Source organism: Aeromonas ichthyocola, assembly GCF_046087985.1.
Taxonomy (GTDB): Bacteria; Pseudomonadota; Gammaproteobacteria; order Enterobacterales; family Aeromonadaceae; genus Aeromonas; species Aeromonas rivipollensis.
Genome location: NZ_JBJSWH010000002.1, coordinates 573,528 through 630,156, shown reverse-complemented (window position 1 = coordinate 630,156; position 56,629 = coordinate 573,528). Strand labels below are relative to the sequence as shown.

Annotated in this window: 48 protein-coding genes and 10 pseudogenes (1 of these 58 running past the window's edge); 32 read left to right on the top strand and 26 right to left on the bottom strand. The window is 59.7% G+C overall.

What is annotated here, in order from left to right; genetic code table 11:
- On the bottom strand, positions 1-149 hold the start of the coding sequence (locus tag ACF2JD_RS07580) for a SulP family inorganic anion transporter (RefSeq protein ID WP_440987108.1). The gene continues 1,342 nt to the left of window position 1, outside the view; 149 of the gene's 1,491 nt are visible here — the first part of the coding sequence; it begins with the start codon at positions 147-149; its stop codon lies beyond the left edge, outside the window.
- A gap of 587 nt (positions 150-736) precedes the next feature.
- On the opposite strand from ACF2JD_RS07580, the gene ACF2JD_RS07575 reads away from it, so the two are divergent.
- The 8 genes and pseudogenes from ACF2JD_RS07575 (at position 737) to ACF2JD_RS07540 (ending at position 8,637) form a co-directional block, all read left to right on the top strand.
- Positions 737-1,504, top strand: coding sequence for an autoinducer binding domain-containing protein (locus tag ACF2JD_RS07575; protein WP_440987107.1), 768 nt, complete (start codon positions 737-739; stop codon positions 1,502-1,504).
- Between the two features lie 231 nt (positions 1,505-1,735).
- The gene (hcp1, locus tag ACF2JD_RS07570; protein ID WP_033130216.1) at positions 1,736-2,254 is read left to right on the top strand and encodes a type VI secretion system effector Hcp1; all 519 of its coding nucleotides are present in this window, start codon (positions 1,736-1,738) and stop codon (positions 2,252-2,254) included.
- A 58-nt stretch (positions 2,255-2,312) separates the two neighbouring features.
- A complete protein-coding gene (locus ACF2JD_RS07565; protein ID WP_139746077.1) occupies positions 2,313-2,531 on the top strand; it encodes a hypothetical protein in 219 nt (72 codons plus the stop codon).
- Positions 2,532-2,773: 242 nt separating this feature from the next.
- Positions 2,774-4,812 (top strand): annotated as a pseudogene (locus ACF2JD_RS07560) (type VI secretion system Vgr family protein).
- A 1-nt stretch (position 4,813) separates the two neighbouring features.
- Positions 4,814-5,551, top strand: coding sequence for a DUF4123 domain-containing protein (locus ACF2JD_RS07555; RefSeq protein ID WP_394294662.1), 738 nt, complete (start codon positions 4,814-4,816; stop codon positions 5,549-5,551).
- A 256-nt stretch (positions 5,552-5,807) separates the two neighbouring features.
- The gene (locus ACF2JD_RS07550; protein ID WP_440987106.1) at positions 5,808-6,335 is read left to right on the top strand and encodes a hypothetical protein; all 528 of its coding nucleotides are present in this window, start codon (positions 5,808-5,810) and stop codon (positions 6,333-6,335) included.
- 71 nt (positions 6,336-6,406) lie between these two features.
- Positions 6,407-6,922 carry a hypothetical protein gene (locus tag ACF2JD_RS07545; protein ID WP_408818491.1) on the top strand — a complete coding sequence of 172 codons (516 nt, stop codon included), beginning with the start codon at positions 6,407-6,409 and terminating at the stop codon, positions 6,920-6,922.
- Between the two features lie 2 nt (positions 6,923-6,924).
- Positions 6,925-8,637: a hypothetical protein gene (locus tag ACF2JD_RS07540; protein ID WP_440987105.1), complete on the top strand. Its 1,713-nt coding sequence runs from the start codon at positions 6,925-6,927 to the stop codon at positions 8,635-8,637.
- Between the two features lie 128 nt (positions 8,638-8,765).
- On the opposite strand, the gene ACF2JD_RS07535 is transcribed toward ACF2JD_RS07540, so the two are convergent.
- Both ACF2JD_RS07535 and ACF2JD_RS07530 read right to left on the bottom strand, forming a co-directional pair.
- Positions 8,766-9,341: a DJ-1 family glyoxalase III gene (locus ACF2JD_RS07535; RefSeq protein WP_440987104.1), complete on the bottom strand. Its 576-nt coding sequence runs from the start codon at positions 9,339-9,341 to the stop codon at positions 8,766-8,768.
- Between the two features lie 35 nt (positions 9,342-9,376).
- Entirely contained in the window at positions 9,377-10,324 is a 948-nt protein-coding gene (locus tag ACF2JD_RS07530; protein ID WP_440987103.1) for a 2-dehydropantoate 2-reductase, read from the bottom strand.
- A 214-nt stretch (positions 10,325-10,538) separates the two neighbouring features.
- On the opposite strand from ACF2JD_RS07530, the gene ACF2JD_RS07525 reads away from it, so the two are divergent.
- Positions 10,539-11,021 carry a YajQ family cyclic di-GMP-binding protein gene (locus tag ACF2JD_RS07525; protein ID WP_106886048.1) on the top strand — a complete coding sequence of 161 codons (483 nt, stop codon included), beginning with the start codon at positions 10,539-10,541 and terminating at the stop codon, positions 11,019-11,021.
- A 101-nt stretch (positions 11,022-11,122) separates the two neighbouring features.
- Here ACF2JD_RS07525 and ACF2JD_RS07520 read toward each other — a convergent pair whose 3' ends face one another.
- The 6 genes and pseudogenes from ACF2JD_RS07520 to ACF2JD_RS07495 form a co-directional block, all read right to left on the bottom strand.
- Positions 11,123-11,929, bottom strand: a complete 807-nt coding sequence (locus tag ACF2JD_RS07520) for a nucleoside-specific channel-forming Tsx family protein (RefSeq protein ID WP_025327958.1) — start codon at positions 11,927-11,929, stop codon at positions 11,123-11,125.
- Between the two features lie 156 nt (positions 11,930-12,085).
- A pseudogene (locus tag ACF2JD_RS07515) lies at positions 12,086-13,465 on the bottom strand (AmpG family muropeptide MFS transporter).
- Positions 13,462-13,770 (bottom strand): hypothetical protein, encoded by a 309-nt coding sequence (locus tag ACF2JD_RS07510; protein WP_440987102.1) that lies wholly within the window; start codon positions 13,768-13,770, stop codon positions 13,462-13,464. Before ACF2JD_RS07510 ends, ACF2JD_RS07515 begins: the two are co-directional and overlap by 4 nt.
- A 115-nt stretch (positions 13,771-13,885) precedes the next feature.
- The gene (locus tag ACF2JD_RS07505; protein ID WP_106886050.1) at positions 13,886-14,437 is read right to left on the bottom strand and encodes a peptidylprolyl isomerase; all 552 of its coding nucleotides are present in this window, start codon (positions 14,435-14,437) and stop codon (positions 13,886-13,888) included.
- 15 nt (positions 14,438-14,452) lie between these two features.
- Positions 14,453-15,023, bottom strand: a pseudogene (locus ACF2JD_RS07500) (YajG family lipoprotein).
- A 24-nt stretch (positions 15,024-15,047) separates the two neighbouring features.
- Positions 15,048-16,181 (bottom strand): methyltransferase, encoded by a 1,134-nt coding sequence (locus tag ACF2JD_RS07495; protein ID WP_440987101.1) that lies wholly within the window; start codon positions 16,179-16,181, stop codon positions 15,048-15,050.
- Between the two features lie 195 nt (positions 16,182-16,376).
- On the opposite strand from ACF2JD_RS07495, the pseudogene ACF2JD_RS07490 reads away from it, so the two are divergent.
- The 9 genes and pseudogenes from ACF2JD_RS07490 to nqrM all read left to right on the top strand — a co-directional run.
- Positions 16,377-16,676, top strand: a pseudogene (locus ACF2JD_RS07490) (BolA family protein); the annotation flags it as partial.
- Positions 16,677-17,121: 445 nt separating this feature from the next.
- Positions 17,122-18,465, top strand: coding sequence for a Na(+)-translocating NADH-quinone reductase subunit A (locus ACF2JD_RS07485; protein WP_111909909.1), 1,344 nt, complete (start codon positions 17,122-17,124; stop codon positions 18,463-18,465).
- 3 nt (positions 18,466-18,468) lie between these two features.
- A complete protein-coding gene (locus ACF2JD_RS07480; RefSeq protein WP_042649549.1) occupies positions 18,469-19,698 on the top strand; it encodes an NADH:ubiquinone reductase (Na(+)-transporting) subunit B in 1,230 nt (409 codons plus the stop codon).
- Positions 19,688-20,476, top strand: a complete 789-nt coding sequence (locus tag ACF2JD_RS07475; RefSeq protein ID WP_106886054.1) for a Na(+)-translocating NADH-quinone reductase subunit C — start codon at positions 19,688-19,690, stop codon at positions 20,474-20,476. Before ACF2JD_RS07480 ends, ACF2JD_RS07475 begins: the two co-directional genes overlap by 11 nt.
- On the top strand, positions 20,469-21,101 hold the full coding sequence (locus tag ACF2JD_RS07470) for an NADH:ubiquinone reductase (Na(+)-transporting) subunit D (protein WP_042654098.1): 633 nt from the start codon (positions 20,469-20,471) through the stop codon (positions 21,099-21,101). The genes ACF2JD_RS07475 and ACF2JD_RS07470 overlap by 8 nt, the downstream gene beginning before the upstream one ends.
- A gap of 3 nt (positions 21,102-21,104) precedes the next feature.
- Complete coding sequence (nqrE, locus tag ACF2JD_RS07465) at positions 21,105-21,701, top strand: NADH:ubiquinone reductase (Na(+)-transporting) subunit E (protein WP_005330713.1); 597 nt, start codon at positions 21,105-21,107, stop codon at positions 21,699-21,701.
- A 17-nt stretch (positions 21,702-21,718) separates the two neighbouring features.
- Positions 21,719-22,942 carry an NADH:ubiquinone reductase (Na(+)-transporting) subunit F gene (gene nqrF / locus ACF2JD_RS07460; RefSeq protein WP_103244418.1) on the top strand — a complete coding sequence of 408 codons (1,224 nt, stop codon included), beginning with the start codon at positions 21,719-21,721 and terminating at the stop codon, positions 22,940-22,942.
- A 3-nt stretch (positions 22,943-22,945) separates the two neighbouring features.
- Positions 22,946-23,989 (top strand): FAD:protein FMN transferase, encoded by a 1,044-nt coding sequence (locus tag ACF2JD_RS07455; RefSeq protein WP_408846602.1) that lies wholly within the window; start codon positions 22,946-22,948, stop codon positions 23,987-23,989.
- Between the two features lie 102 nt (positions 23,990-24,091).
- Positions 24,092-24,316, top strand: coding sequence for a (Na+)-NQR maturation NqrM (gene nqrM, locus ACF2JD_RS07450; protein WP_005330718.1), 225 nt, complete (start codon positions 24,092-24,094; stop codon positions 24,314-24,316).
- Positions 24,317-24,389: 73 nt separating this feature from the next.
- Here the strand turns inward: nqrM and ACF2JD_RS07445 are convergent, their stop codons facing one another.
- Positions 24,390-24,602, bottom strand: a complete 213-nt coding sequence (locus tag ACF2JD_RS07445; RefSeq protein WP_005330720.1) for a hypothetical protein — start codon at positions 24,600-24,602, stop codon at positions 24,390-24,392.
- A 202-nt stretch (positions 24,603-24,804) separates the two neighbouring features.
- Between ACF2JD_RS07445 and dinB the strand changes: the two genes are divergently transcribed.
- The 7 genes and pseudogenes from dinB (at position 24,805) to rlmM (ending at position 31,399) form a co-directional block, all read left to right on the top strand.
- Positions 24,805-25,563 carry a DNA polymerase IV gene (gene dinB, locus ACF2JD_RS07440; RefSeq protein ID WP_440987100.1) on the top strand — a complete coding sequence of 253 codons (759 nt, stop codon included), beginning with the start codon at positions 24,805-24,807 and terminating at the stop codon, positions 25,561-25,563.
- Between the two features lie 24 nt (positions 25,564-25,587).
- On the top strand, positions 25,588-25,860 hold the full coding sequence (locus tag ACF2JD_RS07435; RefSeq protein WP_440987099.1) for a hypothetical protein: 273 nt from the start codon (positions 25,588-25,590) through the stop codon (positions 25,858-25,860).
- 60 nt (positions 25,861-25,920) lie between these two features.
- A pseudogene (locus ACF2JD_RS07430) lies at positions 25,921-28,055 on the top strand (methyl-accepting chemotaxis protein).
- 283 nt (positions 28,056-28,338) lie between these two features.
- On the top strand, positions 28,339-29,259 hold the full coding sequence (locus tag ACF2JD_RS07425) for a transcriptional regulator GcvA (RefSeq protein WP_025327944.1): 921 nt from the start codon (positions 28,339-28,341) through the stop codon (positions 29,257-29,259).
- Between the two features lie 4 nt (positions 29,260-29,263).
- Positions 29,264-29,899 (top strand): alpha/beta family hydrolase, encoded by a 636-nt coding sequence (locus ACF2JD_RS07420; protein ID WP_408846605.1) that lies wholly within the window; start codon positions 29,264-29,266, stop codon positions 29,897-29,899.
- A 26-nt stretch (positions 29,900-29,925) separates the two neighbouring features.
- Positions 29,926-30,312 carry a DUF423 domain-containing protein gene (locus tag ACF2JD_RS07415; RefSeq protein ID WP_408846606.1) on the top strand — a complete coding sequence of 129 codons (387 nt, stop codon included), beginning with the start codon at positions 29,926-29,928 and terminating at the stop codon, positions 30,310-30,312.
- A complete protein-coding gene (rlmM, locus tag ACF2JD_RS07410) occupies positions 30,305-31,399 on the top strand; it encodes a 23S rRNA (cytidine(2498)-2'-O)-methyltransferase RlmM (protein WP_025327941.1) in 1,095 nt (364 codons plus the stop codon). Before ACF2JD_RS07415 ends, rlmM begins: the two co-directional genes overlap by 8 nt.
- An 82-nt stretch (positions 31,400-31,481) precedes the next feature.
- On the opposite strand, the gene ACF2JD_RS07405 is transcribed toward rlmM, so the two are convergent.
- The 7 genes from ACF2JD_RS07405 to queF form a co-directional block, all read right to left on the bottom strand.
- Positions 31,482-31,925, bottom strand: coding sequence for a hypothetical protein (locus ACF2JD_RS07405; protein WP_005330733.1), 444 nt, complete (start codon positions 31,923-31,925; stop codon positions 31,482-31,484).
- 119 nt (positions 31,926-32,044) lie between these two features.
- On the bottom strand, positions 32,045-33,052 hold the full coding sequence (locus ACF2JD_RS07400; RefSeq protein WP_025327939.1) for an isocitrate dehydrogenase: 1,008 nt from the start codon (positions 33,050-33,052) through the stop codon (positions 32,045-32,047).
- A gap of 142 nt (positions 33,053-33,194) precedes the next feature.
- Entirely contained in the window at positions 33,195-34,004 is an 810-nt protein-coding gene (gene xni, locus ACF2JD_RS07395; RefSeq protein WP_440987098.1) for a flap endonuclease Xni, read from the bottom strand.
- Positions 34,005-34,136: 132 nt separating this feature from the next.
- Positions 34,137-35,492, bottom strand: a complete 1,356-nt coding sequence (ppnN, locus tag ACF2JD_RS07390; protein WP_106886059.1) for a nucleotide 5'-monophosphate nucleosidase PpnN — start codon at positions 35,490-35,492, stop codon at positions 34,137-34,139.
- Between the two features lie 158 nt (positions 35,493-35,650).
- Complete coding sequence (locus ACF2JD_RS07385) at positions 35,651-37,246, bottom strand: diguanylate cyclase (protein WP_440987097.1); 1,596 nt, start codon at positions 37,244-37,246, stop codon at positions 35,651-35,653.
- Between the two features lie 85 nt (positions 37,247-37,331).
- Positions 37,332-39,602 (bottom strand): hypothetical protein, encoded by a 2,271-nt coding sequence (locus ACF2JD_RS07380; protein WP_106886061.1) that lies wholly within the window; start codon positions 39,600-39,602, stop codon positions 37,332-37,334.
- Positions 39,603-39,716: 114 nt separating this feature from the next.
- On the bottom strand, positions 39,717-40,565 hold the full coding sequence (gene queF, locus ACF2JD_RS07375) for an NADPH-dependent 7-cyano-7-deazaguanine reductase QueF (RefSeq protein ID WP_440987096.1): 849 nt from the start codon (positions 40,563-40,565) through the stop codon (positions 39,717-39,719).
- Positions 40,566-40,821: 256 nt separating this feature from the next.
- On the opposite strand from queF, the gene ACF2JD_RS07370 reads away from it, so the two are divergent.
- Positions 40,822-41,406 carry a SecY-interacting protein Syd gene (locus ACF2JD_RS07370; protein ID WP_440987095.1) on the top strand — a complete coding sequence of 195 codons (585 nt, stop codon included), beginning with the start codon at positions 40,822-40,824 and terminating at the stop codon, positions 41,404-41,406.
- On the opposite strand, the pseudogene ACF2JD_RS07365 reads toward ACF2JD_RS07370, so the two are convergent.
- The 5 genes and pseudogenes from ACF2JD_RS07365 to ACF2JD_RS07345 all read right to left on the bottom strand — a co-directional run bounded on the left by ACF2JD_RS07365 (position 41,403) and on the right by ACF2JD_RS07345 (position 44,358).
- Positions 41,403-42,189: pseudogene (locus tag ACF2JD_RS07365) on the bottom strand (Zn-ribbon-containing protein). The gene ACF2JD_RS07370 and the pseudogene ACF2JD_RS07365 sit on opposite strands and share 4 nt — an antisense overlap.
- A 9-nt stretch (positions 42,190-42,198) precedes the next feature.
- Positions 42,199-42,504, bottom strand: a complete 306-nt coding sequence (locus ACF2JD_RS07360) for a DNA-binding protein (protein WP_440987094.1) — start codon at positions 42,502-42,504, stop codon at positions 42,199-42,201.
- A 109-nt stretch (positions 42,505-42,613) separates the two neighbouring features.
- Positions 42,614-42,848, bottom strand: a pseudogene (locus ACF2JD_RS07355) (DUF2789 family protein).
- A gap of 72 nt (positions 42,849-42,920) precedes the next feature.
- Positions 42,921-43,217: pseudogene (locus ACF2JD_RS07350) on the bottom strand (DUF3301 domain-containing protein).
- A gap of 108 nt (positions 43,218-43,325) precedes the next feature.
- Positions 43,326-44,358: pseudogene (locus tag ACF2JD_RS07345) on the bottom strand (DUF3549 family protein).
- Between the two features lie 212 nt (positions 44,359-44,570).
- Between ACF2JD_RS07345 and ACF2JD_RS07340 the strand changes: the two are divergent.
- From ACF2JD_RS07340 to ptsG, 6 genes and pseudogenes are all read left to right on the top strand, one after another.
- On the top strand, positions 44,571-44,906 hold the full coding sequence (locus ACF2JD_RS07340; protein ID WP_025327927.1) for a YqcC family protein: 336 nt from the start codon (positions 44,571-44,573) through the stop codon (positions 44,904-44,906).
- Positions 44,907-44,964: 58 nt separating this feature from the next.
- Positions 44,965-45,712, top strand: a pseudogene (gene truC, locus ACF2JD_RS07335) (tRNA pseudouridine(65) synthase TruC).
- Positions 45,713-45,897: 185 nt separating this feature from the next.
- Entirely contained in the window at positions 45,898-46,338 is a 441-nt protein-coding gene (locus tag ACF2JD_RS07330) for a flavodoxin (RefSeq protein WP_440987093.1), read from the top strand.
- Positions 46,339-46,856: 518 nt separating this feature from the next.
- Entirely contained in the window at positions 46,857-48,188 is a 1,332-nt protein-coding gene (locus ACF2JD_RS07325) for a maltoporin (protein ID WP_394294606.1), read from the top strand.
- A 90-nt stretch (positions 48,189-48,278) separates the two neighbouring features.
- Positions 48,279-49,253 (top strand): MalM family protein, encoded by a 975-nt coding sequence (locus tag ACF2JD_RS07320; protein ID WP_440987092.1) that lies wholly within the window; start codon positions 48,279-48,281, stop codon positions 49,251-49,253.
- 429 nt (positions 49,254-49,682) lie between these two features.
- Positions 49,683-51,113: a PTS glucose transporter subunit IIBC gene (gene ptsG, locus ACF2JD_RS07315; RefSeq protein WP_005330791.1), complete on the top strand. Its 1,431-nt coding sequence runs from the start codon at positions 49,683-49,685 to the stop codon at positions 51,111-51,113.
- Between the two features lie 250 nt (positions 51,114-51,363).
- Here ptsG and ACF2JD_RS07310 read toward each other — a convergent pair whose 3' ends face one another.
- The 4 genes from ACF2JD_RS07310 to map form a co-directional block, all read right to left on the bottom strand.
- Positions 51,364-51,747 carry a DUF3461 family protein gene (locus tag ACF2JD_RS07310; protein ID WP_005330793.1) on the bottom strand — a complete coding sequence of 128 codons (384 nt, stop codon included), beginning with the start codon at positions 51,745-51,747 and terminating at the stop codon, positions 51,364-51,366.
- A gap of 122 nt (positions 51,748-51,869) precedes the next feature.
- A complete protein-coding gene (gene dapD / locus ACF2JD_RS07305; RefSeq protein WP_429098669.1) occupies positions 51,870-52,697 on the bottom strand; it encodes a 2,3,4,5-tetrahydropyridine-2,6-dicarboxylate N-succinyltransferase in 828 nt (275 codons plus the stop codon).
- Between the two features lie 176 nt (positions 52,698-52,873).
- Entirely contained in the window at positions 52,874-55,531 is a 2,658-nt protein-coding gene (gene glnD, locus ACF2JD_RS07300) for a bifunctional uridylyltransferase/uridylyl-removing protein GlnD (RefSeq protein ID WP_440987091.1), read from the bottom strand.
- Between the two features lie 85 nt (positions 55,532-55,616).
- Entirely contained in the window at positions 55,617-56,405 is a 789-nt protein-coding gene (gene map / locus ACF2JD_RS07295; RefSeq protein WP_025327918.1) for a type I methionyl aminopeptidase, read from the bottom strand.
- Between the last annotated feature and the right edge of the window lie 224 nt (positions 56,406-56,629).

Genomic DNA, 56,629 nt, shown 5'->3' with positions numbered 1-56,629 from the left:
AAGGAGGCATAGAGGCCGACCTTGGGGTCGACGCCTGCGATGATGGAGAAGGCGATGGCTTCCGGGATCAACGCCAGGGCGACCACGATACCGGCCAGCAGGTCGCCGCGTATGTTGGAGAACCACTCTTGTCTTGCACGTTCCAGCATGGGGGGATTTTCTCGCTTGTTGAGGATCCATGGCCGCAGGCCACCACAGACCCGGGGTCAGGTGGCGTTCGGGCAGGATCACATTGTTGTATTGGTATATGACAGATGAACAAAAAGGCTCCGGTTGTGACAACCAGAGTCAGGCGGCAGGCGCCGCGAAGGGGAGGTTAGGGCGGCGTGACGGTCACGCCAGAGCGCAAAATAGGCATAGGGGCGGCATGTTAGCAGTCAAGGCGGCGGCAGGAAAGCCCGAGGTTTTTGCGAAAAGGTTGCCTGGGAGGCTCAGGCACTGCGGTGATCACGATCTCTGTTTTAAGCGAAAAAAACTTGTTTTTAGTGCAATCATTATATTAATCATATGTAATTAATATAGTTTCACATATTAGATGCTACCTGTTTACCATTGGCAGCATTTTTCTCTATTGGTTATCCCTGTTCTGTTGGGGCCTGCCATCTCGCCGCCTCTTCCGGGTCGCCCACACTTCAGGCCTAGGTTGCGTGTCATTTCCACTTGTTGGCATGTGATTCAGCCCCTATTGGGATTCATGCCAAACAATATGGTCACCGTTTATAAGCAACTCGATCACATGAATACAACCTACGCATTAGACCTTATCGCCCGGTTCGAGCAGGCCAGCGATGAACGCACCATAGTGGCGTTGCTGCGCCAGTTGACGGTACAGGCAGGCTTTGACTATTTCCGGCTGGCTCTGTTGCTTCCCAGCACCATACAGCGCCCGGATGTCATCATCTTCAATGGCTGCCCCCAAGACTGGGTGGATGCGTATACCCAGGCAAATTTCTTTGCCATAGATCCCGTCGTGCAGCGTGGCATGGTGCAGAGTACGCCCATTCTGTGGGCTGAGCTCATGGCGCAGGGGGCATGTGATGAGCAGAGCCTGGCAGTCATGACGCTGGCGCAGGAGGCAGGGCTGCGTGACGGCATCACCTTCCCCTGGCATGGCGCCAACGGGCATGTGGGTCTGCTCTCCCTGATCACCCGTGAACCGCGCAGCGAGCAGGAGTGGCTGGCGGCCGTGTCTTCATTGACCTGGTTGTCCATGCATATCTTCGAGGCCGTGGTACGGATCTGTCTGGTGGGGTCGTCACCTCACGATGCCCTGAGCCTGCGTGAACTGGAAGTATGCCGCTGGGCTGCGGAGGGCAAGCAGGTGAGCGATATCGCCCAGATCCTGGGGATCACCCCTCGTACGGTGACATTTCATCTGAACAATGTGGTGATCAAGCTGGGGGCGAGCAGCAAGTGCCAGGCCATCTCCTGGGCGCTCAAGCAGGGGGTCGTCCGCTTGAATGTGGAGCTGGCGTCCGTTGCCAATGTGGATGAGCAGCAGTGATCTCTTCCGCATGGCGCAATACATTGCTCAAAAAACGGAACATTAAACTGGTCAGGCAATCATTGGTGGACGAAAACGTTGAATAACACAAGTTGTTGCGCTGGATATGCTGCGGCATTATCGTGGTGAGATGGTAACCTATTGAAATTGCTCAATTTAAAAGAATGGCATGGTCACTGCTAATGGTTTCGGTCGAGTGTCATTACCGTTCAACCCATCAGGAGCAAACTCATGCCAACTCCATGTTATATCAGCATCGAAGGTAAAACCCAGGGCAACATCACCGCCGGTGCCTTCACCTCCGACTCCGTCGGCAACATCTTCGTGCAGGGTCACGAAGACGAGATGCTGGTACAAGAGTTCCAGCACATCGTCACAGTCCCGACCGATCCGCAATCCGGTCAGCCTGCGGGCCAGCGTGTCCACAAGCCGTTCAAGTTCACCGTGGCCCTGAACAAGGCCGTACCGCTGATGTACAACTCCCTGGCCTCCGGCGAGATGCTGCCGAAAGTGACCCTGAAGTGGTACCGCACCTCGGTGGAGGGCAAGCAGGAGCACTTCTTCTCTACCGTGCTGACCGATGCCACCATAGTCGACATCGATTGCCAGATGCCCCACTGCCAGGATCCGGCGAAGTCTGACTTCACCCAGCTGATCCAGGTCTCCCTGGCCTATCGCAAGATCGACTGGGAACACACAGTAGCCGGTACCTCGGGTGCCGACGACTGGCGTGCCCCCATCGAGGCTTGATGCCATGAGGGAGCACTCGACCGGGTGCTCCCTTTTATGAATCAGACAAGGAGGCAGCATGCCAAGAGAGTCGTTCTATCCCGATACCAATGAACCGCACATCCACCTGCACAGAGGGGGGGCCACCTTCACCGACATTGGCCACAGCCATAGAACCCTGGTGCGGGGCTCTTTGGTGTATCGCGGCACTCTGCAAGAGGTGCTCGCCGAGCTGCAAAGACGCGGTGATGCCCGCAGCCTCCAGATGGCGCAATACATCCAGGCCAATCTGGCGTGACCTCGAAGGCCGGGATGCCGGCCTGCTTGTGACTCCCACTCAATAACGCCCTGTCTGTTTTTCTTCTGCTCGTTTGCAGCTGTGAGCGAGCACAAGAAAGATCTCGACTGAAGTTCCAACCGCGCGCCTTTGTGCGTGCGGTAGCCATGGCGGCGAAAAAGTGGCAGCCAGGGCGGATCTCTCACTCCCCTTGACGTCACCCGGCAGGATTGCAGGGCCGGGTTCACAGCAGAGGCGCACCGATGGCAGACAGCACAGGATTACAATTTACCGTCAAGGTGGGGGGGCCCTGCCCGAGAGCACCTTTGTGGTGGCAGAGTTTGCCCTGGAAGAGGGGCTGAACCAGCCATTTCGCCTGCGCCTTGAGCTGGCAAGCCCCGAGCCCAATGTGGATTTCGGCGCCGTGCTGGACCAGCCGTGCGAGCTCGTGGTGTGGTACAACGGAGAGCTGCAGCGCCGGGTGTGCGGTGTGGTGAGCGACATGGCGCAGGGGGACAGCGGCTTTCGCCGTACCCGCTACACCCTTGAAGTTAAACCGGCGCTATGGCGGTTGTCGCTTCGCCAGAACTCCCGCATCTTCCAGGCGCAGAAGCCAGACGAAATCCTCAGCATCCTGCTGCAAGAGCACGGCATCACAGATTACGCCTTTGCGCTCAAGAACGAGCACGCCAAGCGGGAATACTGCGTCCAGTACCGGGAGTCCGACCTCGACTTCGTCAATCGCCTCGCCGCCGAAGAGGGGGTGTTCTACTTCCACGAGTTCGAGCAGGGCAAGCACCGCATCGTCTTTGCCGACGATGCGGCGGCCCTGACCGCCGGCCCCGAGCTCTTCTTCAACTTGGGCAACCGCTCCCTGGAGCAAGGGCCCTATGTGCGGCAGTTCCACTACCGCGAAGCGGTGCGCCCCTCGGATGTGGAGCTCAAGGACTACAGCTTCAAGACCCCGGCTTACGGCCTCTCCCACAAGAAGATGGGGGCAGAGCTTGCGCACCAGCGCGATACCTACCAGCACTTCGACTACCCGGGCCGCTACAAGCTGGACCCGAGCGGCAAGGCCTTTGCCCAACACCGGCTGGATGCCCTGCGTAACGACGCCGTCGCCGGCAGTGGCAAGTCCAACTGCGCGGCCCTGCTGCCGGGCCAGACCTTCGCCCTCACCGAACACCCGAACGGGGCGCTCAACACCGATTGGCAAGTGGCGCGCATCAGCCACACCGGCTTGCAGCCACAGGCGCTGGAAGAGGAGGGAGGCAGCGGCCCCACCGTCTATCACAACGAATTTGGCGTAGTGAAGGCGAGCACCACCTGGCGAGCGCTGATGCCGGCCAGGCCCATGGTGGATGGTCCGCAAATCGCCATAGTGGTGGGGCCGGAGGGGGAGGAGATTTACTGCGATGAGCACGGCCGGGTGAAGCTGCAGTTCCCCTGGGACAGATACGGCAGCTCCAACGATATGAGCTCCTGCTGGGTACGGGTGAGCCAGGGCTGGGCGGGCGGTCAGTACGGCATCATGGCCATCCCGCGCATCGGCCACGAGGTCATTGTGAGTTTCCTGGAAGGGGACCCGGACCAGCCCATCATCACGGGCCGCACCTTCCACGCCACCAATCGGCCGCCCTATGAACTGCCAGCCAACAAGACCCGCACAGTGCTGCGCACCGAGACCCACCAGGGTGAAGGGTTCAACGAGCTGCGCTTCGAAGACCAGGCGGGTCAGGAAGAGATCTATATCCACGGTCAGAAAGACCTGAACCTGCTCATCGAAAACGACGCCGCCTGGCATATCAAGCACGACGAGCACAAGGACATCGACAATGAGCGGGTGACCCGCATCAAGGCCAATGACCACCTGACGGTGGAGGGGGAGAAGCGTGACCAGATCAAGGCGGACTACTCCCTGACCTTGGATGCCAGCATGCATCAGAAGCTGGGCCAGTCCCTGCTGGTGGACGCGGGCAGTGAAGTGCACCACAAGGCGGGCATGAAGATAGTGATGGAAGCGGGGGCAGAGCTGACCCTCAAGGTGGGGGGGAGTTTTGTCAAAATCGACCCGAGCGGTGTCACCCTCTCGGGCGGTTCCATCAAGATGAACTCAGGTGGCAGCCCGGGGTCGGGTTCTGGCTGGGGTGGCCAGATGCCGATCCAACCCGGCGCGGTTGAAGTGGTGGCGCCGCCCAAGCCGCCGCTGTTTAAGGCCATGCCGCCTCTTGAAAAGCCGGTCTGCATCCCTTGCATGCTGAGAGCCATGGCTCAGGGCGATGCTGTGGTGAAGGGAGAGTAGGATGCTACCTGAATCAATCTGGCGTGAAGGAAAGACAGTTGCTCTTATCGAAGCGGCTCACCTCAGTGCCGAGCAGCGAGAGAGGCTGAGCGAAGGGCGTTTTCTGCCGCTCTATCTACAAGATGATCTGTTTGAGTTGATCAACCTTGGCCCCTGGCTCTGGTTGTGCTCGCAGCAGGATGACGCCTTTCTTGCGGAACTCGCCGTGCAAGGGCATGTGGTCGGGCTCATTGACAGCGACCAGTCGCTGGATGCCCTGCAAGAGCAGTTGGCACTGGGAGCAAGAGTGATAGAGCCGAGTGGCAAGTTCAGCCTGTTGCTGCGCTTCTATACCCCGGATACCTTGCCCTTGCTGCTTGAGCAGCAGGATGCCCCCTGGTTTGGCGGCCTCTTTGGCGGCATTGAGCGTTGGTGGTTGCGGGAGTGTGACGACAACTGGCGTGAGCTGGTGCTGTCCGTCCCTCCTGCAGAACCAGTACTGGTACAGTTGACTCCGGCACTCTATCAGGCGCTGGAGGGCTCACCGCAAGCTCATCGCCTGCTCGCCTTGTGGCAAGAGGGGGATAATGTCGCTCAATTTCCCCCCTGTGAGCGGATGTCCATGGTCCGCAAGGCGCTGGGCAAAGCCGAGCAGGCTGGGGCAACTGAAGCTCAGTTAATACTCTGGGGATTGGCCTATCTGGAGGGTGGGAATCATGCACTTATTGAAGAGCAACGTTTATCTAAAGGAAGTATTTAGTTGATGATTTATTACTATGTATTCCCATTTATGAATGTCATCCTGGCACTATTTTTTTTGCTCTGTGTTAGACGTCATCGCGGGTTGATTATTCTCATTTTATGTCAAGTTTTGATGATTTTTTTGACTGTCAGTGCGGGGGCAGAGGGGTCTACACTATTGTCCCATTTCATAAGTGTAATATGGCGTGTTTATGAGGCTGTGATCTTGGTAGTGGTGGCATTCGGTCTTCTATTATTGAACATAAGGACACGAGATGCTCGATAGAGTTTTATTAGACCTGGATCCATACTTTTTGTCATGGATATCTTGGTCGTATGTAATGATACTTGTGGTCAGTTTGTGGGGAATAGCAAAGGGGCGTTCGGCTTGTTATTTAGTTGCCCTGGCGGCTGTGTTTATGTTCATCGAAAGCACATCGGTCGTCATCACTGCTAACGTACTAATCCAGCGAGAGTTTGCAAGTGAGGCTGAGACCTTGGGGGTTTGCGCTGAATTTAAAGATGTAGACGCTAAAAAAGTAGAGAATAGTCTTGGTGATCTCTTCTCTGAAGAAATAAAACCATTTAATTTTGAATACCAAGATTGCGTTGAACAGTGGGTGAATGAAAATGATCCTAGAATGCAATGGCTTCACTTATTATCTTTTATATTTAGAGTTGTCAGTGAGTTGCTTCGTGCGTCTGCATTCCTGTCTGTTCTAGCAATGTTGAAAGACAGCCGTATTATCAATACAAGAGGCGTAATTCGTTGGTATAAAGAAAAAGCTTCACATAATGGATGATGCTTTTATGTTATCCCTGATATCGTAATGAGTATTTTGAATTTAGTACGTATAGACACAAAGAGACCAGCATGACAGTAGAAAGAAGCCTGACACGATTTATCTCCACCATGGCCACTGCTGCGTGGGACTTGATGCCCCGCTGGGGACGCTGGCTGAGTGCCATTGTGCTGGTGCTCTGGCTGGGATGGACGTTTCTGCTGCAGGAGCGACATGGTGGGGCAGCTATCGTGGTCATGTCGGTGATGGATCGCCCCATCAGTTACGTCTACGTCAATGGTAAGATGGGCAGCAACACATTTGCGTTTGATGGGTTCGGTGCTGGCGGTGGCGGTAGTGCGGGCCCCTATAAGATCGACGGCGATACGGTGAAGATCGACTGGGAACTCGATATGACCGAAGAGCAAGAAAAAGCAGGCTACCAATTTGAAAAGCACTCGCGCACCCTGCCCATGCCCAAGCGGGAGAAGGGACAGGATGATTTCTGTGTGTTGATGCTGCCTGACAATACCCCGATGATTCGTTGGGCCCATAGCTGCCCGGTTGAGATGGATAGCATTGTTGATACCTATCGGACGAGGAAATAGTGATGGTGGATAGGGATGACCTGGAGTGCCGTGTTGATCGAGAAGAGAGCCTCCATCAGGCGGGGATCGGCACCTGCTCGCTGGCGTTGCAGATTGGTTTCTTCTTCGATGGCACCAACCGGAATATCTACACAGATGAAGAGATCCAGCGGCTGACCAACGTGGGACGTCTGTTTCGAGCCCATCCGGATGAAATCAAGGCTCCACTCACCTCGTCCTATTCATACGCCAAGGTTTACATTCCCGGCTTGGGTACAGAGCTCAACGATACAACCGCTGAGCAACTGGACAGCATACTGGATGCAAGGCAGCAGGCGTTAACTGGCGATTATATTGACGAATTGGCTGGTCAGGCCAAAGAAACGGCTGTCGATGCTATCAAGAGCAAGGGGGATTGGAGCAAGGTTTTGACCAATAAGCTGGGCGATATGCTGACCCTGAAGAGCAGTTACGAGGCATCCGTCTCGGCGGCCAAAAATGCGGCCAAGCGAGCACTGGTCGAGGCCATTGCCCCCATAAGGGATCACCCGTGGGTCGCCGCCTTGCTGATGACCGGGGTGGACGCCAGAGTCGACTTTGCCAAGAACCGCTTCAAAAAGAACGTGTCTGCTTCCAAAGAACTGAACCAGCTTCCAATCAAGTTGATCCAGGTGTCGGTCTTCGGGGCCGATCTGGGAGCAGCTCTGGCCCGCCGTTTTATCGAGGAGTTGCTGGAGTCTGTCTGTTCCAAGGTGGGCAACGAGTACCGCTACGAGGAGAGCAAGGTCGAGGTGATCTTCGCGGGCCTCTTCGACAGCTCACGGCGTAGCCTGCTCGATATGGGGGATACCGTCGCCGAGGTGTCTGACTGGGCAAGTCTGTTGACCAAGAATCCGGCTGGTGTGCCGTTGGGCGTGGTGGCGGGAGCCAAGGTGATCGACTTTAACAAGCCTCTTCACCAAGCAGTCAAACGAGCCCTGCATCTAGTTGCCGCCCACGAACGTCGTGACTATCGCCCACTGCTCCCCCTTGGACCACTCAAGCCAGGTTGGCGGGAGGAGCTCTGCCCTGGCATCAGCGAGGATGTCACTGGGGGGCTGTTGCCCAATGAGCAGCGGCCCAGTGCCGAGCTTTGCCGGGTGCCGCTTAGAAAGATGTTTGATACCGCTCGTCGGGCTCAGGTGCCGTTCCCTAACTTTCGTACTTTGGAAAAAACATCCCGCAAGGTTGCCAGTTACTTCGTCATGCTGGACAACTTGGCCGGACGCTCAGTGCAGGATTTCAGCGACTATTACCAGCATTGGGCCGGTCGAATCGACCCGACTCCGGCAGGTTTCGAGCGGCATATGACTTGTTACTGCACATGGTTGGGAGAAAAGCTGTTCGACTACCGGGCACGTCTGGAAGTGGCGCGTGGTAGTGAACGCGATGAACTCAAGGAGCGTTGGGGCTGGCTTGAGCAGGTTGGCAGGGACGCAGACGCCATAGTGGCGCATCAACCGGCTTGGAGCAAGACGGTACAGGCCGCGAAATACGTAAAGCACTTTAACGAGTCCCAACGGGTGCCACGTGAAGTGGATGCTTTCTTCAATTATTTCATGCATGACTTCAGCTCGAAGGAGCTCAAGCACGCCACGCTCGACGCTCAGGCCAACACCATGCTCCGCAGCAACAACTTCTTCGTTCCACGTGGCATTGAGACGGTTCCAGCAGATGAGGGGTCTGCCGCCGCATAACGCAATATCAAAAAGGTTGGCAGCGTTGCTTATCTGCGGGATGACAAGGGCTGGCAGCCGTCCATAACAGAGTCCCCCTTGCCAGTGGCAAGGGGGCTCTGTCGTTCCAAGGGGAATGCCTGGTGCGGTTATGGCAAGACCGAGGGGGGCAGCACCATGGGCTTGGCTACCGCGCGGGCGGCCTCGTCACCTCGCAGCACCCGCACTATCTCGAGGGCAAACTCGATGGCGGTGCCGGGACCCTGGCTGGTGATGAGACGATGGGCATCATCCCGCACCACCCGGGCTGTGCTCAGTTGCGCGGTGGGCAGGCGGGCCTGAAAGCCCGGATGACAGGTGGCGCTGGCATCCCCCAGCAAGCCGTGATGGTGCAGTACCACGGCGGGGGCGGCGCAGATGGCCGCGCGCCAGCGGCCGAGGGCCGCCTGTTCTCTCAGCAGGTCGATGGCGAGGGGGGTGTCGCGGATAGCTTCGCTGCCGGGCAGGCCGCCCGGCACGACCATGGCATCGAAGTCACGGCTGGTCAGCTCGTCGAGATGGCAGTCCGCCACCAGCTGTACCCCGCGGGAGGCGCGGATCTGGCGCGCTCCCGCCGGGCAGCAGGAGGCCAGCACCACCTCTATGCCGCCGCGTACCAGGGTGTCGACGATGGCGACCGTCTCGATCTCTTCCGACCCCGGGGCTACCAATACCAGTACTGTCATCCTGCACTCCTTAGTCGCCCGCAGTGCCGCTCTGCTCAGCGCTTCTCTTTGACGGCCTGATAGAGGCCCTGATTGACCGGCACCGCTATGCCGTGGGCGGCGGCCTTGCCGAGCAGGAAGCCGGTGATGGCCTCGATCTCGGTCTCACGCCCCTGCTCCATGTCCTGATACATGGAAGAGTAATTGTCGGCGGTGAGTTCCACCACAGTCATCACCCGGCGCAGCAGCTCGTCGCTGCCGGTCGGCTGGCCTTCGGCCTGCATCACGTCAGCCACTTCCACGCAGATCTGTTGCAGCACATCGGCGAAGCGCGGGCCGGCCAGCTCGCCATTCTTGAGCTTGTAAAGCGCAGTGAGCGGATTGATGGCGCAGTTGATGGCGAGCTTCTGCCACTGGCGGGTCAGGATCTGCTCATCCCAGCCGGCTTGACCGAGAGCGGTGGCGAGCTGGTCTGCCAGGGCGGAATGGGCCTTGGCGGCCTCATTGATCGGGCCGAGCCAGGTTTCGCCCTTGCCAGTATGGCGGAACACGAAGTGGCCATTTTGCATGGCGCCGTGGTTGGTGACACCGGCAATGACGGGGTTATGCGGAAACAGCTGCACCACCTGTTCGGCTATGCCCATGCCATTGTGCAGCAGCACTATGGGAACCCCTGCCGCCAGCTTGCCCACCAGGGGCGTCAGGGCCGACACCACCTGACCCGCCTTGGTCATCACCAGCAGTCGCTGGATGGTGCCGGGCTTGTCGATGAAACCCCGCTCGATGGCGAGCAACTGGGTGTGGCCCTCGAGGGAAGTGAAATCGATGCCGGGGTGCAGGGTGGCGCGGTGCCGCTCGCTCAGCAGGACACGGGTCGGCTGGCCACTTTGGGTCAGCAAGGAGGCGAAGACGCCGCCCAGGGCACCGCAGCCCAGCAAGGACCAGTGAGGGGAGGAGGGGTGTCGGCTGTTTTTCAGGTTGTTGTCGCGTAATCCGCTTGGCATGGAGAGGCTCAATCAGGGTAGTGGCTGCGTTCCGAACAACTCGCTACCGGGGATAAGTGAAGATGTCGCTCGGCGGACACTAACGGGTCTCGCCATTCCTGTGCGCAGGGGATTCTAGCAGAGCAATCCCATTGAAATCAGCAAATTTGCCGGTTTTCTGGTAGATTTGCCCCTTTGTCAGCACAACCTGAAGTACAGCATGAGGAGCCCGGCTATGCCGTCATTCGATATTGTCTCTGAAGTCAAAATGAACGAGGTGTTGAACGCCGTCGATAACGCCAATCGTGAACTGGCGACCCGTTTCGATTTTCGTGGTGTGGAAGCCAGCTTCGAATTGAACAAGGAAGAGGTCAAGCTGGAAGCCGACGCCGATTTCCAGCTCAAGCAGATGGTCGAGATCCTGCGCGCAGCCCTGCTCAAGCGCAACATCGAGAACAGCTCAATGGACGTGGGTGACAGCGTTCACTCCGGCAAGCGTTTCCACCTGAACGTCAAGTTCAAGCAGGGGATCGAGAAAGAGATCGCCAAGAAGCTGGTGAAGCTCATCAAGGATTCCAAGATCAAGGTGCAGGTCGCCATCCAGGGTGACGAAGTGCGCGTCACCGGCAAGAAGCGTGACGATCTGCAGGAGACCATGGCACTGGTGCGTGGCGCCGAGCTGGGTCAGCCGATGCAGTTCCAGAACTTCCGCGATTGATGATGAAGGGGGAGGGCCTTGGCCACTCCCCTCATCGAGGAAGCGCCATAAAAAAACCGGAGCAGCTGCTCCGGTTTTTTGTGTCCGTTTGACGAGTTCGATTAGAACTTGTAGGTCACGGAGAAGTAGTGGCCGAAACCAGTGGTCTTCAGACCGTAGGAACCGTTCTGGATGCCATAGATGTCGTTGAAGTACTTCAGGCCGTAACCGACGGCGTAGCGGTCGGAGTGCCAGTACAGGCCGTTGAACATGGCGGTACCGTCGGTGGAAGTGTCCTTGGCATCAAACAGGTGATCCAGGTAACCCTGATAGGCTACGAAGCTGCCGTTGGAGAAGGTGTAGAAAGGCTTGAACCAGTTCATGGAGAACTGATAGCCGTTCCAGCCCTGCTCGCCGCCGCCTTCGTTGACGTGACGGGCATACAGGTTCATGCCAACCTTGCCGAACCAGGGCACTTGTACGTCTGCACCCAGACCGGTCATGGCTTCAAACAGACCATCCGGACCACCCACGTTGATCAGGTTGGCGATGTAGACTTCCTGCACCGGGCCGAAGGAGAGATCTTTGCCGGTCATGGCATCGATGGAGATACGCGGTGCGAACTTGATGAACAGGTTGTCTTGGTTGTGCTTGTCGTCGTGACGGTTCTGGAAGATGTCGAAGACGTCGACGTAACCGTACAGATCGAAGATACCAGAGCGGCCACCAAACTCCATTTCGAAGTAGGTATCGTTGTAACCACCTTCAGATTCGCTGTAGGGCAGCTGATCGATGGTGTGCATCACGTTGAACTGGAACCACTTGTAGTCGTTCTTGTGGATGTCGCCGCTGTAATCGGCAGCAAGGGCCGGAGTGGCGGATGCAGCCAGCAGACCGGCAGCGATCAGAGTCTTGGTAAATTTGGCCATTTTATTGGTCTCTTGTGCGTTAGTTGAGGTTTTCCGTAGCCTGCCCACAAGGAGCGGAAGGGATTCTAGCCAAATAAATTCATCGGATAAACAAGAGCCAGGGAACTTTGTCCGGTTTTGTGAATCTAATCACCCCCAAAATGGCGCAAACGCTTGCTATTTGTCCGCTTGTGGTAACAAAGCATCGCCTCGTTTGGCAACCATGATGATCAGTATCATGACAGGGATGCCGAGCAGACTGGTGCCGACGAAGAAGCTGCTGTAGCCGATCTGCTCGACCACCTGACCGGAAAAACCTGCCAGCAGCTTGGGCATCAGCAACATGATGGAGCTGAACAGGGCGTACTGGGTTGCCGAGAAGGCGACGTTGGTCAGGCTAGACAGATAGGTCACGAAGGCCGCCGTCGCAATGCCGGCGCTGAGGTTGTCCAGGGAGATGATCAGGGTCAGCAGCTCCAGATCGTGACCCACTTCGTTGAGCAGGGCGAACAGCAGATTGGTGCTGGCGGTGAGCACGGCGCCGAGAAACAGGATGCGCAGGGTGCCGAAGCGCATCACCAATACGCCCCCCAGGGCCGCCCCCACCAGCGTCATGATGACGCCATACACCTTGGTGATGGTGGCCACCTCCGTCTTGCTGAACTGCAGATCCACATAGAAGCTGTTGGACATCACCCCCATCACCACATCCGAGATGCGATAACAGGCGATGAGCCCCAGGATCAGCAGGGCCGAGCCGCCGTAGCGGCGGAAGAAATCGGCAAAGGGGCACCAGATGGCTTCATAGGTCCAGGCGCCCAGCCCGGCCAGCAGCGCAGGCCAGCCTTTTTCCAGGAGCTGCGCCTTGCGCTCGGCCTGTTGTTTGCCCTGCTCGGCCAGATCGATATCCGGCTCGTGGCAAAACAGGGTGGTGATAACCCCGAGTGACATCAGGCCCGCCATCACCAGATAGGTAATCTGCCAGCCACGATAGTCATAACCGCTGTTGCTGCCAAACCAGGCTGCCAGCGCCAGCGCACCCGCGCCTGCCATGATCATCGCCAGCCGGTAGCCGGTCATATAGGAGGCAGCCATCGCAGCCTGCAGCCGCTCGGGGGCGGATTCGAATGCGATAGGCATCGATGACGATATCCTGCGTGGCCGAGGCAAAGGCCACCAGCAGGGCAAACATCGCCAGCTGAGCCAGCTCGGTCTTGGGATCGCAGAACGCCATGCCGACCAGCGCGGCGGCAATCAGCAGCTGGGAGAAGAACATCCAGCTGCGGCGACGACCCAGCAGCGTGGAGAGCAACGGCAGCGGCATGCGATCCACCAGCGGCGACCACAGCCATTTAAAGCCATAGGCGAGCGCCACCCAGCTCATATAGCCGATATCGGTCAGGCTGACATCGGCCTCGCGCAACCAGAATGAGAGGGTACCGAACACCAGCAGCAGCGGCAGACCCGATGAAAACCCATGGCAAAGAGAATAAACACCCGAAATTCGAGATAGACGGCGAGGGACTCTCTCCAGCTTGGTTTGCGGACCATGTTCAACTACCTGACGACATTTTGTCAGAAAAGTGCGTCATTTTGGCAGGTTGATGGCAGATAGCCAAGGCGAGCAAAGAGAGCTGATGCTCGTCCCACAGGTGCAGGCTGTGGAGCAGGTGCCAGAACACCCCCTCCTGCTCGGTAGCGGGTACTTTGTCAATGGGGATGGCGGGCAGCGCCTGCCAGCGGGAGAGGAGTTGCCAGCTCAGATCCTCGAGCTGCCGATAGGGCATTTCTCGTGCCAGAAAGTGACGAACCGCCTGAGCCAGCTCAATGGCGTGTTGGGCAATGTAATCGTGACAAGTCACCGGAACCTCCTCTCTCTGCCTGGCCATGTCCCGTGCACATCGGACAAGGCCAGAGTATAGAAAGGGGCGCCGGTGACCTGGGCTACGCAGTGGTGGAATGTGAATCCGTCCCGCGTTATTTGTCCGCCAGCAGCACCACTTTTTTCAGGATGATGGGGCTGGTCGGCACGTCATTGGCGCGCAGTATGGAGCTGTAGCCGGTCTGGACCTGAGCCAGCTTGTCCAGCACCTCCATGCCCTGCACCACCTGGCCGAACACGGTGTAACCGGCGCCAGCATTGGCGTTGAGGTTGTCGTTGTCCACCAGGTTGAAGTAGAACTGGCGGGTGGCGCTGTCTACTGCCTGGGTGCGGGCCATGGCGATGCTGCCACGCTTGTTGGGCAGGCCGCCTCGGGACTCGTTGACCACGGGGTCGAAGGTCGGCAGCGGCTGGAATTGCTGATTGTAGCCCCCGCCCTGCACCACGAAGTTCTGGATCACCCGGTGGAACAGGCTGCCGTCATAACTGCCATCCGCCACGTAGCGCAGGAAGTTCTTCACCGTCTGCGGCGCCTGCTTGGGGGCCAGCTCCACCACTATGTTGCCGTGGTTGGTTTCCATCTGGACTTTTTGTCCGGCGAACGCCAGGGGGGCGATCAGGGTGGCCAGTAACCAGAGTTTCTTCATTTATATGCTCCTTGCTCAGCTAGGCTGGCCTTTGAGATAACCGCGCAGTGCCTCGTCGGCCATGATCTGTTGCAGCACGCTGCCCAGTTGCTGGTTCAGGGTGGACTCCAAATCGGCCATGGTCGGCTCACCCGGCTCTTCCTTGCTGGATGACATGTTGAACTGCTTGGTCAGCTTGTTGCCCTGGAAGTCGGCGATCACCTGCAGGCTGACCTTGGACTTGGTGACATAGGTGAAGGTCTTCTCTTCGACCGTGACCGCGGCGGTGGAGATGGCCAGGGTCAGGTTGGTGGTGCCACTGTTGCCCACTTCCAGACCCTGGCTGCGCAGCCCTTCGGCCAGCCGCTCGGCCATCAGCAGTTGAGGGGCGCTCGCTGTTGACCAGCACGGGAGCCTTCTCTTTCTTCTTGATGGAGAAGACATAGGCGGCCTCGCGCTTGTCCACCCCTTCCATGGTGATCCTGTTGCCGGAGTAGTACTGCTGATTGGAGGGAATGACCTGCGGGTTGAGCAACGCCGTCTCCGGCCAGTGGGTGGCACAACCACCCAGTATCAGGGCGGCCAGCAGCAAGAGTGACTTTTTCATCATGGGTTTCCTTTAGCTTTATCTTTAGCGTTTGATGGCTTTCAAAATAACGAATTTGCTGTTCGACGCAACGACTTGTGCGTTGGCAAACAAGCGCTTGAGTTTGTTGTGATAGTCCAGATGACGGTTGCCTACTATCCAGAGTTCACCCCCCTGAGGCAACACCCGGTGTGCGTCGGTGAACATCTGCCAGGCGATGTGATCGGTGATCGCCTGCAACTGATGGAAGGGGGGATTGCAGAGGATCCGATCCGCTGCCCCGACCGCCACGCCGTCGAGGCAGTTGTTGACCATGAAGTGGGCCCGCGGCAGAGCGTCCGGCAGGTTGTGCTCGACGTTGAGCCGCGCCGAGGCGACCGCCATATAGGATTCGTCGATGAAGGTCACCTCCACCTCGCTGTCTTTTGCCAGCAGCGAGAGACCTAGCACCCCGTTGCCGCAGCCAAGGTCTATCACCTTGCGGGCACTGTGGATCGGCAAATTGTCCAGCATGAAGCGGGCGCCTATATCCAGGCTGGTGCGCGAGAAGACGTTGGCATGGTTGTGGATGAGCATGTCTGTGCCCTCCAGCGGCCAGACGGTTGGGAACGGACTGGTCAGGGCAGGGCGATCGGCCTGCGGCTCGCAGTGAATAAGGCGCGCCTTCTTCCAGGCCAGCGAGGTGCGAGTCTCCCCCAGATACTTCTCGAACAGCTTGAGGGTGGAGCTGTGAATGTCTTTCGCCTTGCCGGCGGCCAGGATGCGGGTGGCCGGGGTGACCACCGCACGCAATGCCAGCAGTTGCTGCTCCAGCAGCGCCTGATACTTGGAGACCTTGATCACCACCAGCGCAGGAGCTGAAGGCAGCGGGGCCAGGGCATCCTGCAGGGTGATCCCGCTCGCCTCAAGCCCGTTCTCCGCCAGATTGGCCAGGGTGGCTTGCTCGCTGATGTAGGAGTCGCTCACGCAGACCGGGCCATGGCTGTGCAGATAGGCGGCCAGCGCGCCGAAGCCGTCATTCATGATGATGACGGGGCCCGCCTGCTCGAGGGGCTCCTCGGCCAGGGTGTTGATCAGGTACTCGTCCGCCGCATCCCAGGCCTGCAGGGGATCCTGGCTCTGCCGTGGGTAGCGATACAGGGTCAGACGGCAATGGGCAGTGTCGAGCAGGGTTTGCATAGGAAGAGTCCAACCTCGGCTTGATTCATGTATACAGGCGCCAGGGGCGACGCAAAGTGGCGCTATTCTAGCGAGGAGCAGAATTTCACCAGCCCGCAGCGAGGAGGCGCCCGGCCTTCCTCTATTTAAAGCGGGCCTATTCCATCCCGCAACTGCCGATAGAATGGCCCGATATTCACTCTGGAAGCAGACCCGATGACCATCCAACAACTGATTGAAGCCAAGCTGACCGCCGCCCTCTCCCCCACCATGCTGGAGGTGATCAACGAGAGCCACATGCACCGGGTGGAACCGGGATCTGAGAGCCACTTCAAGGTGGTGATCGTCAGCGAGCAATTTGCAGGGCAGCGACTGCTGGCCCGCCATCGTCAGGTCAATGCCATGCTGGCCGATGAGCTGGCCGGGCCCGTTCATGCGCTGGCGCTGCATACCTACACCGAGGCGGAGTGGCAGGAAAAGGGCAATGCCCCGCGCACCCCGAGCTGCGTTGGCAAGCCGTCCTCTCCTGAGCAACCGGCAGTACCCAGGATTGTCGACCGGGGCGTAACAAAAATTAAACACCCCATTGGCCCGTAAAAGGCTACATCCAAAGGGGATTTTCGGGATCAATGATCACTTTTTGCTGATCAACCTTTGGGACAACAAATACCCCCATCGAGGTATTAAATAAAAAAACCTTTAAAACCACGACTTACAAGGCATCAGGGGCTTATTCATTGCAGGTTAATTTTGTGATGGCACGGGGATTTTGCCCATTTGGCATGGCAGAAAATGCACCTTAAGTGGTAAACTCAAGCGCTTTTGAGTGACCTTGCATGTTGAATAATTGTTAAGCCTGAATATTTGGCGTGACCACAGCAGCGACTCATTCAACCACTCGTCGTGATGTATTTCTCGGCGCTAACCAACCTGTCTTCCCTTAACGGTAGTGCAAGTGAGTATGATTACAATTAAAAGAGGACTGGACATCCCCGTGCTGGGTGCTCCGGAGCAAGTAATCTACGATGGCCCGGCCATCACCCGTGTTGCTACACTCGGCGAAGAGTTCGTGGGGATGCGTCCTACTATGTTCGTCAAAGTAGGTGATCGCGTCATTAAAGGTCAGGAGCTCTTCGAAGATAAGAAGAATCCCGGCGTTAAATTCACGGCCCCTGCCACCGGTGTGGTTTCTGAGATCAACCGTGGTGCCAAGCGTGTTCTGCAATCCGTTGTCATCGACATCGATGGTTCTGACGAACAGGTGACCTTTGAACACTTTGCGTCTGCCGAGCTGGCACAGCTCGAGCGCAGCAAGGTGCAGGAAATCCTGGTCGCATCAGGCCAATGGACCGCATTGCGTACCCGTCCATTCAGCAAGGTGCCGGCAGTGGGCTCTGCCCCGCGTGCCATCTTCGTCACCGCCATGGACACCAACCCGCTGGCCGCCAACGCCGAGATCATCATCAAGGAACAGGCCCAGGCCTTCCTCGACGGTCTGGCCGTGCTGAGCCGCCTGACCGATGGCACAGTCCACGTCTGCAAGGGCGAAGCCAGCCTGCCGCACGCCTCCCTGGCCCAGGTCAAGGAAGCCGTGTTTGTCGGCCCGCACCCTGCCGGCCTGCCCGGTACCCATATCCACTTCCTGGACCCGGTCGGTGCCAAGAAAGTGCAGTGGCACATCAACTATCAGGATGTGATCGCCTACGGCAAGCTGTTCACCACTGGTCAGATATTCACCGACAAGGTGATCGCCCTGGCCGGCCCGAACGTGATCAAGCCGCGCCTGCTGCGCACCCGTCTGGGCGCCTGCATCAGCCAGCTGACCAACAACGAGCTGCGTGCGGACGAGAATCGCATCATCTCCGGTTCCCTGCTCAGCGGTGCCAAGGCCGAAGGGGTTCATGACTACCTGGGTCGCTACCACAACCAGGTGAGCGTACTGGGTGAAGGTCGTGAGAAAGAGTTCCTGGGCTGGGTCAAACCCAGTGCCGACAAGTTCTCCATCACCCGTACCACCCTCTCTCATCTGATGAAGGGCAAACTCATCAACTTCACTACCACCACCAACGGTAGTGATCGCTCCATGGTGCCTATCGGCAACTATGAGCGCGTGATGCCGCTCGACATCCTGCCGACCCTGCTGCTGCGGGATCTGGTCTCCGGCGACACCGACAGCGCACAAGCGCTCGGCTGCCTGGAGCTGGATGAGGAAGATCTGGCGCTCTGTACCTTCGTCTGCCCAGGCAAGACAGAGTACGGCCCAGTCTTGCGTGAGTGCCTGACCAAGATAGAACTGGAAGGTTAAGCGATGAGTTTCAAGCAACTTCTTGAAAATATGGAACATCACTTCGAGCCGGGTGGCAAGTACGCCAAGTACTATGCCCTGTTCGAGGCGGCGTATACCCTGTTTTATACCCCCGGGTCCGTGACCCGCAATGCCGCCCACGTCCGTGATGCGATCGATCTGAAGCGCATGATGATCATGGTGTGGCTGGCCGTGTTCCCGGCCATGTTCTGGGGCATGTACAACGTCGGCAACCAGTCCATCGCCGCCATCGCCCATCTGGGCAGCGCGGCCGGTGCCGATACCTGGCAATACACCATAGCGACCCTGCTGGGTGCCTCGCTGGATCCGGCCGTGGCCGGCATCGGCAGCAAGATGCTGATCGGTGCGGCCCACTTCCTGCCCATCTACCTGACCGTGTTCCTGGTCGGTGGCTTCTGGGAAGTGCTGTTCGCCATGGTGCGCAAGCACGAGATCAACGAAGGCTTCTTCGTGACCTCCATCCTGTTCGCCCTGATAGTGCCGCCCGAGCTGCCCCTGTGGCAAGCCGCGCTCGGCATCACCTTCGGCGTGGTGCTGGCCAAGGAAGTGTTCGGCGGTACCGGCAAGAACTTCCTGAACCCGGCCCTGGCGGGTCGTGCGTTCCTGTTCTTCGCCTACCCGGGCCAGATCTCCGGCGATGCCGTCTGGGTAGCCGTTGACGGCTATTCAGGCGCGACTGCGCTGAGCCAGTGGGCTCAGGGCGGCCAGATGGCGCTGATCAACGGTGCCACCGGCGAAGCCATCAGCTGGATGGATGCCTTCCTCGGCAACCTGCCGGGTTCCATCGGTGAAGTCTCCACCCTGATGATCCTCATCGGTGCGGCCATGATCGTCTACATGCGGATCGCCTCCTGGCGCATCATCGCCGGCGTCATGATCGGCATGGTGGCGACCTCCCTGCTGTTCAACGTCATAGGTTCAGATACCAACCCCATGTTCAGCATGCCATGGCACTGGCATCTGGTGCTGGGCGGCTTCGCCTTTGGCATGGCCTTCATGGCGACCGATCCTGTCTCCGCCGCCTTTACCAACAAGGGCAAGTGGTGGTACGGCGCCCTCATCGGCGTCATGGTCGTGCTGATCCGTGTGGTGAACCCCGCGTTCCCGGAAGGCATGATGCTGGCCATTCTGTTTGCCAACCTGTTTGCCCCCTTGTTTGACCATTTCGTGGCGCAGGCGAACATCAAGCGGAGGATCGCACGTGGCGTTTAATAAAGACTCTACCATCGGCACTCTCGCCGTAGTGACCGGTCTGTGTCTGGTCTGCTCCATCGTGGTCTCCGTGGCCGCCGTGGGTCTGCGTCCGGCTCAGCTGGAAAACAAGGCGCTGGACAAGCAAAGCAACATACTGTCCGTTGCCGGTGTCGATGTCAGCTCTGTGGCCAAGCGTGACCTGGCCCAGCTGTATGGCGACAAGATTGAAGCGCGTCTGGTGGATCTGGCCACCGGTGAGTTCGTTGACGGCGATGCCGACAACTTCGACACCAAGCTGGCGGCCAAAGATCCGGCCAAGAGTGTTCGTCTGGCACCTGCCGACGACAAGGCCGGTCTGCGTCAGATCTCCAAGCTGATCCCGGTGTTCTTCGCGAAGGATGCAGAAGGCAAGGTCGACAACATCATTCTGCCGATCTACGGCCAGGGTCTGTGGTCCACCATGTATGCCTTCGTGGCGGTTGCGGCCGATGGCCAGACCATCAAGGGCATCACCTACTATGACCACGGTGAAACCCCGGGTCTGGGCGGCGAGATCGAGAACCCGGCCTGGCGCGAGCTGTTCGTCGGCAAGAAGCTGTTCGATCAGGACGGTCAGCCTGCGCTGCGGGTGATCAAGGGCCATGCTCCGGCTGGTTCCGAGCATGAAATCGACGGCCTGTCTGGCGCAACCCTGACCGGTAATGGCGTACAGCACACCTTCGACTTCTGGATGGGCCCCAAGGGCTTCGGTCCCTTCCTGGCCAAGGTACGTGCAGGAGAAATCAACAATGGCTGACAAGAGCGAAATGAAAAAATTGCTGTTGACGCCTGTGCTCGGCAACAACCCCATCGCACTGCAGGTGCTGGGTGTCTGTTCCGCGCTGGCCGTTACCAGCCAGATGAAGACGGCGTTCGTGATGACGCTGGCCGTTACCGCGGTCACCGCCTTCTCCAACCTGTTCATCTCCCTGATCCGCAACCAGATCCCGAACAGCGTGCGGATCATCGCCCAGATGGCGGTGATTGCATCTCTGGTTATCGTGGTTGACCAGGTGCTCAAGGCCTATGCCTATGACATCTCCAAGCAGCTGTCGGTGTTCGTCGGCCTCATCATCACCAACTGTATCGTGATGGGTCGTGCCGAAGCCTATGCCATGAAGAGCGCCCCGCTGCCCTCCTTCCTGGACGGCATCGGCAACGGTCTGGGGTATGGTGCCGTGCTGCTGGCCGTGGCCACAGTGCGCGAGATCCTGGGGTCAGGCACCTGGTTCGGCATCGAGCTGCTGCCGCTGGTGAACAATGGTGGCTGGTATGTGCCTAACGGCCTGCTGCTGCTGCCGCCGAGTGCATTCTTCATCATTGGTCTGATCATCTGGGGCGTACGCACCAAGGATCCCAAGCAGGTGGAGGCAAAGGATTAAGGTATGGAACACTATCTGAGTCTGTTGATTCGTTCGATCTTCATCGAAAACCTGGCGCTATCCTTCTTCCTGGGGATGTGTACCTTCCTGGCGGTGTCCAAGAAGGTCAAGACAGCCATGGGCTTAGGGATTGCCGTTATCGTGGTTCAGACCGTTGCCGTTCCGGCCAACAACCTGATCTACAACTACGTGCTCAAAGACGGTGCCCTGGTCTCCGGCCTGGATCTCAGCTTCCTGAGCTTCATCACCTTCATCGGGGTGATTGCGGCCCTGGTGCAGATCCTGGAGATGGCGCTGGACAAGTACTTCCCGGCGCTCTACAACGCCCTCGGCATCTTCCTGCCGCTCATCACGGTGAACTGCGCCATCTTCGGTGGCGTCTCCTTCATGGTGCAGCGTGACTACAACTTCGTGGAGTCTGTGGTCTATGGCGTGGGGTCGGGTGCAGGCTGGATGCTGGCCATAGTCGCGATGGCAGGGATCCGCGAGAAGATGAAGTACTCCGATGTTCCGGAAGGCCTGCGTGGCCTCGGCATCACCTTCATCACCGCGGGTCTGATGGCGCTGGGCTTCATGTCCTTCTCTGGTATTTCCCTGTAATCGGAAAGGAAATATAGATGGAAATTATTCTGGGTGTGGTCATGTTCACCGTGATCCTGCTGGCCTTGGTGGCAGTCATTCTGTTCGCCAAGTCCAAGCTGGTGACCGCAGGTGATGTGACAATCAGCATCAACGGCGACCCGGCCAAGGCTGTGACCAGCCCGGCGGGTGGCAAGCTGCTCGGCGTGTTGGCCGGCAGCGGTATCTTCGTCTCCTCCGCCTGTGGCGGCGGTGGCTCCTGTGGTCAGTGCAAGGTGCGGGTGAAAGCCGGCGGCGGCGACATACTGCCGACCGAGCTGGATCACATCAGCAAGGGCGAAGCCCGTCATGGCGAGCGTCTGGCCTGTCAGGTCACCGTTCGTTCCGACATGGACATCGAGCTGCCGGAAGAGATCTTCGGCGTGAAGAAGTGGGACTGTACCGTCATCTCCAATGACAACAAGGCCACCTTCATCAAGGAACTCAAGCTGCAGATCCCCGATGGGGAGAGCGTGCCGTTCCGCGCCGGTGGTTATATCCAGATCGAAGCCCCTGCCCATCACGTGCAGTACAAGAACTTCGATATTCCCGAGGAGTATCGCGGGGACTGGGATCGCTTCAAGATCTTCGAGCTGGAGTCCAAGGTCGACGAGCCGATCATTCGTGCCTACTCCATGGCGAACTATCCGGAAGAGTTCGGCATCATCATGCTGAACGTGCGGATCGCGACCCCGCCGCCCAGCAACTGGACTGCGCCTCCCGGCCAGATGTCCTCCTACATCTTCAGCCTGAAAGCTGGGGACAAGGTGACCATCTCGGGTCCGTTTGGCGAGTTCTTTGCCAAGGACACCGACGCCGAAATGGTGTTCGTCGGTGGTGGTGCCGGCATGGCGCCGATGCGTTCCCACATCTTCGACCAGCTGCGTCGCCTGAAGACCAAGCGCAAGATGAGCTTCTGGTACGGTGCCCGTTCCAAGCGCGAGATGTTCTATGTCGAGGACTTCGACATGCTGGCCGCCGAGAACGACAACTTCCAGTGGCACGTCGCCCTGTCGGATCCGCAACCGGAAGACAACTGGGATGGCTACACCGGCTTCATCCACAACGTCTTGTTCGAGAACTACCTCAAGAACCACGAGGCACCGGAAGATTGCGAGTTCTACATGTGTGGACCTCCCGTGATGAACGCTGCCGTCATCAACATGCTGAAAAACCTCGGCGTTGAAGACGAGAACATCCTCCTGGATGACTTTGGTGGTTAATCCATGCACAGTGTTGTAAAGACCTGGCTAGCCTTCGGGCTAGCCTTTTTCTTGACTGGGTGCGGTCAGGAATCGGTCCAATCCAAGCCGGAGATCCACATCACCGGCAGCACCATGGGCACCTACTACTCCATCAAGGTGGCGGATGCCGCCGTCACGGATGCCGCCAAGCTTCAGGCCGAGGTGGATGTCCTGCTGGAGCGGGTCAACGATCAGATGTCCACCTATCGCCCGGATTCCGAGTTGTCGCGCTTCAACCAGCACAAGGGCAATACCCCGCTGGTGGTCTCCCGTGACACAGCCCGGGTGGTGACAGAGGCCATTCACATTGGCCGCGAGAGCCGCGGGGCGCTGGACGTCACCGTGGGCCCCCTGGTCAATCTGTGGGGCTTTGGACCTGATGCCAAACCGACCAAGGTGCCATCCGACGAGCTGATCACCCAGACCCGGCAGAAGACGGGCCTCGGCAATCTGCATGTGGTAACCTCGGTCGACGCCGACACCCTGCAAAAGGACATCCCGGATCTCTACGTGGATCTCTCCGCCATCGCCAAGGGCTTCGGGGTAGACAAGGTGGCCGAGTACCTGGAATCCCTGGGGGCGCGCAACTACCTGGTGGAGATCGGCGGCGAGCTGCGGATCAATGGCGTCAACGGCAAGGGTCACCCCTGGCGCGTCGCCATCGAGAAGCCGACCGCCAATGCCGGCTCGGTGCAGGAAGTGATAGTGCCAGGGGATAACGGCGTCGCCACCTCGGGGGACTATCGCAACTACTACGAGCTGGATGGCAAGCGTTTCTCCCACACCATAGATCCGCTGACGGGCAAGCCCATCACCCATCGCATGGTGTCGGTCACAGTGATCCACCCCTCCTGCATGACGGCAGACGGGCTGGCCACGGCGCTGACCGTCATGGGAACGCAGAAGAGCCTGGCCTATGCCAAGGAGCGGGGTCTGGCCATCTTCGTCATCACCAAGACGGACCAGGGCTTCGAGGAGGCTTACTCGGATGCCTTCAAGCCCTACCTGGCCAAGCAGCCCGGTTAACAGTGCAGGCACCGCCATCACTCACCGGGGTGGCGCTGCCTGAGAATCTTGTCGCCGGATGCCGTTGAGCCGTATCTGGTTAAACAGTAAAGGGGTAATACCATGCAGATCTTTCTGATCACCTTCGGGGTGTTTCTGGTGGTGGTGGTGGCCATGGCCATCGGCTACATCTTCCAGAAGAAGACCATCTCCGGCTCCTGTGGCGGCCTTGGCACCATAGGGATCGAGAAGGAGTGTGACTGCCCGGAGCCCTGCGACAACCGCAAGAAGAAGATGGCCAAGGAAGAGGCCCGTCGCAAGATGCTGGTGGACAACCGCATCCTCTGAGGGCGAGCACCCGCGTGCGGGTGCATCGAATGCACGGGAGCCGACCCAGGGTCGGCTCCCGTTTTCATGGCACTCAGTAATCGTATTTGTGGCAGGATTTCTTGCTAAATTCCGCTTTCCTCTGCGCCAGCTCCTCCCTGGTGCCCAGCTCGTCCCCCTGCTTGATGGCCTTCTCCAGTATCTCTATGCGCTCAAACAGCCAGCTGCACTCGGCGGTCGGATGGTCCTTGGTCATGCCCGTCAGCGGCAACAGCAGCAGGCAGAGTCCCGGCCAGATTGCTCTCATCTCTCTCCTCCTTGAGTCATCATGTGGATGGTGCCTTGAGAGTCTATCCGCCCGTCTCCTCCCGTGCGCTGGCAGAAATGACAGGACTGGGGTAGCATGGGGTCTTGACTGGTTATTCATACAGTAGTGTTGCCGCCTCGTCATGACAGCGGCGGGGGCACCCAACCACGCGGCAGGCGCCGACAGCTCAACAGACTCTGGCATGCGCAAGATCATTCACATCGACATGGACTGCTTCTTCGCCGCGGTGGAGATGCGGGACAACCCGGCCCTGCGGGAGGTGCCGCTGGCCATCGGCGGCTCGGCCGACAGGCGCGGCGTCATCTCCACCTGCAACTATGTGGCGCGCCGCTTCGGGGTGCGCTCAGCCATGCCGAGCGCCCTGGCCAGGAAGCTCTGCCCGCCGCTGGTGCTGCTGCCGGGCCGGATGGCCGTCTACAAGGAGACCTCCCGCCAGTTGCAGGCCATCTTCCTGCGCTACACCGACAGGGTGGAGCCGCTCTCACTCGATGAGGCCTACCTCGATGTCACGGACAGCCCCCACTGCGGCGGCAGCGCCACCCTGATGGCGGCCGAGATCCGCGCCGCCATCGCCCTCGAGCTGGGGCTGACCGCCTCGGCCGGGGTGGCGCCGAACAAGTTTCTGGCCAAGCTCGCCTCCGAGCAGCGCAAGCCGGACGGCCTCTTCGTGATAAGGCCCCGGGAGGTGGACGAGTTCGTGCGCCAGCTGCCGCTCGGCAAACTACCCGGCATAGGCCGCAAGACGGCCCAGCGGCTGGAGTCCCTCGGGCTCTACACCTGCGAGGATGCGCGCCTTGTCGGCACAAGAGCTGTGCAGCCGTTTTGGCAAGCTGGGGAGATGCTGACGCCCGCATCTGGGGGCTGGATGAGCAACCGGTGCAGGCGCACCGGATCCGCAAACCATCGGGGTGGAGACCACCCTGGCCAGCGATCTCTGTGACGAAGCCGCCTGCCTGGGACGGTATTGCAGCAACTGCTGCCAGAGCTGGAGCTGCGATTTCAGCTGGCGTGCCCTGCGGAGGCGCTGATGGGGCAGGGGATCAAGCTCAAGTTTGCCGATTTCCAGCAGACCACCGTCTATCGCAGTCAGGGCAGTTATCAGGCCGCCTTGTTTCCCCTGCTCAAAGAGGGGCTGCAGCGGGCTCAAGGAAAACCCATTCGCCTGCTCGGTCTGGTGGTGGGTTTGCCCGGGGCCGGGGAAATCAATCAACTGAGCTCTGGATTTGCTGTGATTTAGTTAAGTTTTTGTGTCCAAAACCGATACAGTGTTCACATCTGTAGACGTTAGGAAATTGGCATGAGTTCTCTTTCTGTTCAGGGACGGATTACCCTGATTGCCGGTTGTTGTTTGTTGGTGACAGCCGCCGCTCTGGTTGCCTCTTCGATTTACAACGCGAACAAGATGCAGGAGCAGGTGCGGCACCTCCACCACCACGAGGCGCAGCACGCTGCCGAAAACTGGATGAAGGCGATGGGCTCGGAGCAGGCGGCCAAGGTGACCAGCTATCTCGACGAGGCCTATTTCCGCGCCACCCTGCTGGCCGAGAGCATTTTGTTCCAGCGCAAGAATGCGGCCGACAACTTCATCCATTCGGAGGCGCTGCGCAGCGCCGTCAATCAGCAACTGCACGATGCGGTTGCCTCATCGACCAATCTGCTTGGTGTCTATGCGGTGTTCGAGCCTGACCAGCTGGATGGGGAAGACAGCAACTATCAGGGCTCAACGGCGTTGGGCTCGAATGACAAGGGGCGCTTTTCCAGTTACTGGGCCTATGACAACGGCAAGATGAACCGGAGGTGCAGAACGAAGATGTACTGGCTGACGAGAGCCCGACCGAGCCGGTGGTGTGGAAAACGAGTGGTATCGCTGCAGCATTCGCACCCGTGCCCTCTGCCTGCTGGAGCCCTATCTGGACGATGTGGGCGATAAACAGATATTGATGACCTCGGTGACGGTCCCGCTGCTGGAGCAGGAGACCTTGCTGGGGATGGTTGGGGTTGATATCTCGCTGGCCACTTTGCAGAGTCTGGTCAGTACCATGGACAAGAGCTCTATGACGGCAAAGGCAGAATCTTGCTGGTCAGTCACGAGGGGCGCGTGGCGGGAGCCGATGAGTTCGATGTGACCATGGGGCGCGGGCTGGATCGAGTATCAGGGGCTGGCCAGCGAGCTGAAAGGCTGGCTCAGTCAGGGTCAGGAGCTGACGCGCTGGAGCAGCGATGGCGCCCTGTTGCAGACCTTCGTCCCGGTATCCATGCGTGGCACCGACCGCCAGTGGGGCATCTACATCGAATTGCCCCGCGCCGTGGTGCTCGCCTCTGCCCTGCAACTGCAGGATGAGCTCGAGACCCAGTCCCAGCGCAGCGTCGCCACCCAGCTGCTGATCGGCGGGGCCATCTCGGCCCTGGCCCTGCTCTGCATCTGGCTGATGGCTCAGCGCATCGTTGCCCCCATTCGCACCGTGGTGGCCCGCCTCAAGGACATCGCCAGCGGCGAGGGGGATCTGACCCAGCGTATCGACCTGCGCCGTGATGACGAGATCGGCGAGCTGGCGAAGTGGTTCAACAACTTCCTGGACAAGCTGCAGTCCACCATCAGTCAGGTGATCGATACCGTCTCCGGCACGCGCAGCAGTGCCGAGCGGCCGCGCAAGTGGCCGAGCGCACCAGCAGTGGCATGCAGGCCCAGTATCAGGAGATCGATCTGGTGGCGACCGCATTTGAAGAGCTCAGCGCCACGGCGTTGCAGGTCTCCGGCAATGCCGGGTCGGCGGTGGCGGCCGCCAACACCACTGACGCCGCAGCGCAAGAGGGCAAATATGTCGTGGCTGACACCCAGGAGGCGATGCGCAAGTTGATGACCATCATCAATGATGCCCAGCCGGTGGTGGAGCGGCTCTCCGCCAACAGCGACAACATCAATGACATCCTCATCGTGATCCAGGGATTGCCGAGCAGACCAACCTGTTGGCGCTGAATGCGGCCATCGAAGCGGCGCGGGCCGGTGAGCAGGGCCGTGGCTTTGCCGTGGTGGCTGATGAGGTGCGCAATCTGGCAGGCCGTACCCAGAATGCGATCGTCGAGATCCAGACCCTGATCAGCCAACTGCAATCCGGTACCGGCGCCGTAGTCAAGGCGATCCGCGATGGCCATGGACCAGGCTGACGAGACCCTCACCAAGGTGGATCTCTCGGTGCAGGTGCTGGAGCAAATCATCCAGTCGGTCTCCACCATCCATCAGATGAACGAGCAGATAGCCCGGGCGGCGCAGGAGCAGAGCAGGTGGCTGACGAGATCAACCGAAACGTCAGCAACATTCGCGATGTGAGCCACACCATCCGCGCCGAGGCGGCGACCTCCGCCGAAAATGGCCGCGAGCTCTCTGCGCTGGCTGACAAGCAGCAGCAGCTGGTGGGGCAGTTCAAGGTATAGAAGGGATGAAAAAAGGCGCCATCCAGCTGGAGGCGCCAAACACATTCAGATGACAGACTGGGTCAAACCGCATCGATTTAGCCCTTCTTCCCGCAGAGGAAGAAACACAACACCACAATCGCTGTCGGCCCACTCACAAAAACCACATGTAAACCAACATGGAAGAGAAGGTGTGAGCCATATGGCAACGGATTGCGTGGCGAATTATGTTTATTCACTGGTCGACCCGCAACCGACAATTTATAATGCGCCCCATTAGAAAAACTCATCGTCGGCTGGTGTCATGTCTCGTCGTTTACCCCCGCTCAATGCCCTGAAAGCATTCGAAGCAGCGGCTCGCCACTTAAGCTTTACCCGCGCAGCAGAAGAGTTGTTTGTGACTCAGGCCGCCATCAGCCACCAGATCAAGGCGCTGGAGGAGTACCTCGGCATCAAGCTGTTCCGTCGCAAGAACCGCTCCCTGCTGCTGACCGAGGAGGGGCAGAGCTACTTCCTCGACATCAAGGACATCTTCGCCTCCATCTCAGAGGCCACCGACAAGCTGCTGGCCCGCAGCGCCAAGGGGGCGCTCACCGTCTCCCTGCAGCCGAGTTTCGCCATCCAGTGGCTGGTGCCCAGGCTGGTGAAGTTCAGCGAGCGCCACCCCGACATCGATGTGCGGATCAAGGCGGTGGACATGGACGAGGGATCCCTGACCGACGACGTGGACGTGGCTATCTACTACGGCCGTGGCAACTGGCCGGGTCTGCGCTCGGACAAGCTGCACACCGAGTACCTGATCCCGGTCTGCTCCCCCCTGTTGCTGACCGGCCCCAAGCCCCTGCGCACCCCGGAGGATCTAACCAGGCACACCCTGCTGCACGACACCTCCCGGCGCGACTGGAAGGCCTGGTTCCGCCAGCTCGACATCGACGCCCCCAACGTCAACCAGGGGCCCATCTTCAGCCACTCCACCATGGTGATCCAGGCGGCTATCCACGGTCAGGGGGTGGCGCTCGGTCACAGCGTGCTGGCCCAGCCCGAGATTGAGGCGGGTCGCCTCATCTGCCCGTTCGAGCAGGTGCTGGTGAGCAAGAACGCCTTCTACCTGGTGTGCCAGGAGCAGCAGTCCGATCAGGGCAAGATAGTGGCCTTCCGCGACTGGATGCTGGAGCTGGTGGAGCAGGAGGAGGCCCGTCGCCGGGCCCGTCTCGCCGATGGTTGAGGGGATGGATGTGACAAGAGAGGGGGCGAGCGACGCCCCCGTTCGCATTCTGCTGGCCCACGGTGCGGGTGCCGGCATGGATCATGCTTTTCTCGCCGAGCTGTCGCGGCTGCTGGCGGGGCCGGATATCGAGGTGGTGCGCTTCAACTTCCCCTACATGAGCAAGCGGGCCCAGGATGGCAAGCGCAGGCCGCCGGACCGGCAACCCGTGCTGCTCGCCTACTGGCGCGAGATGGTGCGTGCGTTTGCCCATCCCCGCTTGTTCCTGGCGGGCAAGTCCATGGGGGGGCGGATGGCGGCCGAGCTCTATCATGACGGGGGCGACGAGATGAATGCTGCAGGATTGCTCATTCTCGGGTATCCTTTCCACCCCCCGGCCAAGCCCGACAGCTGGCGGGGCGAGGTGCTCAAGCAGATCAAGACGCCGACCCTGCTGCTGCAGGGGGAGCGCGACACCTTCGGTAGCCGTGCCGAACTGGCCGATTTCCCCTTTTCACCCGCCGTATCGGTCCACTGGCTGACCGATGGTGATCATGGCTTCAAGCCGAGAAAAGCCAGCGGGGTGAGCGAGCAGGAGAACCTGCAACAGGCGGCGGATCAGATGAGGCGCTTTATCGACGCGACCTCGGCAACGCGCTGAGCGCCTTGAAGAGCAAGGAGAGTGGGATGCAAATCCATCGACATTGGCTGGTGCTGGCCGGCCTGTTCGGCCTGACGGCCACCATGCTGGGAGCCTATGGGGCTCACGGGCTGGCGGCGACCGGCATAGCCCCTTCACTGCTGGCGGCGTTCAACACAGCGGTGCAGTATCAGTTTTTTCACGCCCTGGCCCTGCTGGTGCTGGGGTGGTGCGGCGTGCGCAGCAAGGTGATTACCTTCGCGGGCACCGCCTTTGTGCTGGGGATCCTGGGATTCTCCGGCAGTATTTACGCCATGGTGCTGCTTGGCAGCAAGGGGCTGGGGCTCATCACCCCGGCCGGTGGCCTCTGTTTTATGTTGGGATGGGCGGCTCTGATATGGGCCGGCTGTCGTCTTGGAGGAAAAAATGAATAATCTGCTGCTTTATTGCCGCCCGGGTTTTGAGAAAGAGGCGGCGGCAGAGATCACCGAACGAGCCAGCAACATGCAGTGCTACGGCTTCGCCCGGGTCAAGGACGACAGCGGTTACGTGATTTTCGAGCTGTATGACGAGGAGCAGGCGGATCTGCTGGCCCGCAAGCTGCCGTTCCGTGAGCTCATCTTCATCCGCCAGATGCTGGTGGTGACCCATGAGCTGAAGGATCTGGACCTCTCCGATCGGGTTTCCCCCATCATAGAGGCGACCCGTGACTATGCCATCTGTGGCGATCTGCGGGTGGAGACGGCCGACACCAACGAGGCGAAGGAGCTCTCTGCCTTCTGCCGCAAGTTCACAGTGCCGCTGCGCCAGGCGCTGCGCGGCAACGAGATCCTGACCAAGAAGGAGACGCCGCACCGTCCGGTGTTCCACGCCTTCTTCATGGCCAATGATCACCTGTTGCTGGGGTACTCCTACTCCTTCAACAACTCCGAATTCCACATGGGCATTCCGCGCCTGCGCTGCCCGCCGGACGCCCCGAGTCGCTCCAGCCTCAAGCTGGAAGAGGCCTTCTATGTGTTCGTGCCGCGGGAAGAGTGGGAGCTGCGCCTCACCTCCGGCATGAAGGCCGTGGATCTGGGCGCCTGCCCGGGCGGCTGGACCTATCAGCTGGTGCGCCGTGGCATGATGGTGACAGCGGTGGACAACGGCTCTATGGCCCAGTCCCTGATGGATACCGGCCAGGTCAAGCACATTCGCGACGACGGCTTCGTCTGGCGGCCAGGCAAGAAGAACACCTACTGGCTGGTGTGCGACATGGTGGACAAGCCGGCGCGGGTGGTCCACATGATTGCCGACTGGTTCCGTGAGAACGACTGCCAGGAGGCCATGTTCAACCTCAAGCTGCCGATGAAGAAGCGCTATGCCGAGGCGGTGCACAACATAGAGGTGCTGCGGGAGATGCTCAAGGAGATCGACAATGCGTTCGTGATCCAGGCCAAGCAGCTCTACCACGATCGCGAAGAGATCACCGTGCACGTCTATAACAAGTTCTGGGTCTCCAAGCTCGAACCCAAGTCCTGAGCAAGGCCCCTGCGTCACCTGGTGTGACGCCAAATAAAAACCGGACGGCTAGCCCCGTCCGGTTTTTTGCTTTCTGACTTCATCAGAAGCGGTAGTCGAAGCGCATCATGGACTCGTCATCGGTGATCTTGAGCTCGATCTGGAGCGGAATTGTCTTGTCGGTGGGGTTGAACTGCATCTTGACGCCGTCCCCCCTGAGCTTGACCGAGGTGTGGATGCCACCGGCATTGAACTTGATCCTGGGTTTGTGCTTTTCGAAGGAGAGGCTCACGCTCTTCTCGGCCGTCAGGTTTAGTTTCTGGTAGGGGGTGACCCGCTGGGTGCCATTGCTGTCGGTCATGATGTCCACGCCGAGGGAGAGCGGCTTGGGGCTCTTGAGCAGGTCGTTGGTATCGATATTGGACTGCCAGGTCTGCTTGGCCGGCGGCTCGTACTGAGGGGGCGGTGTCAACCAGGCGTTGTCGATGGGCCTGTCTAATGCCATGGTACTGCTGCTGAAGATCAGCACGATGAAAGTAGCACGCATGATGGATCTCCTTATCCCTCATATGAACATAGTATTCATCTGACAAGGGAGATAGGGGGATCCGGTATAAAACGAAGGGAGCCGAAGCTCCCTTTTTAAATCAATCAGTTAGATATGATTTATAGACGGTCTATGATGGCCTGGGTGAATTCGCTGGTGGAGGCAGTGCCCCCCAGATCCCGGGTCACCCGATCGCCGGACTCGATGGTCGCCCGTACTGCCTCACGGATGCGTTCGGCCTTGTCCTGCATGCCCAGATACTCCAGCATCTGGATGGAGGCGAGGATCACCGAGGTCGGGTTGGCGATGTTCTTGCCAGCGATGTCCGGCGCCGAGCCGTGCACCGCTTCGAAGATGGCGGCGCCCTCACCTATGTTGGCACCTGGGGCCATGCCTAAGCCCCCCACCAGACCGGCGCAGAGATCCGAGAGGATGTCGCCGAACAGGTTGGTGGTAACCATGACATCGAACCGCTCCGGGTACATCACCAGATTCATGCAGGCGGCGTCGACTATCATCTCTTCGTTCTGGATATCCGGATAGCGGGCGGCCACCTCGCGCGCCACTTCCAGGAACAGGCCCGAGGTGGACTTGAGGATGTTGGCCTTGTGGATGATGGTGACCTTCTTGCGCCCTTCCTGGCGCGCCAGCTCGAAGGCGAAGGTGACGATGCGTTCAGCCCCGTCGCGGGTGATGATGCTCATCGCCTCGGCGCTCTGGTTGTCATCGCTGCGCTTCTGGCCGGCGCCAGAGTACATGCCCTCGGTGTTTTCACGCACAGTGATGATGTCGATGTTGTCGTAACGGCTCCTGGTGCCCTTGAAGGAGATCACCGGGCGCACGTTGGCGTAGAGGTTGAACTTCTTGCGCAGGGAGACGTTGATGGAGGTGAAGCCGCCGCCGACCGGGGTGGTGAGGGGGCCCTTCAGGCTGACCTTGTTCTTCTCAATCAAATCGAGGGTGGACTGGGGCAGCAGCTCGCCGTGCTTCTCCAGCGCGACCAGACCGGCATCGGCATAGTCATAGTCAAAATCACAGCCGGCGTGGGTCAGGATCTGGATGGCGGATTCGATGATGCTGGGGCCTATGCCGTCGCCCGGAATGACGGTAATTTTTCTTTTTGACATGAGACGTATCCACTTCTAGGGAACAGAGGGGGAGGATTCGGCGGTTTTATACCATTTTTGCACCACTTCCTCCATGTTTCTTTACATTTTTCCCATTTATGTCAACAGGTACGGCCTGTTTCGGGGAATAGTGTGCCGGAGATCACGCCTCCGAGTCGGGCTCGGGCGGGTAGCGGATCTCTCTCAGGTTGAAGCCTAAGGGGATGTCTTGCTGCAGCCGCACCAGCCGCTGGGCCAGCAGGGCCTCCTCCTTGTGCTGGCGCAACTTGAGCAGAGGCTTGCCCGCGTCTTCCTGCTGGCAGGCATCCAGCATGGCGGCCAGATCGCCATATTGTTGCAGCAGCTGGGTCGCCGTCTTTGGCCCTATGCCCGGCACTCCCTTGATGTTGGAGCCGCCGATGCCGGTCAGGGCCCAGAAGTCCACCAGCTGCGCCGGGACGACGCCATATTGCTGCTGCACGAAGGCCTCATCCAGCCAGCGCTTGTTGAAGTAGTCGCGGACCCGGATCTGCGGGCAGATGAGCTGGCAGAAGCCCTTGTCGGTGGAGATGATGGTGGCCCTGGCGCCGTGCTGGGCAATTCCACTGGCTAACGTGGCGATAAGATCGTCCGCCTCGTCGGTCTGGGAGAGCAGGGCATCCACACCGCACTCCCAGAAGGCGTCCTGCAAGTCGGCCAGTCCCTCCCTCAGCTCCTGTGGCATGGGAGTGCGCCCCTCCTTGTAGGCCGGATAGATCTCCTTGCGCCAGCTGTGCACCTCGCCGTCAAACACGGCGATGGCGTGGGTCGGCTCGCTGGCGGCCAGCAGTTTCTTGCAGGTGTTGATGAGGTTGGCGCGGGTGGCGATCAGGGCCTGGGCCGGGGTCAGCGCCTGCTGGGCCTGCACCGCGTGCAGTCGGCGGATGAGGTTGAGGGCATCGATGATGAGCAGGTGTGGCCTGGGGTGTGGCATGGCAGGGAGCACTCTTGGCGGTCGGGACGGCCCATTGTAACAAGGGATGGGCGCCGTGCTAACCCCGGACGCCTGGGCCGGGAAGTGAAGGAGGGGCCTGGGGCCCCTCCTGTCATCACGGGCGCTACGCCCTTATTTCACGATTTCGTAGCAGGGAATGTACTGGCTGCCAGGCAGCTTCATCCGCTGCTGCCTGACGAAGCTCTCCAGCAGCCTGTCCATCAGGTGCATCAGCTCCTTGTCGCCGTGCAGCTTGAAGGGGCCCTTCTTCTCGATGGCGCGAATGCCCCCTTCCTTGACGTTGCCGGCGACTATGCCGGAGAAGGCGCGCCTCAGGTTCGCCGCCAGCAGCTGGGGCGGCTGGTTGCGGTGCAGATCCAGGCTCGCCATGCTGGCGTGATCCGGCTCGAACGGCAGCTGGAACTCCGGCTCTATGCGCAAGGACCAGTTGAAGGAGTAGGCATCTCCCACCGACTTGCGGTATTCGCGGATCTTCGGCATCGCCTCCTTCATCACCCGCGCCACTTCCGGGGCATCCCCGACAATGATGCGGTAGAGGCTGGTGGCCGGCTCACCCAGGGTGGCCTTGACGAAGTCGTCGATGGCGCGGAAGTAGTCGGCGCTCTCCTTCGGACCGGTCAGTATGATTGGCATGGGCTGCCGCTCGTTGGCCGGGTGCATCATGATGCCGAGCAGATAGAGCAGCTCCTCGGCGGTACCGACCCCGCCCGGGAAGATGATGATGCCGTGGCCCAGACGCACGAAGGCCTCCAGCCGCTTCTCGATGTCCGGCAGTATCACCAGCTCGTTGACTATGGGGTTCGGCGGCTCGGCGGCGATGATGGAGGGCTCGGTGAGACCTATGTAGCGGCCGTTGCGCACCCGCTGCTTGGCGTGGCCGACGGCGGCCCCCTTCATGGGGCCTTCCATGGCACCCGGGCCGCAGCCGGTGCAGATGTTGAGCTCCCGCAGGCCCAGCTCGCTGCCCACGGCGCGGGTGTACTGGTACTCCACCTCGTTGATGGAGTGACCGCCCCAGCAGACCACCAGGTTGGGATCGGCGCCGGGCAGGATCGCCTTGGCGTTGCGCAGTATGGCGAACACCACATTGGAGATGTGGGTGGAGCTGGTGAGGTTGACCAGGCGATTGGACTCCAGCTGGGTCGAGACATAGAGGATGTCGCGCAGCACGGAGAACAGGTGCTCCTGGATGCCGCGGATGATCTCGCCATCGACGAAGGCGTGCTCGGGGGCATTGAACAGCTCGAGTTTGACCCCGCGTTCGCGCCGGATCACATGAATATCGAAGGACTTGAAGCGCTCCAGTATCTCTTTGGAGCTGTCGGTGTGGCTGCCGGAGTTGAGCACCGCCAGCGAGCAGTTGCGAAACAGTTGATAGATATCGCTGGAGGCGGTCTGCTTGAGGCGATCCACCTCAAGTTGGGACAGCAGGTCCATGCTGCCCACGGGATTGATGTGTGTAATCATAATTTCCCCTTTCACTCGCTTGTTATCGTTGTGCTTTCCCTGGGGAGAAAACGGGATGCCATGGCATCCCTCGATTTCGATAGTAGAGGCAAGGGGTGGGGCAGGGGAATAGGGGGGCGGTGCGTTTGCCTGTTTTTTAGCCGCAGTTCAACCCGGGTTCAGGCCAGATTGACCTGATCCCGGCCCAGATTCTTGGAGCTGTAGAGTGCCTTGTCTGCGCGCTCGAATGCGTCCGTGGTGTGGTCCCCTTCGCGAAACAGGGTGGCGCCGATGGAGATGGTGATCTCGACCCTGGCGTCTCTGAACCGGAACGGAATGCTCTTGACCGTCTGGCGCAGGTTCTCCAGGGGTTTCTGGTACTTGTCCGGATTGATGTTCGGCAGCAGCACCACGAACTCCTCCCCACCGAAGCGGGCGATGAAGTCGGTGTCACGCAAGGCGTTCTGCAAGGCCTTGGCGACCACCTTCAATGCCTTGTCCCCGGCCATGTGGCCGTAGTTGTCATTGATGTTCTTGAAGTGGTCTATGTCGATGATCGCCAGGCACAGCGGGGTGCCGTAGCGCAGCCAGCGCTTGTACTCGAGCTCGAGCCGCTCGTCGAGGGCCGCCCTGTTGTGCACCTGGGTCAGGCTGTCGAGAAAAAGCTTGTGCTTCTGAATGGTGAGCCGCTTCTTGTACTCGGCCGTCTCCTCCTTCATCAGTCGCAGCTTGGCTTCCATGTTGGAGAGGTGGGTGAGCAGGTGACGCTCGCGGCTGGCCATGGCCTCCCGCTCCTGCTGCAGGCGGCGTATGGTGTCCAGATGGCTGGAGATGGCCCCCTTGAGGGACTGCGGGGAATTGTGGGTCGCCATGGTGTGATCGATGGCGGCGAGTTCCCGCTCCAGCGCCTGGCCGCTGAGGTGGGTGGCATTTTGCAGCGCCCGCCCCTCGTCCAGGGACTCGGTAAAGTTGAAATGTACCGCGGAGAGGCTCTCGTTGAGGGAGCTGAGGAAGGCCTGGGAGGATTTACGCTCCTCCCGGGTCCCCTCAATGATGAGCTCGATGATCTGCAGGCAGATCTCCGCCAGCAGGGGCGGGGTGATCCCCCCCAGCAGCTGGCGGCGTATGTCCGCCAGGCTCTCCCCCACGGCGCCGGCAAAGTCGAGCTCTGTGATGAGCCGCTGCAGCTCATCGGAGATCTGGGCGTGGGCCTTGATATCGAAGGAGTCGCTGGGCGCCGGGTTGGAGAGCTCGGTGGCCATCTCGGGGGCGAGCAGCGGCTGGCGTGGCAGCAGCTGGATCTTGATGGCCTGCTGGTAGAACTCCAGCAAGCGGATCACCTTCTTCTGGTGATCGCCTATGCCATAGCCCTCGGGGCTCGCGAGAAACTCCTTGAGGGAGCGACGGGTATCTTCCGGAAAGCCCTTCAATGACTTGAGCTGCTTGCTGCCGAGATCGATGGCGGCTCGAGTCAGACTGATGGACTCCTCCATGGCGTGGCCATGTTGCTGCAACAGCTTCTCGATGACGGCGAGATCGGCGTCGAGCGAGGAGAGGGGAGGATTGCCATCGAGCTTCTGCTTGAGCTTGGCGAGCCGGCTGTCCAGTTCACGATCGTGACCACGGCAGGCCTGCATCAGCTTGCCGATAAACTGGATGCTGCGGGTGCGTTCGGCATCGGAGAACGTGGCCATGCCATCGAGCTCCTGCTGTTTTTGCTGAAGGGATTCCCTGAGTCTTGCCAGTTGTCCTGTTACGGCAGCGATATCATTCATTGTGCAGGTCGCCCTGTTGTCATTATCGTTTTTGTGTCGTCCAGCAACAGTAAGCCAATGAAAGACCCCGTTGAGTACCTTTTTGTTATGGGTTATCCGGCACTTTCGTCCGTGAAAGCAAAAGCCAATTAACCCATTGCTTTTCATGAGAAGAATTTACTTTTACCAGTCCCTTGTCAATTGCCATCAAGCAGCATTGCCACACATCGCCATTAAAAAATGCGGCCTGTTGGCAATCGATGGCCGCCAGCTCCAGCCAGACGCTCTGCTGGTATTTGTCGCTGAGTTGCATGGCCCCCGAGAGCGCCAGATAACAGAGGTCGAACAGGCCGTGATGATCGAGGGCCATGGCCGCCTTGGGCAGGAAGGGATGGCTGACGATGCCGAGGCTGATGTGCCTGTCCAGCGGGTATTCGCAGGGGAAAGCGGCCAGGGTCTCCAGCAGCTCCTGCGCCAGCTGGTGCAGCTGGGCCACGTGACGCTGAGGCACCACGTAGAGCAGGTGTCCCTCGCGCAGGTCGTAGATGCGGCCATCCTGAGGGGTCAGCTGATTGACGTAGCGGCCGAAGGCCTGCTCAATCTCGCGGCTGACCTGATATCCATGCTGCTCCAGGCTGTTGACCAGGAAGGGCACCCGGAACAGCAGGTAGTGGAGCTTGTCGTCAAACTCGCTGGTGGGGCGCTCGCTCAGGTACCAGCGATCGGATTTTTGCTGGCGCTTGGCCATCTCGCGAGGCCAGCGGCTCATCAGTCGCTGCCAGTTGGCAAGGCCGCTGCGCGGCTCGATGAGCAGGGCTTCGCCCAGCTGTCTGGCATTGAGGCGGGCGACCCGCAGCTTGAGCCAGAGGGTGAAAAAGAGGTAGATGAACAGGACCAGCAGCAGGCCAGTGCTGACGCTGGTCCAGAGATAGCGCTCCTGCTGATGCTGGCTCTGGTCGAGGCGCTGCTCCAGTTCCTTGACCTGCTGGACCCGCTCCACCTGGGCGTAGTTGTCGCGGACCGCCTCCTGCTCCAGATCGAGCTGCTGCTGGCGGACCAGCTCGCTGCGCTGGTGATAATTCTTGTAACTCTCGAGGGCCTGCTGGAGGTAGCCCTTCTGCTCGTAGGCGATGGCGAGCAGCCGGAAGATTTCAAACTGGCGGCGGATGTCGCCAATCCGGTTGGCCAGGGTCAGGGCATTCTCCAGCTGCAGGATGGCGATGCCCGCCTCCTGCTGCTTGAGGTGCAGCTCTCCCAGTAGCAACAGGGTATCGATCAGCGACTCCTTGTCGTCCCCCAGCTCGTGGGATTGGCGCGCCGCATTGAGGTAGTTGCGGGCCAGGGTCAGGTTGCCGGTCTGCAGATAGGTCTTGCCTATCTCGAACTTGAGGTGGGCGATGCGGGTGCGGTTGTTGTTCTCGCCCAGCAGATCCAGGGCGTTGAAGAAGTAGACCAGCGCCATGTTCATCTCCCCCTGATCCCGGTTGAGCCGGGCGAGCACTATCAGGGCGTCGCTCAGCAGGGAGGGGTTGCCGAGGGCATGGAAGTAGTTGGCCGCCTCGTTGGCATACTGCAGCGCTTTTTGCGGCTCCTGCTCCGCCTGATAGAGGCTGATCATCTGGTTCGACAGCAGGCCGAGGAAGAGGGGATCCTGCAGATTCTTGGCCTGCTGCTGGGCGTCGATATACTCCCCGAGGGCGAGCTGGGGCTGTCCGAGCGCCTGATAGAGATCCCCTCCCACGGCGCTGACCCAGGCCCTGGCCAGTGGGTTCTTGGCCTGTTCCGCCCATTGGCGCGCCTCTGTCAGCTGGCGCTTGGCCAGATCGAACTGGCGCCCCTCCATGCTGGCATTGACGTGCAGCAGGCGGCTGTAGACCTGCAGCTGACTCTCTTTGAGGCCGGGGTTGGTCAGCAGCTTGTCCAGCTGTTCGAGCGCCATAGTGCTGGCGCCAGGGGCATGCTCCTGCATCTCCCGGCTGCGGATCTTTAGGTAGAGACCATGGGCCTGCAGCTCGAACTGCTGCTCCTTCTCGGCCATGGCGATGCCCTTGTCGAAGGAGTCCTGGGCCGGCTGGCTCTGTCCCAGCTGTTGCAGGCACTCGCCCTGAAGCAGGTAGGCACCCGTGGTCTGGGTCGCGGTGCCATAGCTCAGGATCGGCTCCCGATAGCCGTATTCCTGACGGTTGCTGATGATTTGCTTGGGGTTATTGGCCGTGCGTTCGAGGAAGGAGGTGGCAATCTGGACACATCTGGCGGGATCGGTCAGCACCAGGGTCTGTGCCTGCTGCAGATCGATAGACAACTGCTCCTTGGCCAGATCCAGATCCGGAGCCGACAGGGAGGACATCATCATTGCCAGAAAAAACAGTTGATTCATTGGATTAAGAACGGCACCGAGGTGCAGGCATGTTATCCAAGCCCACCCCCGCCCGTCCAGAGTTCATTGATGACATGGGTGATGGGCCTGATCCCCCGGGTTGTGGCGCCGGGCTTACTGGCGGATGAGGCGCAGGTTGGCGGGCACCGACTCCCAGTCGCTGCGGAAGGGGTTGATGTCCAGCCCCCCGCGGCGGGTGTAGCGGGCATAGACGGTCAGCTGCTGCGGGGCGCAGAAGTGCTTGAGATCGATGAAGATGCGCTCTATGCACTGCTCGTGGAACTCGTTGTGCTGGCGGAAGGAGATGAGATAGCGCAGCAGCTTCTCCCGATTGAGGCGCGGGCCGCGGTAGTGGATCACCAGGGATCCCCAGTCCGGCTGGCTGGTGACCAGGCAGTTGGACTTGAGCAGATGGCTGTGCAGTGTCTCTTCCACAATTTCCGCCTCTGCGGCTCCTTGCAGCAGGGTCTGGTCAAACTCGTAGCTGTCGATCTCTATGTCCTGCTCGTCGATGCATTCACCCGGCAGCAGCGCTATCTGGTGTGGAGCCTGATCGAGAGGGAACAGGGTGACGCTCACCTCCGCCCCGGCACAGGCGCTCAGGTCTTTGGCCAGCAGTGCCTGCACCGCCGACAGGGAGTCGCAGCGGGTCTGGTTGAAGGAGTTGAGGTAGAGCTTGAACGACTTGGATTCGATGAGGTTAGGGCTGGTGGCGGGCACAGCCACTTCGCCGAGCGCGACCACGGGCTTGCCCTTGGCGTTGAGCCAGGAGAGTTCATACAGGGTCCAGACGTCGCAGCCCTGGAAGGGCTGCGTTTCGCCAAGGCCGAGATCGTCGCGGTTCAGACTGCGTGGCACGGGTTGCAGCAGGGAGGGGGTGTACTGGCTGATGTAATCGGATTGCTGGCCCAGGCTCAGGCCGGTCAGGGCGCTGGCCCCGGCGTATCTATCTTGTTTGCTCACAGGGTTGCTCACGTAATGTGCTCATGATGAGTGGAATGAAACGGGCCATTGCAGGGCCGGATGGTTGCAGCCGTCTGGCTTGGGCGTCGGCCTCTCTGTATCCCGGGTTCTGTTTCTCGGGTCACTAGGTGGCTGGCAACCTTGTCTGTTACCGGGTTTGGTGGTGCAATAGCGGACTTTGCCAGCAATTGTGGGGATTTTCGATGTCGGATCAAGTTTTGTCTGCCCTGGAGCACTTTTTTGCGCTGGCAACGGGATGGCGAGGCCAGACGAGGGCTGCCCCTGTGCGAGTGGGAGGCGGACTGGCGCTCCCCCTGCGAGCTTGGATGAGCCCGCCGATGGGCGGGTGGCCTGGCGTCCTCACCATCGCCCCGAGCCCGCCGATTTTACGGCCATGGCCGATGCCCTTGAGCTGACTTGCATCCCCGCTCGCTATCGCCCTGTTTGGGCACTGGTTCAGCCGCCCCATCCCCTGCCCTACAAGGGGCTGCGCCTTGAACTCATCCTGCCGTGGAACGAGGCGGATCTGGACCTGCTCAAGGAGAACCTCATCGGCCACCTGCTGATGCTGCGCAAGTTGAAGCGCCCCCTCCTCTTCATCGCCACCACCCGCAACGAGATGACGCTGGTGTCGCTGGATAACGAGAGCGGTCAGGTGTGGCTGGAGTGGCTCGACTCCGGTCGCCGTCTGGTGCTGGCCCCCTCTTGCCGGCGTTTCTGGAGCGGCTGGAGACGTTGCCGCAATAGCGCCGGTTCGAGCCAAGGTTACTCATCGGAACGAACGAGAGCCCTTGCCATGCGGCAAGGCTCTTTTTATGGCATCGCGTACGGGCGCGCTTAATCCTTGAAATCCCAGGAGAGGTTGGAGACCAGACGGCAGCTGATCGCACTTGAAGTCGAAGATATCGTGCAGCGGCTCTGCCAGCGCCCACTCACCGCCACAGCTGGGGCAGGGGCGCGCCTTTCTCCTCGGCCGCTCAGGCCCGCCCACCCGGTAGAGGTAGTAGTAAGTCGGGATCCCGCAGAGCCCCTCCAGTCGTCTGGCCAGATCGCTGCCCCGGCGCTGCAGGCGGCTGCCCACCTCGCTGATTTCGTGCAGCACAGCGTGCTCGGCGATGGAGCCGTTCATCTGCAACTGATCGCAGGCCTCCCAATCCTCCTGCCACTTGATGATCTGCTTGTGGTCGCCGTTGGCGATGGCGGGCAGGCGGTAGAGCGGAATGGGGGCGAAATGATCGCCGCAGCGCAGGGGGGAGCAAGTGTGCACAAAGCTGGTGTAGAGCAGCATCCAGTTCGGCCGCTCGCCCTCCTGGCCGCAAGGATCCGTGCTGTCTGAGAGCAGATCCATGCCGAGCAGATGGGGCTTGGGGGCCAGCAGCCCCGCCTGGTGCAGGCCCTGTTCGGCCAGCGCGACCTGCTCGCTCTGGTTGTCCGGGTGCAGGCTGTCCTGCTCCGGGCAGACCACCCGGCTGACGAAGCAACCATCCTGCATGCTGGTGGGAAACTCCCGTCCCAGGATCTGCCCCTGGTAGCGCAGCATGTCGAGGTAGTTGACTATGGCCGGCTCGGCTTCGCCGAGGGAGGTGTCACGGTAGCATTCAAAGTTGAGTTCGAGGATATACATGGGGAGGCATCAATCCTGCTGCTGTTTGAGCAGCAGGGCGGTCAGGCGATCGACCTTCTGCTCGAGGCGTGCGAGCTGTTCGGCGAGTTGCTGCAGGGTGAGCTCCGGTGCCGGCTGCGGCACAGCCTCTGGCAGGACCATCTGCGCTCTCGGCTGGTCGCGATGGGGCTGCTGCTTCCACTGGCTCAGCACTTTCAGCAGCTCGGCCATGGGCACGGGCTGACTGAGGCGGGCCTTGACCATGGCAGTGGAGGGGGTCAGGCCCTTGGCGGCCAGCTCGTTGGCAATTCGGATGATCTCTGCTTGGGCGGACATAAGCCTGCTCATCAGGAAAGCGGCGCCAAGGGGGATCGATTGTTGAGGTGGGGGAAGCCAGGGCGGCATCTTAACCAAAGCCCGGCAGGGGAGAAAGCGGGCGGGCGGCTCAGCGGGGCTGGCGCAGCATCACGTCCAGCTGGTCGATGGCTTCGCACCAGTCGGAGTCATTCCACAGGGCGTCGCGCAGAAACTGGCCTGGGCGGGGCTCCAGAAGCTGGCCTCCGGCAACAGGGTCTGATTGTCCAGGTGATGGTCGTGCACAAAGCGGTGCAGGCTCAGCTCGTCGTTGGCCATCCCAGCTGGGCAAACAGGGCTGGCAGATCGTGGACAAGGGGTTCCATCTCGTCTCTCCCTTTGTTTAATCCCTGAGATTATAGCCAGGCACAGCCATCGGGCCTTGCCCAGATTGGGGATCAGGCTGAGGGGATTCGATGGGGCGGCAGCTCGACGCCTACGATGTGCAGCCCCTGCATGCTTGAGGGTGCCCTGATAGTGGCTCTCGCCATCGCTGGAGAATTCAAACTGATAGTGGGTCAGCAGCCGCAGGGCCTGTGGCCAGCGCGCCGGTTGCGGGCCAGCGACAGCAGTTGCAGATCATGGTGCTGGCAGTAGCGGCGCATGTATTGCCAGGCCACTCCTGCCTGTTGGCGCTGCAGCCAGAACAGGCCGGCTACGGCAATCAGCAACAAAATTCCGAGCATCTCTCCCATCAGGCGGGCTTCCTTATCGTGATGTCGATAACCGGAGTCCTGTTCGGCACTCCCGATCCCTGCTATTTCCCGCCGTGTTGCCTCGTGGCGTGAGGGGGAGGCGAGGTATCAGGCCGAGGCAAACAGACGGCCGATGGCCTTGCCCAGCGCATCGCTGCGCTCGGGGTCACGCAGTCTGGCCAGCATATCATTGCGCAGGGCCGGTAAAGTGTCACCAGCTCGGCAAAAACCTGATTGAAGAACTGGGTCGGTTGCAGTGCCAGCTGTTCCAGATAGTGGCTGAGCAGATTGGCATCTTTCAGATCGGGCCAAAGCCGGCCCGCAATGGCGAGCAGTAGCGCAGGGCTCGGCTGGGTTTGCAGCAGGGTCAGCAGCTTGTTGGTGCGCAAGGCATTGCCTGAGCAGGAGGCCAGTGCCCGGCACAGGTAGGCCAGGGTCTCGGCACTGGGGGCCGCGCACTCCTGCTCCTTGCCGATGCGCTCGAGCAGGGCACCTTGCAGCGCCGGGGGCAGGGGGGCGTTTTCCAGGCTCTGGCACAGGGCGTAGAGCGGCTCCTGAGGCAGCCTTGGCAGCGCCTTGCACACCAGGGCCAGATTGCGTTCATCCTGCAGCCGCTCCGCCAGATCGGCGAAGCCTTGCAGCCCCAGGGCCTGCCACCCCTCTTCTCCCCCGGCGCCGCCAGGTAGTGGCAGAGGGCCTCGTAGTAGGCGGAAGGCGCCTGCTCCAGCTGACGGGCCAGCTTGGCATGCAGGCTGGCCATCTTGGCCTCGGCCGGCCGGAAGGTGTAGGGGTTGTCGGCCAGTCGCTGCGCCTTCTCCTCGTCCAGATCGCCGGTGAGCTTGTAGCCCAGGGTCTCGACCACCTGATCCATGAAGTGCTTGGGGCCGCTGGCGATGAGCAGGCCATGCTCGTCGAGGGCAAACTTGAGGAACCAGAGGTAGTGCCTGGATTCGGCTGGCTGGAAGAAGTGCACGCCGAGCCAGGCATGCTGTTGCAGTGGCCAGGGGTAGGGCTCCTGCTGCTGTTCGATGCGAACGAAGAGATCGCTCGCCAGCGGGCGCACCTGGCGGCCCATGTCGAACAGCTGGAACTGGGTCTCGGCCTGGGTCAGGAATTCGGTCAGGGTATTGATGGCAGACATGAAAGCATCCGGCTGAATGTGATGCGGGCGATTATAAGGAGGCTGCATCAGATAGCCAGTGGTGCAGGTGCGAGCCATGAAAGTGATGGCAGCATGGCAGCGACCCCGGGGGCGGTGTATAGTAACGCCCCTTTTTGGCACGCGTGTTTGAAGAAGACGGGATCCCTGCCCTCTGGCAGCGGGATGATCGTCGAGACGAGGAAGAGGACGAGATGAATCAATATTTGCTGGTCGCCGGTCTGCTGGGTGAACTCACCGCCGAGTTGCAACGCCTCGAACGCTGGCAAGCCGAACATCCGGGGGCCGAGGCGCTGGCGAGCGAGCTGCCGTTTTGCGTCGATACCCTGAGCTTCGATCAATGGTTGCAGTTCGTGCTGATACCGCGCATGGAGCAGCTGGTGCTGCTGCAGGCGCCGCTGCCCACCAGCGTATCCCTCTATCCCATGGCGAGCGAAGCCTACAAGGACGAGCTGGCCGAGGTGGCCGGGCTGCTGCGCCTCATCGGTCGTTTCGATCTGCTGCTGACCGGAAAAGTGGTGGAGCAATGATCAATCCCCTGCCTGCCCTGGCCGCGGCGCGCTTCATTGGTGATACCCGGGTGGCGGCATGAAACTGACCCTGCTCTACCAGGATGAGTGGCTGGTGGCGGTCAACAAGCCGTCGGGCCTGCTGGTGCATCGCAGCTGGCTCGACAAGGCCGAGACCCGTTTCGCCATGCAGATGACCCGGGATCTTATCGGGGGGCGTCATGTCTACCCCGTGCACCGGCTCGACAAGGCCCACCTCAGGGGTGTTGCTGTTTGCCCTCGATCCCGCCGTGGCCCGGACCCTGACCGAGGCGTTTGCCGCCCGTCGGGTACACAAGGAGTACCTGGCGCTGGTGCGGGGCTGGGCCCCCGAGCAGGGGCTGATCGACTATCCCCTCAAGGAGCAGCTGGACAAGATAGCCGATGCCATGAGCAGCCCAGATCGCCCCGCCCAGGAGGCGGTGACGACGTTCCGTCGTCTGCATCAGGTCGAGCTGCCCCACGCCGTCTCCAAGAAGCATCCTACCAGCCGCTACAGTCTGGTTCGGCTCTTCCCCAAGACGGGCCGCAAGCATCAGCTGCGTCGTCATCTGGATCACCTGTTCCACCCCATAGTCGGTGACACCACCCATGGTGATGGCCGCCATAATCGCTTCTTTCGCGAGCACTATGGTTGCGAGCGGCTGCTGCTGGTCGCCCACCGCTTGAGCTTCGAGCACCCTGTGCTCAAGGTGCCGATGCGGATCCAGGCGCCACTCGGCCCTGAAGTGTTGGGCCTGTTCGCCAGGCTGGGGTGGCCCGCCAGCGAGAGCGACTACGGCGCCTGATACCCGTCATGATTTGTGGCCTCTGACCGGGCTGTGGCATGCTGTAGGCCACGCCCGTCAGAGGAACCACTTATGACTCAACGAGATACCCCGCCAGCAACCCCGCGCGCCCAGACCCTGTCCGGGGCCAAGACTCCGGGCATGATGCCAGAGTCGGGCCCTCTGCTTCGTTCGAGGAGTCGCTGATGGCCGACATCGATATCCTGGTCGGCACCGTCTACGGCTCGGCCATGCTGGTGGCCGAGACACTGCGGGATCACCTGCAAGCCCAGGGGCATGTCTGCCAGCTCTTCGACGAAGCCGAGCTGACCGACATAGACCAATCCCGCTTCTTGCTGATCGTCAGCGCCACCACGGGGCAGGGGGATATTCCTCCCAATCTGCAACCCTTCGCCACGGCCCTGGCCGATCGCGCCCCCTATATGAAGGGATGGCGTTATGCCCTCATCGCCATGGGGGACAGCAGCTATGAACACTTCTGCGGTGCCGGACGCAGGCTCGATGAACTGCTGCAGGAACTGGCCGCCGACGCCCTGGTACCGCGCCTTGAGATAGACGCGACACTGGAGGATGAGCCTGAGGTCGCGGCGCTGGCCTGGTTGAAAAGCTGGGAAAATAGACTCTAGCCGGATTGCCTTCGTATTTTAAATTTCTCCCCGTGAGCGTGCTGACGGGGGAGTGTTATTTTGGGACTCACTTAACCTTCCTTGAAATATATCCCGCACTTTATCCGGTTATTTTCCCCTGCCAGATCGGATTCCTCAGACCCATATTCATCAGAACTGCGACACATCAGAAAATTAAAAGTTCCGCACTGAAAGCGATTTCAATCATGTTTTCGTCACGGCGCGACTGATTATTCACTTAATCTTCATCGCAAATTAATAGTTGAAAGCGCTTTCTTTGGTGTTATTTTTCTTTGCGCTGGTGATTGTTGGTGTTTTATTGCTTGTTTTTGCTTTTTTTGCCTTTATATGCGTCCTCTGGGGTGAGGCCGCGCGATTTGTCACCGTTTTGTGAATCAGCTCATGTTTGTCGTGAAATTGGCTACATATAATCGACCCCGGTTATCGCTGAAACGTTTTTCAGTGATAAGAACTTGAATATCAGGATCACACTCCCAGCGGGAATAAGGAAAATGAAAATGAAAGCAAAGTGGCTCCCGATTGCAGCAGCAGTAACCGCTGCCCTGGCTTCTCAAGCCGCCTTCGCCGTTGATTTCCACGGCTACTTCCGTTCAGGTGTTGGTGTTTCCGAAGATGGAAGCATGCAGACTGGTTTGTCAGATAATGCAAAGCAGAAAGTTGGTCGTCTGGGTAATGAGGCTGACACCTACGGTGAAGTGCAACTGGGTCAGGAAGTCTTCAATAAAGATGGCAAGACTTTCTATGTGGACTCCATGGTTGCAATGACATCCAATGGCTCTAATGACTGGGAATCCACAGAGTCTCGATTCCAATGTACCTCCGCCGATGGCACTACATTGGACGGATGTGAAAACAAGGAAGACGCTACTTTTGCTCTGCGTCAGTTCAACGTACAAGCCAAGGGCCTGCTGGGCTTTGCACCGGAAGCCACCCTCTGGGCCGGTAAGCGCTACTACCAACGTCATGACGTCCACATCTCTGACTTCTACTACTGGAACATCTCCGGTGCCGGTGCCGGTATCGAAGGCATCCAGGCCGGTCCTGGCAAGGTTTCCTTCGCCTGGGTTCGCAACGACCGCAGTGGTACGAGTGATGGTTGGACATACAATGATGAGCTGAACGTCAACACGCTGGATCTGCGTTATGCTGGCATCCCGCTGTGGCAAGACGGTTCACTGGAAGTTGGCGTAGATTATGCGATTGCCAATCCATCCGATGCCCAAAAAGATTCGGCCAATCCGCAGTATAAGAATGCCAAGGATGGTGTCATGCTCACCGCCGAGCTTACCCAAGGCATCTTCGGTGGCTTCAACAAGACCGTGCTGCAGTACGGTACCGAAGGCTATTCCAAAGCGTTTGCCTTCTGGGGTGACGGCTCCTGGTACGGTGCCGAGGCCAAAGATGGTGCAGATGGCTTCCGCTTCATCAACCACGGTGTGATCCCAATGGGCAACTCCTGGGAGATGGGTCACCAGCTGGTTTACGGGGTAGGCAACGAGATGTGGGTTGGCAATGACAAATGGGAAACCATGTCCGTCGTTGCTCGCCCGATGTACAAGTGGGATGACTTCAACAAGACCATCTTTGAAGGCGGCTACTTCAAGGACAAGAACAAGTCTACCAATGGCTCTTCCCTTGAGGATTCTGGTTACAAGCTGACTCTGGCGCAGGCCTGGTCTGCCGGCTCCAGCTTCTGGGCCCGCCCGGAGATCCGCGTGTTTGCCTCTTACCTTGCACAAGACAAGCAGGATATGAAGGGTAATGCGTTCAATGGCGGTACATCCGATGACACTTGGAACTTCGGCGTCCAAGCAGAAGCCTGGTGGTAAGCAATATCTTCAGTTAAGTTAGTCACTGCCCCCTGATGGGGGCAGTTTTGTTTAGCAGGATTTGGCAACCGGGTTATGGAGATAAGAAGAATGAAACTGGTAAAGATGTCTATCGCGGCCGTGGTTACCGCGCTGTTGGCCGGTTGTTCCGGTAGCATGGTAGTGCCCGTGCAAGAGCACGCCTCCATCCTGAGCAATGCCGACCAGGCCAAGCAGGCGCTCGCTCAGACGACGAGCTGCTGCAAGGCATTCAACGAATTAAATTATGTCTCCCTGCCGGAGGGGGACACGCTGCTGACCCTGGATGGCAAGCAACCCAGCTATCAGTTTGACGAGGGGATGAGCTATTTTGCCGCCTATCGTCTGCCGGCCAATACCGGCAATCTGGCCATCACCCTGGCCTCCCAGGTGAGCAAGACGGTACTCGTGCCCAAGGTGATCATGCTGGATGCCCAGTTCAAGGTAACCCGCGTGCTGGGTGAATCTGTCTTCACGTATCAGCCAGCCCACCTGCTCGACAATGACAGGATCGAAGGCAAGGTGTTCGTGGACCGCAGCATGCCGGGCAATCCCGCGACCGAAACCTACATGGTGATCTATGCCCCGGCCGACGAGCTGTCCGGCAGCACCACCATATTGCATCCCGCCAAGGCGTTTGCCCGTGCCAATGGCACTGTCGAGCCGGATATCAAGGATCCCGTCATCCCACATTCCCCCTGGGGCCTGCTGCAACTCGAGGTTGTCGATATGGCCAAGGGGCAGGGCCTGGAAGCCGTGTTCAAGCCCGAGTATTCGGACAAGGTCGCGATGAGTCAGGCCGAGCCGGCCACGACGGCCGTGGCTGCGACGGCGGCGACCACTGCCGCTGTTGCCGCGACCCCCAGCGCACCAGCCCCCGCCATGCTGAGCGAGACCGAGACCTTCTACAACAGCCAGATCGAGAAAGCGGTCAAGGCCGGGGACATCGACAAGGCGATGCAGCTCGTGAGTGAAGCCGAGCGTGCCGGTTCAACCAAGGCGAAATCTGTCTTTATTGATGCGGTGAAGCGTTCACAAAAAAACTGAATGACTGAATATATGTAGACTAATATTTATTTCAGGCCTCCCTTGTTGGAGGCCTTTTTAATCGGTAGACTGGATAATATAAAACATCAATGCGTTACATTGAGTTACAATAAGTTTCCTTTGGCATTGTATCGTTTCTCTGTGATTTATTTTGAAGTGATTCTTTTCTTTTTGCCGCGTGACTATAACAATACGAAATAATATTCAAGATTCCCTCCCTTCCCCTTATTTAATTATCTTGTGATCTCTCCTCCAAATTTATTATTCCCTTGGGTGCGGTGCAGGCATTTTAAAAGCTGCTGGGTTATATTCTGTTGGTCAAAATAAGCAACCCGGGAAACGCATCCAGTACAACGTCAGATGAAGAAGGTCGTCATCTATAGCTGCACTGAGTCGTTGACGGAAAAAAATCCATTCAGGAGCGCACACATGTTAAAAAATGCTTTCTCTAATCTGCAAAAGGTCGGTAAGGCGCTGATGCTGCCCGTATCGGTCTTGCCCGTTGCAGGTATTCTGCTGGGGGTGGGCGCTGCTCACTTCAGCTGGTTGCCGGAAATTGTCTCCCAGCTGATGGAGCAGGCCGGTGGTTCAGTGTTTGGCCAGATGGCACTGCTGTTCGCCGTCGGCGTGGCACTTGGCTTTACCAATAACGATGGTGTATCCGGTCTGTCTGCCATCGTCGGCTACGGCATCATGGTCGCGACCCTGAAGGTCATGGCACCTGTGATGGGCGTCGAGAGCATAGATACCGGTGTGCTGGGGGGTATCCTCGCCGGTGGTGTCGCTGCCTGGGCGTTCAACCGCTTCTACAAGATCCAGCTGCCCGAGTACCTTGGCTTCTTCGCCGGTAAGCGTGCCGTGCCCATCATCACCGGCTTCGTTTCCATCGGCCTGGGTGTTGTGCTCTCCTTCATCTGGCCGCCGATCGGTGGTGCCATCGGAGCCTTCTCCGACTGGGCTGCCAACCAGAACCCGGTACTGGCCTTCGGTATCTACGGCGTGGTCGAGCGCTCCCTGATCCCGTTCGGTCTGCACCACATCTGGAACGTCCCCTTCTTCTATCAGGCGGGTACCTGTGTCAACGCCGCTGGCGAAACCGTACACGGCATCATGACCTGCTTCCTGACTGCTGATGACGCTTCCCGCGCTGCCGGTAACGGCTTCGGTCAACTGGCCGGTGGTTACCTGTTCAAGATGTTCGGTCTGCCTGCCGCTGCGTTTGCCATCGCTCACGCTGCCAAGCCGGAAAACCGCGCCAAGATTGTTGGTATCATGGCGTCCGCTGCCCTGACCTCCTTCCTGACCGGTATCACCGAGCCTATCGAATTCTCCTTCCTGTTCGTGGCACCGGTACTGTATGCGATTCACGCCCTGCTGGCCGGTCTGGCTTACGTCCTGACCAACTCCCTGGGGGTCGTACACGGTCACACCTTCTCCAACGGCTTCATCGACTTCGTGGTGCAATCGCCCCGTGCCGACAACATGCTGCTGCTGGTCGGTCTGGGTCTGGTCTACGCCGTCATCTACTACGTGGTCTTCACCGTGGTGATCCGTGCCATGAACCTGAAAACCCCGGGTCGCGAAGACGAAGCTGCCGAAGAGACCGTTGGTCAAAGCAAAGACGAGATGTCTGCTGCCCTGGTGTCTGCCTTCGGTGGTAAAGAGAACATCGCCTCCCTGGATGCCTGCATCACCCGTCTGCGTGTCGGCGTGAAGGATGTGGCCAAGGTTGACCAGGCTGGTCTGAAGAAGCTGGGCGCCGCCGGTGTGGTGGTTGCTGGCTCCGGCGTACAGGCCATCTTCGGTACCAAGTCCGACAACCTGAAAACCGACATGGACATCTGGATGAAGAGCAACTAATCCTGTTGCCTGAATATCAGAGTTCTTGAAAAGGGAGGCGCAAGCCTCCCTTTTTGCTGTTTCTGGCGACTTTGTGTTCAAGAGCCTGCACAGAGGCATATTCAGCCATGGTGCATGCTTAGATGTCAACGGGATGCAGTATGTGTAGCTGGCTTATCCTGTTGCCATCAAAGGCCGTCATGCCAATAAAGTGCCATAATCAAGCCAATAAAAAGGCGCCAGATGGCGCCTTTGCTGGGTGGGAAACTGCCTAGAGTTTTTCCAGGTCCCGCTCTATTTCGCTTATCTTGTTCTGCACCACTTTTTCCAGATGGCGCAGGTCGCGCAGGATTTTCTGCTTGATGTCCTGATCGATCTCGACGTGTACGCCCTGGGTCAGGTTATCCAGCTCATCCACCACGTACTTGAGGTTGGCGTTGATCTCGGTGACATCCTTGTACTCATGGGTGCCCGAGTCTATCAGCATGGTCTTGCGCTGGCGGGGATACTTGAATTTGACGCTCTTGGCGAAGAACTCTCCCTTCTGCTTCTTGAAATAGATCTTGAGGATGTCGTGGTTGGCTTCCTGGCGCAGGGTATAGCTGTCCACTGAGGTGGGCTCCTGGATCCCCAGGCTCTTCAGATTCTCGTACATCGGGCTTCCTCGGTTTGAAACGATCCTGACCCATCTATCTTAACCGAGTCCTGATGGCTTGCCTGTGACAGCGCCATAAAAAAGGGCGCCATCAGGCGCCCTTTTAATCACGACAACGCGGATTACTCGTCGATGGAACGCAGCAGGGCGTTGATGCCGACCTTGGCACGGGTCTTGGCATCCACCTTCTTGACGATGACGGCGGCATACAGGCTGTACTTGCCGCACTTGGAGGGCAGGGAGCCGGAGACCACCACTGAACCGGCCGGCACGCGACCATAGTGGATCTCGCCGGTTTCGCGGTCATAGATGCGGGTGGACTGGCCGATGAAGACGCCCATGGAGATGACGGAACCTTCCTCGACGATCACCCCTTCAACCACTTCTGACCGGGCACCGATGAAGCAGTTGTCCTCGATGATGGTCGGATTGGCCTGCAGCGGCTCCAGTACGCCACCTATGCCGACGCCGCCGGAGAGGTGCACGTTCTTGCCGATCTGGGCGCAGGAGCCCACTGTGGCCCAGGTATCGACCATGGTGCCTTCATCGACGAAGGCGCCGATGTTGACATAGGAGGGCATCAGCACTGTATTGGGGGCGATGAAGGAGCCCTTGCGAGCGGTGGCCGGCGGCACCACGCGCACGCCCGCCGCCTTGAACTGCTCTGCGGTGTAGTCGGAGAACTTGAGGGGAACCTTGTCGTAGTACTGGGCGTCGCCGCCCTTGATGATGCCGTTGTCATTGATGCGGAAGTAGAGCAGCACGGCCTTCTTCAGCCACTGGTGGACGACCCACTCACCGGCAATCTTCTCGGCGACCCGGGCCTTGCCGGAGTCCAGCAGATCGATGGCCTCCAGGATGGCGGCCTTGGTGGCGGCATCGACGGAGCCGGGGGTGATGGAATCACGGCGCTCGAAGGCCGCTTCGATGGTCTGTTGCAACTGGGTCATGACAGGTTTCCTTTAAAAAATTCTGTTTGTTGTATCACACTTTTCCAATCGTTTTTAAGGGCTCTGGCCGATTTCTTCAAAAGAAAGGCGGTTTATTGTACTTGAGTGGCCCAACCACTTGTTCTGATTGATAAATAAGAACGATAAACGGCGTCTTGTGAAGCCTTTCCCGGGCCTTATCGCCCCTCCTCGTCCCCCTGCTCCTGCGGGTTGAGCTGATTGACCAGTCGCTCCTCCAGCGCCTGCTGTTCGGCCTGGTTCAGCGGCTCGCCTTCGAGGGTGGTGAGGCTGAAGAAGTCTTCTACCCGCTCGCCTATGGTGGTGATCTTGGCGGCATGTAATTCGATGCCGCACTGCTGGAAGACGGCACCGATGCGGGCCAGCAGGCCCGGGGTATCCAGGGCGGTCAGCTCCAGCAGGGTGTGGCGGCTCTCCCCCTTCGTGGGTGAAGTGCGGGGCAGGAAGACCACCCGGGTCGGCACGCTGAACTGGCGGTGGCGCCGTGACAGGGGCTTGTTGCGCAGCACCAGCTTGCCCGGCTCCTGCAGCGCCTTCTCCAGCGCCTTCTTGATGGTGGCGGTGCGGTTGGGGCTGATGGGCTCGCCATTGGGTTCGAGCACGATGAAGGTGTCCAGCACATAGTCGTTGCGCGAATTCATGATCTGGGCGTCGTGGATGTTGAGGTTCTTCTGATCCAGCGCCGAGGCCACGGTAGCGAACAGATTCGGGGTGTCGCGGCAATAGATGAACACCTCGCTGCCGCCCCGGATGGGGTGCTTGCCGATGAGCACCAGGGGGGCCGGGTTGTCGCCGTGCGCGATGATCTTGCGGCAATGCCAGGCGATCTGCTCCGGGCTGTGGCGCAGGAAATAGTCGGCCTTGAAGTCGTTCCAGAGGGCGTTGACTGCCTCCTCTGGCACGTCCCGCTGGGCCAGGATCTGCCTGGCCTGACGCTGGTTCTCTCGGATCTTGAGGCGCATGTCCGGCGGGTTTTCCAGCCCCTGGCGCAGCGCCTTCTGGGTGGCGAAGTAGAGCTCCCGCAGCAGGGTGCCTTTCCAGTCATTCCACAGGGTGTCGTTGGTGGCGCAGATATCGGCCACAGTCAGGCAATAGAGCAGATCCAGGTGCAGTTCGTCGCGCACCTTGTGGGCGAAGTCGGTGACCACCTCGGGATCGTAGATGTCGCGGCGCTGGGCGGTGACCGACATCAGCAGGTGATGGCGCACCAGCCAGGCCACCAGGCGGCTCTCGTAGCGATCCAGCCCGTGCAACTGGCAGAACTCCAGCGCATCGACGGCGCCGAGCTCGGAGTGATCCCCCCGCCGCCCCTTGGCGATGTCGTGGAACAGGGCGGCGATGCTGAGCAACTCCGGCTTGCGCAACTGGGTGAACACCTCGTGGCAGAGCGGGTGGGTCTGGCGGCTGGCCGTGTTGGGGAAGCGATGGATGTTCTGGAGCAGGCGATGGGTGTGCTCATCGACCGTGTAGGCGTGGAACATGTCGAACTGCATCTGGCCGACGATGAGGTTCCACTGGGGCAGATAGGCCGCGAGGATCCCGTACTTATGCATAAGAGTGAGGGGCTGGCCGATGCCGTTGGGGTGGCGCAGCAGCGCCATGAACAGACGACGGCATTCGGGCAAGTCCTGCAGCCAGCAGCTGAGGGTGCGTCTGGCCTCCCGTAACTGGCGCAGGGTGGCGGAGTGGATGCCGGCGATGTCCGGGTGCTGGGCTATCTGGTAGAAGAGCCGCAGTATGGCGGCGGGGTCGCGGCCAAACAGCTCGGAGTCCACCGCATCGATGAGGCGGCCACGAAGCTGGAACTCGTCGCTGATGCGGCGCACATCCATGGCGGTGTTGCCGAGGATGGCCTCGTCAAACAGCTGCAGCAGCATCTCGTTGAGCTCGGCCACCCGTCTGACCGTCTGATAGAAACGCTTCATCATCTGCTCGACCGGGCCGTTGCCTTCCCCCTCGAACCCCAGCATCTGGGCCACGGTGCGCTGGCGATCGAACAAGAGGCGGTTGTCCCCCTTGTTGATGGCCATGTGCAGGGCGAAACGCACCTTCCACAGGAAGTTCTGGCAGTCGAGCAGCTCGCGGTACTCGGCCCGGTTGAGGAAACCGTGGCTGGTCATCTCGAACAGTGTGGTAGCGCCGAAGTGGCGGCGGGCGACCCAGGCCAGGGTCTGGATGTCCCGAAGGCCGCCGGGATTGCTCTTGAGATCGGGTTCCAGCTTGTAGGCGGTGCCGAGAAACTGCTGGTGGCGCAGGCTCTGCTCTTCGCGCTTGGCACGAAAGAAGGCCTCGCTCGGCCAGAAGTGCTGGGGCTGGGTGGCGGCCTGCAACTGCTCGAAGCCCGCCTGGCGCCCGGTGATGTAGCGCGCCTCGATAAGGTTGGTGGCGACAGTGATATCGCTGCGCCCCTGCTCGATGCACTCGCTCACGTTGCGCACCGATTGCCCGACTTCCAGCTTGAGATCCCACAGCAAGGTGATGAACTCGCCGATGCGCAGCCCCAGCACCTCGTCCAGCTCGTCCCCTTCATAGAGGATGAGCAGGTCGATGTCGGAGTGGGGGTGCAGTTCGCCCCGGCCATAGCCGCCCACCGCGATCAGGGTCAGGCTGGTCTTGTCGAAGCCGAACTTGTGCCAGAGCCTTGTCAGCAGCGCATCCATGTATTCGGAGCGGGTGGCCACCAGTTCGATGATGTTGTCGCCGGCATCGAAGCGCTCGTGCAGCCAGACAAGGAAGCGGCTCAGATACTCCTTGCAGTTGTCACGGGTGAGCTGGTCGTCGGGTAACAGGTGGGGGGAAAGCAGACTGGCATCCATGGCATCTCACACACAAGTGGCAGGCAAACGGCTGGAACGGGCAGTAAAAACCCCGGCGCTTTGAGGTCAGGGCCGGGGTTCGATGTTAGCTGTGTTTGATGACGCGGTCGATAGTGTCGTCGGGGCGCAGGGTGAGCACCTCGCAGCCATCCTCGGTGACCAGCAGGGTGTGTTCCCACTGGGCGGAGTCGCCGCCGTCCTTGGTGGTGACGGTCCAGCCATCCTTGGGATTGATGCGGCAATGATACTTCTTGCTGTTGACCATGGGCTCTATGGTGAAGCACATGCCCGGTTTGAGTTCCAGCTTGCCGCCATTGCGGTAGTGCAGGATCTGCGGCTCTTCGTGGAACTCGCTGCCGATGCCGTGGCCGCAGTAGTCACGTACCACGGAGAAACCGGCCTGCTCGACGATGGGCTGGATCACGGCGCCTATCTCTGTGATGCACATGCCGGGACGCACCTGCTTGATGGCGGCGTACAGGCTATCTTGCGCCACCTTGCACAGCTGGCGACGCAGGGGCGTGGTCTGGCCCACGATGAACATGGCGGAGGTATCGCCGTGGTAGCCATCCTTGATGACGGTGATGTCCAGGTTGATGATGTCCCCTTCCCGCAGCTTCTTGTGATTGGGGATGCCGTGGCAGATCACATCATTGACCGAGGTGCAGATGGACTTGGGGAAGCCGTGATAGTTGAGCGGCGCGGGAATGGCCTGCTGTACCTCGACGATATGGTTGTGGCACAGGGTGTTCAGCTCGTCTGTGGTGACGCCAGCCTTGACATGGGGGGCGATCATGACCAGCACATCGGCGGCCAGCTGGCCGGCAATGCGCATCTTTTCAATCTCTTCCGGTGTCTTGATTTTAATGGACATGGGATCTCTCTTGGGGCCCGACTGCGCATCCTGCCGATGCCCAACAATCAGGTAATGAAAAATAGATGCGTTTGCAATCAGGGCAAAATTTTATCCCCAACCCCCGTTTACTTCCAGTGTGATCGTCATCGCAACGTCATCCAGCGGTCGCAGCCCTCGCCGGGATCCATTTTTAGCGGTCCATCTGGTGGTGTCCTGACCAAAGTTATGGTATAAAGCGCGCC

Bases quoted from the DNA above. Each gene is read 5' to 3' on its own strand.
- ACF2JD_RS07575 (WP_440987107.1), top strand. From the start codon at position 737: ATGAATACAACCTACGCATTAGACCTTATCGCCCGGTTCGAGCAGGCC.
- hcp1 (WP_033130216.1), top strand. From the start codon at position 1,736: ATGCCAACTCCATGTTATATCAGCATCGAAGGTAAAACCCAGGGCAAC.
- ACF2JD_RS07565 (WP_139746077.1), top strand. From the start codon at position 2,313: ATGCCAAGAGAGTCGTTCTATCCCGATACCAATGAACCGCACATCCAC.
- ACF2JD_RS07555 (WP_394294662.1), top strand. From the start codon at position 4,814: ATGCTACCTGAATCAATCTGGCGTGAAGGAAAGACAGTTGCTCTTATC.
- ACF2JD_RS07550 (WP_440987106.1), top strand. From the start codon at position 5,808: ATGCTCGATAGAGTTTTATTAGACCTGGATCCATACTTTTTGTCATGG.
- ACF2JD_RS07545 (WP_408818491.1), top strand. From the start codon at position 6,407: ATGACAGTAGAAAGAAGCCTGACACGATTTATCTCCACCATGGCCACT.
- ACF2JD_RS07540 (WP_440987105.1), top strand. From the start codon at position 6,925: ATGGTGGATAGGGATGACCTGGAGTGCCGTGTTGATCGAGAAGAGAGC.
- ACF2JD_RS07535 (WP_440987104.1), bottom strand. From the start codon at position 9,341: ATGACAGTACTGGTATTGGTAGCCCCGGGGTCGGAAGAGATCGAGACG.
- ACF2JD_RS07530 (WP_440987103.1), bottom strand. From the start codon at position 10,324: ATGCCAAGCGGATTACGCGACAACAACCTGAAAAACAGCCGACACCCC.
- ACF2JD_RS07525 (WP_106886048.1), top strand. From the start codon at position 10,539: ATGCCGTCATTCGATATTGTCTCTGAAGTCAAAATGAACGAGGTGTTG.
- ACF2JD_RS07520 (WP_025327958.1), bottom strand. From the start codon at position 11,929: ATGGCCAAATTTACCAAGACTCTGATCGCTGCCGGTCTGCTGGCTGCA.
- ACF2JD_RS07505 (WP_106886050.1), bottom strand. From the start codon at position 14,437: ATGAAGAAACTCTGGTTACTGGCCACCCTGATCGCCCCCCTGGCGTTC.
- ACF2JD_RS07495 (WP_440987101.1), bottom strand. From the start codon at position 16,181: ATGCAAACCCTGCTCGACACTGCCCATTGCCGTCTGACCCTGTATCGC.
- ACF2JD_RS07485 (WP_111909909.1), top strand. From the start codon at position 17,122: ATGATTACAATTAAAAGAGGACTGGACATCCCCGTGCTGGGTGCTCCG.
- ACF2JD_RS07480 (WP_042649549.1), top strand. From the start codon at position 18,469: ATGAGTTTCAAGCAACTTCTTGAAAATATGGAACATCACTTCGAGCCG.
- ACF2JD_RS07470 (WP_042654098.1), top strand. From the start codon at position 20,469: ATGGCTGACAAGAGCGAAATGAAAAAATTGCTGTTGACGCCTGTGCTC.
- nqrE (WP_005330713.1), top strand. From the start codon at position 21,105: ATGGAACACTATCTGAGTCTGTTGATTCGTTCGATCTTCATCGAAAAC.
- nqrF (WP_103244418.1), top strand. From the start codon at position 21,719: ATGGAAATTATTCTGGGTGTGGTCATGTTCACCGTGATCCTGCTGGCC.
- ACF2JD_RS07455 (WP_408846602.1), top strand. From the start codon at position 22,946: ATGCACAGTGTTGTAAAGACCTGGCTAGCCTTCGGGCTAGCCTTTTTC.
- nqrM (WP_005330718.1), top strand. From the start codon at position 24,092: ATGCAGATCTTTCTGATCACCTTCGGGGTGTTTCTGGTGGTGGTGGTG.
- ACF2JD_RS07445 (WP_005330720.1), bottom strand. From the start codon at position 24,602: ATGAGAGCAATCTGGCCGGGACTCTGCCTGCTGCTGTTGCCGCTGACG.
- dinB (WP_440987100.1), top strand. From the start codon at position 24,805: ATGCGCAAGATCATTCACATCGACATGGACTGCTTCTTCGCCGCGGTG.
- ACF2JD_RS07425 (WP_025327944.1), top strand. From the start codon at position 28,339: ATGTCTCGTCGTTTACCCCCGCTCAATGCCCTGAAAGCATTCGAAGCA.
- ACF2JD_RS07420 (WP_408846605.1), top strand. From the start codon at position 29,264: ATGGATGTGACAAGAGAGGGGGCGAGCGACGCCCCCGTTCGCATTCTG.
- ACF2JD_RS07415 (WP_408846606.1), top strand. From the start codon at position 29,926: ATGCAAATCCATCGACATTGGCTGGTGCTGGCCGGCCTGTTCGGCCTG.
- rlmM (WP_025327941.1), top strand. From the start codon at position 30,305: ATGAATAATCTGCTGCTTTATTGCCGCCCGGGTTTTGAGAAAGAGGCG.
- ACF2JD_RS07405 (WP_005330733.1), bottom strand. From the start codon at position 31,925: ATGCGTGCTACTTTCATCGTGCTGATCTTCAGCAGCAGTACCATGGCA.
- ACF2JD_RS07400 (WP_025327939.1), bottom strand. From the start codon at position 33,052: ATGTCAAAAAGAAAAATTACCGTCATTCCGGGCGACGGCATAGGCCCC.
- xni (WP_440987098.1), bottom strand. From the start codon at position 34,004: ATGCCACACCCCAGGCCACACCTGCTCATCATCGATGCCCTCAACCTC.
- ppnN (WP_106886059.1), bottom strand. From the start codon at position 35,492: ATGATTACACACATCAATCCCGTGGGCAGCATGGACCTGCTGTCCCAA.
- ACF2JD_RS07385 (WP_440987097.1), bottom strand. From the start codon at position 37,246: ATGAATGATATCGCTGCCGTAACAGGACAACTGGCAAGACTCAGGGAA.
- ACF2JD_RS07380 (WP_106886061.1), bottom strand. From the start codon at position 39,602: ATGAATCAACTGTTTTTTCTGGCAATGATGATGTCCTCCCTGTCGGCT.
- ACF2JD_RS07370 (WP_440987095.1), top strand. From the start codon at position 40,822: ATGGCGAGGCCAGACGAGGGCTGCCCCTGTGCGAGTGGGAGGCGGACT.
- ACF2JD_RS07360 (WP_440987094.1), bottom strand. From the start codon at position 42,504: ATGTCCGCCCAAGCAGAGATCATCCGAATTGCCAACGAGCTGGCCGCC.
- ACF2JD_RS07340 (WP_025327927.1), top strand. From the start codon at position 44,571: ATGAATCAATATTTGCTGGTCGCCGGTCTGCTGGGTGAACTCACCGCC.
- ACF2JD_RS07330 (WP_440987093.1), top strand. From the start codon at position 45,898: ATGGCCGACATCGATATCCTGGTCGGCACCGTCTACGGCTCGGCCATG.
- ACF2JD_RS07325 (WP_394294606.1), top strand. From the start codon at position 46,857: ATGAAAGCAAAGTGGCTCCCGATTGCAGCAGCAGTAACCGCTGCCCTG.
- ACF2JD_RS07320 (WP_440987092.1), top strand. From the start codon at position 48,279: ATGAAACTGGTAAAGATGTCTATCGCGGCCGTGGTTACCGCGCTGTTG.
- ptsG (WP_005330791.1), top strand. From the start codon at position 49,683: ATGTTAAAAAATGCTTTCTCTAATCTGCAAAAGGTCGGTAAGGCGCTG.
- ACF2JD_RS07310 (WP_005330793.1), bottom strand. From the start codon at position 51,747: ATGTACGAGAATCTGAAGAGCCTGGGGATCCAGGAGCCCACCTCAGTG.
- dapD (WP_429098669.1), bottom strand. From the start codon at position 52,697: ATGACCCAGTTGCAACAGACCATCGAAGCGGCCTTCGAGCGCCGTGAT.
- glnD (WP_440987091.1), bottom strand. From the start codon at position 55,531: ATGGATGCCAGTCTGCTTTCCCCCCACCTGTTACCCGACGACCAGCTC.
- map (WP_025327918.1), bottom strand. From the start codon at position 56,405: ATGTCCATTAAAATCAAGACACCGGAAGAGATTGAAAAGATGCGCATT.